This is a genomic window from Pseudomonas sp. GZD-209 (genome assembly GCF_049310485.1).
GTDB classification, from domain to species: Bacteria; Pseudomonadota; Gammaproteobacteria; order Pseudomonadales; family Pseudomonadaceae; genus Aquipseudomonas; species Aquipseudomonas sichuanensis.
Map to the genome: position 1 here is coordinate 1 of NZ_JBMOWQ010000035.1, position 54,623 is coordinate 54,623.

The following is a 54,623-nucleotide window of genomic DNA, read 5'->3' on the forward strand; positions in this document are numbered from 1 at the left end:
GCATCGCGGGGCAAGCCCGCTCCCACAGTTGATTCGTGGGAGCGGGCTTGCCCCGCGATAGGAAGAAACACCTTAGTAGTAGGCGTTTTCTTTCTGACTGTGGTCAGTCACGTCACGCACGCCCTTGAGCTCCGGAATGCGCTCGAGCAGGGTGCGCTCGATACCTTCCTTGAGCGTCACGTCGGCCTGGCCGCAACCTTGGCAACCACCGCCGAACTGCAGCACGGCAATGCCGTCATCGACCACGTCGACCAGGCTCACGGCGCCGCCGTGGCTGGCCAGGCCCGGGTTGATCTCGGTCTGCAGGTAGTAGTTGATCCGCTCGTTGATCGGGCTGTCTTCGTTGACCATCGGCACCTTGGCGTTCGGGGCCTTGATGGTCAGCTGGCCGCCCATGCGGTCGGTGGCATAGTCGACCAGCGCGTCTTCGAGAAACGGCACGCTGACGGCGTCCAGGTAAGCGGTGAAGCTCTTCAGGCCCACCGGCTCGTCGTCGGGTTTTTCTTCGCCTGGCTTACAGTAAGCGATGCAGGTTTCGGCGTACTGGGTGCCCGGCTGGGTGATGAAAATACGGATGCCGATCCCCGGCGTGTTCTGCTTGGAGAGCAGATCGGCCAGGTAATCATGGGCGGCGTCGGTAATAGTTATAGCGCTCATGGAAGTTCCTCACAGACTTGCCGGCAGTGTACGCCAACCCGTGCCCCGAACAAAGTCCTAGTATTTGACTCGGGATAGCGCCAGCGCGGGTTCCGCGGCCGCGGGAGCCGCCAACCAGGCCTTGAGCCGCCCGTACAGGCCACGTTCCAGCCAGTGATAGCTGAACCACGACATTAGTCCGATTGACGGCACGCACAGGGCGAATACCAGGTACGGGTTCAGGCGCAGCCGCTGGCTGGCGAACAAGCCGGCGTAAAGCACCAGCACATGGATCAAGTACACCGAGTAGGAGCAGTCGCCCAACATCTTGAGCAGCCGGTTGCCTTTGAAATACGGCTCCAGCGCAATGAACGCCAGCACCACCAACGCGCTGGGCAGGCCCCAGTGCAACAGGCGCGGCGAGGCGTCCAGGTGATAGAGCGCGAAGCCCGCCAGCGCCAGCAGCCCCAATGGCAGCCATAGGCCCTCGCGGATCAGCCCGCGCCGGTACAGCACCCCCAGACCGATGCCCAGCAGGAATTCGTAGACGATGTCGTTGTTGTAGAAACGGCTGAGCACACCCAGGCGGCCGAGCACTTCGCTGACCAGCAACAGCGCCGCGGTCACCAGCAACAGGTGATGGCGCTGGCGCACCAGGAAGGCCAGACCGAACAGCAGGTAGAAGAACATCTCGAAGTTCAGCGTCCAGCCGACGTTGAGCGTCGGGTACAGGCCATAGCCACCGGGGTTCTCGGCTGGGATGAACAGCAGCGACAACAGCAGGTGCTGCCACTCGAAGACCTGGTGCGGCATCCAGCGGCTGGCGATCAGCATCAATACGGCCATCAACAGGGTGTAGAACCAGTAGGCCGGGACGATGCGCAGGGCGCGGTTGAGCAGGAACTGCCCTGGCGCGATGTCCTTGTCGCGGGTGGACAGGTAGATCACCAGCCCGCTGATCACGAAGAAGATATCCACCCCCACCGCACCGCGCTCGGCGAGCAGTTGGCCGATCGGGCCGCTGGCGTGGAAGTCGAAGAAGATCTGCCGGAAGTGGTGGCAGACCACCACCCAGGCGGCGAATGCGCGCAGCGCTTGAAGCGAATACAGCATGAAATACCTGCGATTGCCGGTGCATTGAGGCCCTGGCATACAGCCATCGCGGGGCAAGCCCGCTCCCACGCCAGTTACCTGTTGCTCAGGTTGCAATACAGGCTGCGTGGGAGCGGGCTTCGGGCTTGCCCCGCGATGGATGCATCCGGAACCACCCTGCATGTCCGACCGCAGGATGCCGGGAATGTCCCGGCTAACCGATCAGAGGTTCTCGTAGCGGTTCATGTCCAGCACGCCCTCTTCCACCGGATCGGTCTCCTGCAGGTAGCGGCTCAGGTCATGGAAGTAGCGCCAGAACTCGGGGTGGCTGCGGCGCACGCCCCAGCGCATGACCACCCGCTCGAACTTCGCCGTGTCGTCACGGGCGGCCTCCAGGTCTTCGACAAACTCCGGTACATCCTTGGCCGGCACATTGAAAATGAAGTTGGGATAGCTGCTGAGCACGCCGGGGTACAGCGTGAGGGTGTCCAGCCCAGGCTGGTAGCGGTACGCCTCGCCAAGCAGGAAGGCCACATTGCTGTGGGCGCGGTTGCGCAGCAGGCTGTAGACCTGGCGCTGGCCGCCCTGCCCTTCAATACGCAGCATCGTCGCCTCGGGCAACTGGCCGATCACCTTCAGGCCGGCGGCCGGGCGCGAGACCAGACGGCTGAGCGACTGCTCGACATCACGGAACTCCTCGCTCATCTGCGGCCGCGAGCAGAAAGCGCCCTGGCAGCGGTTGATCGGGTCGGGCGCGGCATTCAGGCTGCCGGTGCGCTGCAGCAACTTGAGACCGAAATCGCGCTTGGGGTCGTGCTTGTCGAGCTTGAGGGCGCTGGGGGTGTCGGTGTCGATGTCGGTGTAGTCCATCCACATCTTCACCTTGCCGCTGTTCTGGTACCAGTTGTCGAGGATCTCGCCGCGCTTGTTGGCCGGCATCAGGCGCAGGAAATTGACCTCGGCGCCGTTGCGGATCAAGTCGAAGTACAGGCGGGTCTGCAACTGGTGCGAGACGTTGCCGAACACGTCGAAGTTCACCGCCAGCTGGTAATAGGTGCGTTCGAACAGCGGGTAGTCGAACAGCCACAGGGTCAACGGCACATCGCCGATCAGGCCCTTGGTGACCGAGGCGCTGTCGAAGTGGCGGAAGATGCTCAGCAGGGCATTGTCGTTACCCGCCCACAGGGTCGACCAGCTCGGCGCGGGCTGCTCGGCATAGGCCTCGCGGCGCAGCGCCTCGTAGTCGTTGCGCTTGTCGCGGTAGGCATGCCACAGGCTCAGCACGCTGCCCACGTCGTCGATCTGGCCCGGCATGGCCAGCAGCGGCGTGGCCTCGCCACGGTAGCGCGCATCGGTGATGTAGAGGTCGTGGGCCGGCTCCTGGAACAACGCCCAGAAGTTGTCACGGATCACGTCGGTGGCGATCTGCCCGCGGCAAACCGGGCCACGGATGAAGGTGCGCACGAAATATTCGGCGTTATCCAGCATGAACTGGTAACGCGCCACCGCCGGGATCGCCTCGAAGGTTTCGAACGGGTTGGCGCGGTGGCGCGGGCCGTAACCGGGCAGCGCATCGGCGTGCCAGTCGCCGCTGTAGAACAGCTGCTTGACCCGTTTGAGCTTCTGCGGGCCCATCGGGTAGGTGATGTGGGTCTTATGCACGATCACCCCCTGCACCGGGATCAGCCGGTAGTAGAAGTCGGTGCCGGGCGGGTCGTTGGGGCGGCGGGTGGCGATCAGGTCGACCGGCTGGCCGCTGGGCGTGCGCGAGCGTACCCACTGGAAGAAGTGGCCCTGCTCGCCGCCCTTGAAATAGATGTGGGCGAGGAACAGGTGCTCGTACAGCCAGCGGCCGACCAGCGCTTCGGTCGAGCCCGGGCGGTTGAGCAGCTCTTCCCAGTCGGCAATCTGCTGCGCTTCGGCGGCACTTGGCTGGATCGGGGTCTTCTCCACCGGGGCACCGGCCGCCAGCCAGCGCTGCAGGGTCTGGTACTCCTGGTCGGTCAGGCCGGTCACCGCCAACGGCATGCCCTCCTTGGGGTGGGTGCCAGCGTAGGCGTCGAACTCCTGGAGCATGGGGCACATGTTGTTGCGGTTGAGCCCCAGCACGATCTCTTCGGGCAGCTTGGCGTTGGGCGTGAGCGGGGTCTTGTGGCCCAGCTCGAGCATGCGGGCCATCAGCGCGGCCTGGCCGCCCTGCTTGTCCAGCACCGAATAGAAGCCCTGCTTGCGCCAGCTGGCCTCGTCACGGGCGTCATAGAACAGCCGGGTGGTGGGCACCGCCTTGCTGCGCTCGCCCTGATAGACCGGCACCTTGGAGGCGCCGCGCTCGGCGCCTTCGGCACTGCCCAGGTTGAGCTGGCAGGCGGCATCGTTGCAGGCGTGGCAGGCCACGCACTTCTCGGTGAAGATCGGTTGAATGTCCCGGGTGTATGAAACCGCCGGGCTGGATTGCGGGGCCTGCGCGAACGCCGCGCCACTGATCAGCAGTGCGAAGGCGCTGGCAAGAATGCGAAACAGCATGTGCCGAATGTCCTGGTTACTTGAAGCCATCACGATGTGCCTGGCGGGTCCTGAGGTGTGGGTAGCGCCGCACAAACATGAGCGAAATTCATGCAAATGGGCAGAGCGCCTAAAATCCATGCAGCTTTGTTATTATTCGGCACCTTCTGATATTCGCCCGACCAGGTAGTCCTATGTCCGACCGCAGCGCTCGTTACCAAGCACTCCAGAAAGCACTCAAAGAGCGCATCCTGATCCTCGACGGCGGCATGGGTACTATGATCCAGAGTTACCGCCTCGAGGAACACGACTATCGTGGCACGCGCTTCGCCGATTGGCCAAGCGACGTGAAGGGCAACAACGACCTGCTGCTGCTCAGCCGCCCCGATGTGATCGCGGCGATCGAGAAAGCCTATCTGGACGCCGGCGCCGACATCCTCGAAACCAACACCTTCAACGCCACGCAGATTTCCCAGGCCGACTACGGCATGGAAGCGCTGGTGTACGAGCTCAACGTTGAAGGCGCGCGCATCGCCCGCCAGGTGGCCGACGCGAAAACCCTGGAAACCCCGGACAAGCCGCGCTTCGTCGCCGGCGTGCTCGGCCCGACCAGCCGCACCTGCTCGATTTCCCCCGACGTCAACGACCCAGGCTATCGCAACGTCACCTTCGACGAACTGGTGGTGAACTACATCGAGGCCACCCGTGGCCTGATCGAGGGCGGCGCCGACCTGATCCTGATCGAAACCATCTTCGACACCCTCAACGCCAAGGCGGCGATCTTCGCCGTGCAGCAGGTGTTCGAGGAAGATGCTGTCGAACTGCCGATCATGATCTCCGGCACCATCACCGATGCCTCCGGCCGCACCCTGTCCGGGCAGACCACCGAAGCGTTCTGGAACTCGGTGCGCCACGCCAAGCCGATCTCCATCGGCCTGAACTGCGCCCTGGGCGCCAAGGATCTGCGCCCGTATCTGGAAGAGCTGTCGGGCAAGGCCGGCACCTTCGTTTCGGCGCACCCCAACGCCGGCCTGCCGAACGCCTTCGGCGAATACGATGAAACCCCGGCCGAAATGGCGGCAGTGGTCGAGGAGTTCGCCGCCAGCGGCTTCCTCAACATCATCGGCGGCTGCTGCGGCACCACCCCGCCGCACATCCAGGCCATCGCCGAGGCCGTGGCCAAGTACAAACCGCGTGAAATCCCGGACATCCCCAAGGCCTGCCGCCTGTCGGGCCTGGAGCCGTTCACCATCGATCGCCAGTCGCTGTTCGTCAACGTCGGCGAGCGCACCAACATCACCGGCTCCGCCAAGTTCGCCCGGCTGATCCGTGAAGAGAACTACACCGAAGCGCTCGAGGTCGCCCTGCAGCAGGTCGAGGCCGGCGCCCAGGTGATCGACATCAACATGGACGAAGGGATGCTCGACTCCCAGGCCGCCATGGTCCGCTTCCTCAACCTGATCGCCGGCGAGCCGGACATCTCCCGCGTGCCGATCATGATCGACTCCTCCAAGTGGGAGGTGATCGAGGCGGGCCTCAAGTGCATCCAGGGCAAGGGCATCGTCAACTCGATCTCGATGAAGGAAGGCGTCGAGCAGTTCAAGCACCACGCCCGCCTGTGCAAGCGCTATGGCGCCGCCGTGGTGGTGATGGCCTTCGACGAAGTCGGCCAGGCCGACACCGCCGCGCGCAAGAAAGAGATCTGCCAGCGCAGCTACGACATCCTGGTCAATGAAGTGGGCTTCCCGCCGGAAGACATCATCTTCGACCCGAACATCTTCGCCGTCGCCACCGGCATCGAGGAGCACAACAACTACGCCGTCGACTTCATCGAGGCGTGTGCCTATATCCGCGACCACCTGCCCTACGCCCTGACCTCGGGCGGCGTGTCCAACGTGTCGTTCTCGTTCCGTGGCAACAACCCGGTGCGCGAGGCGATCCACTCGGTATTCCTGTATCACGCCATCCAGAACGGCCTGACCATGGGTATCGTCAACGCCGGCCAGCTGGAAATCTACGACGAGATCCCCGCCGCGCTGCGCGAAAAAGTCGAGGATGTGGTGCTCAACCGCACCCCCGAAGGCACCGACGCCCTGCTGGCTATCGCCGACGACTACAGGGGTGGCGGCGCCACCAAGGAAGTCGAGAACGAAGCCTGGCGCTCGCTGCCGGTCGACAAGCGCCTGGAGCACGCCCTGGTCAAGGGCATCACCGCGTACATCGTTGAAGACACCGAGGAATGCCGACAGCAATGCGCGCGCCCGATCGAAGTGATCGAAGGCCCGCTGATGAGCGGCATGAACGTGGTCGGCGACCTGTTCGGTGCCGGCAAGATGTTCCTGCCCCAGGTGGTGAAATCGGCCCGGGTGATGAAGCAGGCCGTGGCCCACCTGATCCCGTTCATCGAAGAAGAAAAAGGCGACAAGCCCGAAGCCAAGGGCAAGATCCTCATGGCCACGGTCAAGGGCGACGTGCATGACATTGGCAAGAACATCGTCGGCGTGGTGCTCGGTTGCAACGGCTACGACATCGTCGACCTGGGCGTGATGGTGCCGGCCGAGAAGATCCTGCAGACCGCCCGCGAGCAGAAGTGCGACATCATCGGCCTGTCCGGCCTGATTACCCCGTCGCTGGACGAGATGGTCCACGTAGCCCGCGAGATGCAGCGCCAGGACTTCCACCTGCCGCTGATGATTGGTGGCGCCACCACCTCCAAGGCGCACACCGCGGTGAAGATCGAGCCCAAGTACTCGAACGATGCCGTGGTCTACGTCACCGACGCCTCGCGCGCGGTGGGCGTGGCCACCCAGCTGCTGTCCAAGGAGCTCAAGGCCGGCTTCGTCGAGAAGACCCGCGCCGAATACGTCGAGGTGCGCGAGCGCACCGCCAACCGCAGCGCCCGCACCGAGCGCCTGAGCTATGCCAAGGCCATCGCCGCCAAGCCACAATACGATTGGGCCGGCTACCAGGCCGCAGTGCCGTCCTTCACCGGCGTGAAGGTACTGGACAACATCGATCTGCGCACCCTGGCCGAGTACATCGACTGGACCCCGTTCTTCATCTCCTGGGACCTGGCCGGCAAGTTCCCGCGCATCCTCACCGACGAAGTCGTCGGCGAGGCGGCCACTTCGCTATACAAGGACGCCCGCGAGATGCTCGACAAGCTCATCGACGAAAAGCTGATCAGTGCCCGCGCGGTGTTCGGCTTCTGGCCGGCCAACCAGGTCAAGCATGACGACATCGAGGTGTATGGCGAAGACGGCAAACCGCTGGCCACCCTGCACCACCTGCGCCAGCAGACCATCAAGCCTGACGGCAAGCCGAACTGGTCGCTGGCCGACTTCGTCGCGCCGAAGGACAGTGGCGTGACCGACTACGTGGGCGGCTTCATCACCACCGCCGGCATCGGTGCCGAGGAAGTCGCCAAGGCCTACCAGGACAAGGGCGACGACTACAGCTCGATCATGGTCAAGGCCCTGGCCGACCGCCTGGCCGAGGCCTGCGCCGAATGGCTGCACGAGCAGGTGCGTAAAGAGCACTGGGGTTATGCCAAGGACGAGCACCTGGACAACGAAGCGTTGATCAAGGAGCAGTACAGCGGTATCCGCCCTGCCCCTGGCTACCCGGCATGCCCGGACCACACCGAGAAGGAAACCCTGTTCCGCCTGCTCGACGGCAGCGCCATCGGCGAAACCGGCCCGAGCGGGGTGTTCCTCACCGAGCACTTCGCCATGTTCCCGGCGGCGGCGGTCAGCGGCTGGTACTTCGCCCATCCGCAGGCGCAGTACTTCGCCGTGGGCAAGGTGGACAAGGACCAGGTCGAGCAATACAGCGAGCGCAAGGGCCAGGACCTGAGCGTGAGCGAGCGCTGGCTGGCGCCGAACCTGGGGTACGACAACTAAGGCTGGTGCGCCCCCATCGCCAGCTTGCCGGCGATGGGGGCGGTACATTCACCTACACTGTCCCTGATTGTCTCTGACCAAGGAGCCACTCATGGACGACCGCACCCCGGGCAAACCGCCCACCTTCTGGCAGATGCTGCACAGCATCCTCGCCGCCGCTTTCGGCGTGCAGAGCGGCAAGAACCGCGCACGCGATTTCACTCACGGAAAAGCTAGCCATTTCATCCTAATGGGCACAGTATTCACCCTGGTTTTCGTCCTCGCGCTGATTGGCCTTGTGCAACTAGCAATGTATCTGACAGAGCGTTAGGAAATTTCAATGGACTTATAAATTTCCTCGTACCTAATTCACCATAGTAATAATGGAGGATTGAGTTATGATGCACGCTGTTGGCAAGTCAGTTCAAGGAGCAGAGGTGACGAGACACCCAATACCCCAACCTTCGTACCTTGATGAGCAGGAGTACATGGGCTTCGTCGAAGGCGCTCGACGCTGGAGATCTGCCTGCAAACGTCGCCTGTATACCTGGGATGAATTCCATGGAGAAATTGAAGTCTTCAACGCTCGGGGCAGGCACTTGGCAGTTCTTGATGCAGTCACCGGCGAAAACATCAAAGACGCCGTCAAAGGGAGAACAATCAATGTCTGAAAAAAAATTCATTGATCTGTGCGCCGAAGGCTTGATTCTACCTGAAGAGATAGATGACTTTATCGACGCATGGCACGAGTCGGATACTTCCGCCGAGATATATACCTACCTCGGCATGACGAAAAAAGAGTATCGCCTGTGGACACAGGATCCGGACATTCTCGACTATATAATCACCGCGAGAATCCAAGATCGGTCGATTGACAGCATACTAAGCGACATGCATGAACTTCCGCTTGCCGCCAGAGCAGACTCTCCAGAAAAAGCTAAAGCCCTGAATAAATGGCTGAAACAAAAGGGAATTTAAATTGCGCAAAGAAACAGCCATAAATTATGCAAAGAGGATGCACAGCCACCACAAGCTAACACTTCCTGTTGACGTAGAACACCTGGCAAAAAAATACGCCAATCTTCGATTCGAGGAATTCCCAATCGATATTGATGGCGTTGCCGCCAACTTGAAGCAACGCGGCAAGACCCCCACTATCCTTGTGAACAAGGACCGCCCCAAAAGCAGACAACGATTCACCTTGGCCCACGAAATTGGTCATGTCGTCATGCCCTGGCACATGGGGACCATCTGCGACATCACAAACGAAAACCTCGTAGATGGGAGCCAAGAATACTTGACGATGGAAGCCGAGGCCAACGCGTTTGCCACTGAGCTTCTTATGCCTACCATATGGATACAACGCCTACTGGACGAGCATGAAAACCTTGCCACCATCAGTCAGATAATAGTGAAAAATGGGGGTGTCTCCCCAATAGCCGCAACATTGCGGCTGCGCGCCATGCTACCGGCAGGATATCTATTCATCGTTATGAATTCAAAGGAAAGCATAACCTATGCCGGACGTAGCGACGGCACCTATGCGACCCCTCCCAACAAAGGGGATGGGCCCGACGCCATAAAACGTCTCAGCTATGCAAGTGACACCTACACATTTACCGCCGGCACCAACACGTATTTTTGGTTCAAGCTTCCTGATGAAATAGAATTGGAAGGTGAAAGCGACGGAGACTGGAGACTTCTACTCGACACTATCGTCAAAGAAATCACACGTAATACCGACGAACAAATAAAATACAAACAAAAAGTTAACGGTGTTCTCGGCTACGCTAACAGCTTGATAGGAAAGGGGGCGCAAACTGAAAAAAGCCTCTACAGCGCATGCGTTCAGCGCTTCGCAAACAATAGCGCTTTAGACCCCATCACAAAGCACAAAAAATTCAAGAATTTTCTCGCAAGCAAAATCAGAGACTTGATGAGCAAGATCTAGCCTCACACCGATTCCTACGGCTTGGAATACTTGGTCACCGTTCAGAAATCGTCTTCACGCATCCTTAATTATGAAATCAGGCCCAACACCCGCGGATATCCCTTCCACGGGCGGTTCAGGTGTTTCACGGTCTGAGGTAGGGATGGCCGCTACTGATGGCTGACCCAATACACTGCAGTGACCACCACCAGCACGATCAGGCACAGGATCGCCCAGGCGTCGACACTGCTGTCAGCTTTGCGGACCTTGGTTGAGTTTCCCATTGCATTGCCTCTTGTAGTGGTTATGGGAATGCACTTCACAAGCAGCAGTTAAGTCCAGCAATGTCCTTCGCTCAAGCAGGGACTTTCAATAGTCGACGGGCGACGTGAGAAACGGGTAGCGGTAGCTGGCCGGCCGCCCTTCGGCGCTGTAGTGATGAAAGTCGACGCCGTGGCCACCCTTCTCCAGCAACTGCAGCCAGCGCCGGGCCTTGGCCGGGTCGATCAGTTGCAAGACCGGCACCTGGTGCTCGCGCAATCCGTCGCGACTCACCGCCAGGCCCATGGCATCGTCGTGCAGCATGACCATGGCCCAGCCGCCCAGGGTGAAATGGCCGCCCATCAACACACCCAGGCGCCCGTCGATCAGTGCGCGCAGGGCTTCCGGCGAGCTGTTCACCGCACTGAACACGGCATCGCGCCCCGGCACCTTGCCCGCCTGCTCGAAGGCCTGCATGGCGCCGAAGGCCATTTCATCGTTGGCCGACCACACCAGACGGGTCTCGGGATAGCGCTCCAGCAGCACCTGCGCCTGTTCGAAGGCGCGCTGGCGGTTCCAGCCGCCATACACCACCTGGCGCAGGCGCACCTGCGGGAAGTCTGCCAGCGCGCGGCGCATGCCCTGCTCGCGCAGTTGCGAGGCCGGGGTGGTCTTGACCCCGGCAAAGGCCAGCAGGTCGACCGGCCCGGACGAGGGCGGCAGTTTCGCCACCATCGCCTTGAGCATCTGGTAGCCGGCCGCCTCGTCGTTGTTGATCAGGGTGCCGAGCACTTCGGGGTACTTGTCGGGCTGGGCCTGGACGCTGCGCGCCTGGCTGTCCGTCAGGCCGTTGTTGACCAAAAACAGCTTGACCCCGGTACCGCGGGACAGGCGGATGATCTCGGGGGCGACGTACTGTTCGTTGACCAGCACCAGGTAGTCCGGGCGTTCTGGCCCCTGCAGCACGGCGCGGGCCTGGGTCAGGGCGAGGTCGGCGCGGCGTTCGCTGTACTGCACGCGCAGTTGCATGCCCAGGTCCGTGGCGGCGGCCTGCATGAAGCGTGAGTAATCGACCCAGAACGTCTCGTTGGACAAGCCTGGGTTGAGAAATACCACCGAAGCGGCCTGTGCGCCCGCCACCATTGGCAGGCTCAGGCACAGGCCCTGGCACAAGGCCTTGAGCATGCGGTTACATCCCTGGGGAGCAAACAGCGCAGTATACGCGCAGCGCGGTATAGAGCGGGCAAATGGCAGTCAGTCTCACTTAGTCCAAATGGTTCTTTTCATATGCAAAAACATCACTTTAGCGCATAAACCCACTCTGCTATCGTTCCCCCGCTCCGCTCCGGAGTGCGCGGCCGTGCGCGCGATTAGCTGCATGCAGCCTGAGACAGGACTTTTATGTACGTATACGACGAGTACGATCAGCGGATCATCGAGGACCGCGTCAAGCAGTTCCGTGATCAGACCCGCCGCTACCTGGCCGGTGAGCTGAGCGAAGAAGAATTCCGCCCGCTGCGCCTGCAGAACGGGCTCTATGTCCAACGCTTCGCCCCGATGCTGCGCGTCGCCGTGCCCTATGGCCAGCTGAACGCGACGCAGGCCCGTATGCTGGCGAAGATCGCCCGCGACTACGACAAGGGCTACGCGCATATCAGCACCCGCCAGAACGTGCAGTACAACTGGCCGGCGCTGGAAGACATCCCGGACATCCTGGCTGAGCTGGCCACCGTGCAGATGCACGCGATTCAGACCAGCGGCAACTGCCTGCGCAACGTCACCACCGACCAGTTCGCCGGTGTCGCCGCCGACGAACTGGTGGACCCGCGCCCATGGTGCGAGATCGTCCGCCAGTGGACCACCTTCCACCCGGAATTCGCCTACCTGCCGCGCAAGTTCAAGATTGCCGTCAACGGTTCGAGCGACGACCGCGCCGCCATCGAAGTGCACGACATCGGCCTTGAGCCGGTGCGCAACGCTGCCGGCGAGCTGGGCTTCCGCGTGCTGGTGGGTGGCGGCCTGGGCCGTACCCCGGTGATCGGCGCGTTCATCAACGAGTTCCTGCCGTGGCAGGAGCTGCTCAGCTACCTGGACGCCATCCTGCGCGTGTACAACCGTTACGGCCGCCGTGACAACAAGTACAAGGCGCGGATCAAGATCCTGGTCAAGGCCCTCACCCCGGAAGTGTTCGCCGAGAAGGTCGAGGCCGAAATGGCCCACCTGCGCGGTGGCGATACCACCCTGACCGAGGCCGAAGTGCAGCGCGTGGCGCGCCACTTCATCGACCCTGAGTACCTGGCGCTCGACAACCAGGACTACAGCACACTGGACGCCGAGCACCCAGGCTTTGCCCGCTGGCGTTCGCGCAACACCCGCGCGCACAAGAAGCCGGGCTACGTCGCCGTCACCCTGTCGCTCAAGCCCACCGGCGTCGCCCCAGGCGACCTGACCGACAAGCAGCTGGACGCCGTCGCCGACTTCGCCGAGCGCTACAGCTTCGGCTACCTGCGCACCTCGCACGAGCAGAACATCATCCTCGCCGACGTCGAGCAGCGCCAGCTGCACGCCCTGTGGCTGGAACTGCGCGAGCAAGGCTTCGCCACGCCGAACATCGGCCTGCTGACCGACATCATCTGCTGCCCGGGCGGTGATTTCTGCTCGCTGGCCAACGCCAAGTCGATCCCGATCGCCGAATCCATCCAGCGCCGCTTCGACGACCTGGACTACCTGTTCGACATCGGCGAGCTCGACCTGAACATCTCCGGCTGCATGAACGCCTGCGGCCACCACCACGTCGGCCACATCGGCATCCTCGGGGTGGACAAGAAAGGCGAGGAGTTCTACCAGGTTTCGCTGGGCGGCAATGCCGCGCGCGACGCCAGCCTGGGCAAGATCCTCGGCCCTTCGTTCGCCCAGGACGCCATGGCCGACGTGATCGAGAAGCTGATCAACGTGTATGTCGAGCAACGCACCGAAGACGAGCGCTTCATCGACACTTACCAGCGGATCGGCATCGACCCCTTCAAGGAACGCGTCTATGCAGCGAATCATTAAGAACAACCAGATCGTCGACGAAACCTGGCACCTGCTGCCCAAGGACGTCTCGATCGACGAGCTGACCAACTGCGACGACTACATCGTGCCGCTGCAACTGTGGCGTGACCATCCGAGCATGCTCAAGGCCCGCGACGGCGGCCTGGGCATCTGGCTGGACAGCGACGAGGAAGCGGAAGAGATCGGCGCGGACGTCCAGCACTTCCAGGTCATCGCCCTGAACTTCCCGGCCTTCACCGACGGGCGCAACTATTCCAATGCGCGCCTGCTGCGTGACCGTTACAAGTTCAAGGGTGAGCTGCGCGCCATCGGCGACGTGCTGCGCGACCAGCTGTTCTACATGGCCCGCTGTGGCTTCGATGCGTTCGCCATCCGTGCCGACAAGGACCCGGAAGACGCGCTGCAGAGCCTGAAGGACTTCTCGGTGACCTACCAGGGCGCCACCGACGAGCCGCTGCCGCTGTTCCGCCGCCGCTGATCGTCACCTGCTGCATCGACCGGCCCGCCTAATGGCGGGCCGGTTCGTTTCTAGCCCAGGATCAACCGCCGGTGCCCTGCCCCACCAGTACCCCATCGACCTTCTGCCCGTAAAGGTTGACCCCGTCATTGGCATGGAACTTCAATCGCGTCTTCTCGATCGAGCCCTCGACCAACCGTGGATCCTGCGGCCGCTCGTGGCGGTTGATCCACGCAGCCACATCCCAGGCCTGCTGGTCGCTCAGGCTGCCCGGCTTGCCCAACGGCATGTTGTACTTGATGAACGACGCCGCGGTGTTGATGCGGTGCATGCCCGCCCCCCAGTTGTACGAGTCCTTGCCCCACAACGGCGGCATCACGTATTCCCCGGCGACCTTCTGCCCTTCACCGTTGTCACCGTGGCAGATCGCGCATTGCTCGCGGTACACCTGGTGGCCACGCTTGAAGTCGTAGCCGCCCGCGGGCTGCGCAACGTCGGGATAGCCACGGCCGGCGATCTCGACGCCGGTCGGCGCCTGGGTCGAAAGCCAGTAGGCGTACACACTCAGCGCAGTCATCTGCGGGCTGTCGGCCGCCGGCGGCTTGCCATTCATGCTGAACTGGAAACAACCCTGGATGCGTTCGGCGAAGGTGTTGACCTTGTCGTTTTTCTTGCGATAGGCCGGGTACATCGGATAGGCGCCCCACAACGGCGCCGAGTGGGCCATGCGCCCCTGGTCCAGGTGGCAATTGCTGCAGTTCAGGCCATTGCCCACGGCGTCGGGCATCAAGCGGCGGGTATCGACGAACAATGCATGGCCTTGGCGGACCATCTTGCCAAAGGCGTTGTCGGGGATGGCGCTTTCGGCGGGCGCCACGAACTGCGGCGCGGCCTGCACGCCCGGCACCTTGAGCTGCGATTGATCTTCCATGGCAATCGGCGCGGCCTGGGCACCGCCCATGGCCAGCAACAGCACAGCGGGGATCATGGTTTTCATGGCTTGACCTCCTGGCTGGGCGACGGGCTTGCTGCGTTGGCGAAATACTCGGCTACCGCCTTGACCTCGGCATCGGTCATGGCCTTGGCCACGTTGACCATCAACTGGTTGGGGTCGTTGCTGCGGCTGCCGTCGCGCCAGGCGTTGAGTTGGGCCACCAGGTAGCCGGCCGGTTGCCCGGCCAGGGGTGGGAAGTGTTCGCCGACCCCGCTGCCACCAGGCCCATGGCACTGCACGCAGCCAGGGATCTGCCGGCCCCAGTCGCCATACAGGGCCAAACGGGATACCGCATCACCGGCAATCTGCTGGCGGCGCAGCTCGGCGGCTCCATCGGCCGGGAGCGCCGCCAGGTAGGTGCTGACGGCATCGATTTCCGCGTCACTCAGCGCCTTGGCCAGCGGCTCCATCACCGCCTGCTTGCGGCTGCCCTGGCGAAAATCCCGCAATTGCTTGGCAAGGTAGCCGGCAGGCAAACCCGCAAGGCGGGGGAAGCCGGCTGCGGCAATACCTTTGCCGTCCGGCCCATGGCAGCCAAGGCAGGCCATGGCGGCGGGGTTCTGCCCGCCCTGGTTGAAGACCTGTTGCCCGTCGGCGGCATACGCCGAGGGCCAGGCCAGGATCAGCCAACCGCCGATCACGACACGACTCAGGGATATCATCACGGAAGACTCCATTTCCTTGTTATAAGCTTAGGCTCAAACGACATAAGCCCAGAAATACTAGGGCTTATCCCCGGTATGCGACAACGTGTCACCGGGAAGGAAAAGGGCAATCTGCCTTTTAATCGATCAATAACTGCGCTGGATCAAGAACCGGAGATGCACTCGGTCGCTGCTGTGCGCACATCCCCCAGGCGCAGGGGGAAATTGCTCAAGCGCTCGTGAACCTTGATCGCACTGCCGCTGCCACGCTTGTCGATGTCCAGCAGCGCCGCCGGCCCTGCGCTGGCCGAGAGTTTTTGCGGCACGATCAGGCGCAGGCCGTCGCCGCGCACTTCTTCACCCAACGGGTCACGACTGTCCGCCAGCTTGCGCTTGACGCAATCGGCGTATTCACGGGGCGTCTTGCCAGACATTACATCCATGGTTTCGTGGGACTGCTCCAGCTCCGTCACGCTTGCGCAGCCCCCCAGCGCCAGCGCCACCGCCGCTACCAGCCATTTCATTTACGCTACTCCAATTGCAAAGGTCACCCTCTGACCGCAGCCAGGCGCAATTGCTCCCCGATCTGGCAGAAATCTCCCGCCCGTTCGAGCCCGGACGCAAGTGTAGCGCCACATCGTGGTATCTTTCGCCTTTGCAGAAACAACCCTTGCGGAGCACCCCATGAAATTCGTACACCAGCGCGAGCACCTGAACGAGGACGACATCGTCGTCGTCGAATGCTCCCAGCGCTGCAACATCCGCCTGATGAACGACGCCAACTTCCGCAGCTTCAAGAATGGCGGGCGACACACTTACCACGGCGGCCACTTCGAGAAGTTCCCGGCAAAAATCACCGTGCCCAGCACCGGTTTCTGGAACATCACCATCGATACCGTGACCACGCGCCCGATCTCGGTAACCCGCAAGCCGACTCTGACGCACAAGATCAAGATCATTCGCCGCTCCTCGTCGAAACTCGGATAACGCCCGCATGACCCAGACCATCAAGTATGTGATCAAGTACAAGCTCGACGGCGAACGCCGCTGGGATTTCGCCCTGATGCCCGATGCCTCCCTGGAGCAGGCGCAGCAGGCCCTGCGCAAGATCCACGGCGACGACGCCGAGAAGATCAGCGACATTCAGGTCAGCAAGGCCCTGTAAAACCGCCCCGAGCCCGCCGCACTCAAGGAGTCGCCCATGAGCACCTGGCCAGACCGCCGCATCTTCGACCTGTTGAACATCGAGGTGCCCATCCTCCAGGCGCCCATGGCCGGCGCCAGCGGCTCGGCGATGGCCATTGCCGTCGGCAACGCCGGCGGCCTGGGCGCCCTGCCCTGCGCCATGCTGACCCACGACCAGCTACGAGGGGAAATCGAGGCATTCCGCGCCGCGTGCAACGGCCCGCTCAACCTCAACTTCTTCTGCCACCAGCCGCCAGCACCGGACCCCGAGCGTGACGCGCGCTGGAAGCAGGCGCTCAAGCCCTACTACGACGAGACCGGCGCCGACTTCGACGCACCCACGCCGGTGTCCAACCGTGCGCCGTTCGACGAGCAGAGCTGCCAACTGGTGGAGGCGATGCGCCCGGAGGTGGTCAGTTTCCATTTCGGCCTGCCCGCCGCCGAACTGCTGCAACGGGTCAAGGCAACCGGGGCCAAGGTGCTGTCCAGCGCCACCACGGTCGAGGAAGCCATCTGGCTCGAGCAGCACGGCTGCGACGCGATCATCGCCATGGGCTTTGAAGCGGGCGGCCACCGCGGCATGTTCCTCAGCGACGATATCACCAGCCAGATCGGCACCTTCGCCCTGGTGCCCCAGGTGGCGGATGCCGTGCGCGTTCCGGTGATCGCCGCCGGTGGCATTGCCGATCACCGCGGCCTGCTCGCCGCCCTCGCCCTGGGCGCCTCGGCAGTGCAGATCGGCACCGCCTACCTGTTCTGCCCACAGGCCAAGGTCTCGCCGGCGCATCGCCATGCACTGGACAGCGCCCCGGCCAGCGATACCGCATTGACCAACCTGTTCACCGGGCGCCCTGCGCGCGGCATCAACAACCGCATCATGCGCGAGCTGGGGCCCATGAGCGCACTGGCCCCGCATTTCCCCCTGGCAGGCGGCGCATTGATGCCGTTACGGGCGATTACCGACCCACAGGGCAACAGTGATTTCAGCAACCTGTGGTCAGGCCAGGCCCTGCGCTTGGGTAAACACCTCGACGCGGGCGAGCTGACGCTTGAAATTGCCAACGATGCGCTTAATATCCTGACCCGTAGATCAATTTTTTAGCCGCGCCGCTCTTCCCGACGGATGGCTTATCGCTATATAGTCAGCACCATAACGATAACCATCCGTCCCTAGGAGCCTTCTCGATGCGTATTCGCCTGTCCCACCTGGCCGCCGCCACCCTGGCCAGCCTGTTCTCCTTCAACAGCGCTTGGGCCGATGAAGTCCAGGTTGCCGTGGCAGCCAACTTCACCGCGCCCATCCAGGCCATCGCCAAGGATTTCGAGAAGGATACCGGCCATAAGCTGGTCGCCGCATACGGCGCCACCGGCCAGTTCTACGCACAGATCAAGAACGGCGCGCCGTTCGAAGTGTTCCTCGCCGCCGACGACAGCACCCCGGCCAAGCTCGAGCAGGAAAAAGAGACCGTTGCCGGCTCGCGCTTCACCTACGCCATCGGCACCCTGGCACTGTGGTCGGCCAAACCCGGCTACGTCGACAGCAAGGGCGAAGTGCTGAAGAAAAACGACTTCAAGCACCTGTCCATCGCCAACCCCAAGACCGCCCCTTATGGCCTGGCCGCCACCCAGGTGCTGGACAAGCTCAAGCTGACCGAGGCCACCAAGGCCAAGCTCGTCGAAGGCCAGAACATCACCCAGGCGTTCCAGTTCGTTTCCACCGGCAATGCCGAGCTGGGCTTCGTCGCCCTGTCGCAGATCTACAAGGACGGCAAGGTCGAGAGCGGCTCGGCCTGGATCGTCCCGGCCTCGATGCACGAACCGATCCGCCAGGATGCGGTGATCCTGAACAAAGGCAAGGACAACCCGGCGGCCAAGGCGCTGGTCGACTACCTCAAGGGCCCGAAGGCAGCCGCCGTAATCAAGTCCTACGGCTATGAAATCTGATGCCGCTCGACGCCAGTGACCTGGGTGCGATCTGGCTGACCATCAAGCTGGCCAGCCTGACCACTGCCATCCTGCTGGTGGTGGGCACGCCCATCGCCTGGTGGCTGGCACGCACCCGCTCCTGGCTGCGCGGGCCGATTGGCGCGGTGGTGGCGCTGCCCCTGGTGCTGCCACCGACGGTGATCGGCTTCTATCTGTTGCTGATGCTTGGCCCCCATGGCTGGATCGGCCAAGCCACACAGACGCTGGGCCTGGGCAGCGTGGTGTTCAGCTTCGCCGGGCTGGTGATCGGCTCGGTGGTGTACTCCATGCCGTTCGTGGTCCAGCCACTGCAAAACGCCTTCAGTGCCATTGGCCAGCGCCCGCTGGAGGTGGCCGCGACCCTGCGCGCCAGCCCCTGGGATACCTTTGTCCATGTGGTGCTGCCGCTGGCACGCCCCGGTTTCATCACCGCCAGTATTCTCGGCTTCGCCCATACCGTGGGCGAGTTCGGCGTGGTGCTGATGATCGGCGGCAATATCCCCGACAAGACTCGCGTGGTCTCGGTGCAGATCTTCGATCACGTCGAGGCCATGGCCTATGACCAGGCCCACTGGCTGGCCGGGGCCATGCTGCTGTTCTCCTTCCTGGTGCTGCTGATGCTTTACGCCGGCCGGCGTGGCAAGGCTGGCTGGAGCTGAAATGAGTGCTTCGATACAGGCGCGCCTCACCCTTGCGCGCGACGATTTCACCCTGGATGTCGACCTGCGCCTGCCCGGGCGTGGCATCAGCGCGCTATTTGGCCATTCCGGCTCGGGCAAGACCTCGTGCCTGCGTTGCCTGGCGGGCCTGGAACGTGCCGCCAGTGCCTACATCGAGGTCAACGGCGAGGTCTGGGAAGACAGCGCGCGCGGGCATTTCATTGCCCCGCACAAACGCCCTGTGGGTTATGTGTTCCAGGAAGCCAGCTTGTTCCCTCACCTGTCGGTGCGCGGCAACCTGGAGTTCGGCTGGCGCCGCATCGCCCCCAGTGAGCGCAAGATCAAGCTGGAGCAGGCCTGTCAGCTACTGGGCATCGGCCATCTGCTCGAGCGCAAGCCTCCGACCTTGTCGGGCGGCGAGGCACAACGTGTCGGCATCGCCCGGGCACTGCTCAGCAGCCCACGGCTGTTGCTGATGGACGAGCCGCTGGCGGCCCTGGACAGTGCGCGCAAGCGTGAAATCCTGCCCTATCTGGAGCGCCTGCATGACGAGCTGGATATCCCGCTCATCTACGTCAGCCATGCCCAGGATGAAGTCGCGCGCCTGGCCGACCACCTGGTGCTGCTGGAGCACGGCAAGGCCCTGGCCAGCGGCCCGATCGGCCAGACCCTGGCACGCCTGGACCTGTCGCTGGCCCAGGGCGAGGATGCCGGCGTGGTGCTCGAAGGCGTGGTGGTTGGCCACGACCCGCACTTTGAGCTGTTCGACCTGCGCTTGCCCGGCGGCGAAGGTCCGCTGTTGCGCATCGCCCATCCTGACTTGCATGTGGGCAGCACCCTGCGGCTCAAGGTGCAGGCCCGCGATGTAAGCCTGGCGCTGAGCGCCGACGGCGCCTCGAGCATTCTCAACCGCCTGCCGGTGCAGGTGCGCGAATGCCACGCGGCAGACAACCCGGCCCATGTGATGGTAAGCCTGGACGCCAGCGGCAGCCCCCTGCTGGCGCGCATCACCCGCTACTCGGCAGAGCAACTCGGCGTGCAGCCTGGCCAGCATCTGTGGGCGCAGATCAAGTCGGTGGCGTTACTCGGTTGAGCAACGTCGCAGTGGCGGTTGTCCATTGCTGCATGACCGCTCGATGGACTGCACCGATGCCCGACTGCCCGCTAGCCGCCGCCCTGCACTATGTCGACGATAACCAGCCCGGATTGAGCCGGCGCTGGCGAGGCGAGCGATTCCTCTACTTCGATGCCTCGGGGCGGCAGGTGCGCGATGCCGCGACCCTGGCGCGCATCGCGGCGCTGGTGATCCCGCCAGCCTATACCGAGGTGTGGATCTGCGCCGACCCGCTGGGCCATTTACAGGCCACCGGCCGCGATGCCCGGGGGCGTAAACAGTACCGCTACCATCAGCAATGGCGCGAGCAGCGTGACCAGTACAAGTACGGCCGCCTGCTGGCCTTCGCGCAAGCCCTGCCCGCCTTGCGCAAGCGGCTGGACGAACACCTGACACGCCGTGGGATGGACCGGGAAAAAGTGATGGCGCTGGTGATCAGCCTGCTCGACGCGACGCTCATTCGCATCGGCAACCGGCAGTACCTGCGCGACAATCGCTCCTACGGGCTGACCACGCTGAACTGCCGTCACGTAAAGGTCCGGGGCAGCACCATCCGCTTTCAGTTCCGCGGCAAGCGCGGTGTCGAACACGACGTCACGCTGCAAGACCGACGCCTGGCGGCACTGCTCAAGCGCTGCATGGAACTGCCTGGCCAGGCGCTGTTCCAGTACCTGGACGATGACGGGCAACGCCACAGCATCGGTTCGACTGAAGTGAACCAGTTCCTCCAGCAGTTGACCGGCGCCGACTTCACCGCCAAGGACTACCGCACCTGGGCCGGCAGCAGCCTGGCCTTGAGCCTGCTAAGGCCACTGGCCTGGGAGCCCGACAGCGAAGCCCGGCGCCAGGTGGCGGCAACCGTGCGCCAGGTGGCCAAGCGCCTGGGCAATACGCCGGCCGTTTGCCGCCGCTGCTATATCCACCCTGCGTTGTTCGAGCACTTCCAGCTCGGGCGCCTGGCACAGCTGCCGCGGGCGCGCCGGCGCAAGGGCTTGGAGCCCGAGGAAGCGGCGCTGCTGGTTTTTCTGCAGGCACTGGGGGCAAACGATCATTGAGCTCGGCTATTTCACTTATCAAACAAGGAAATTTCCCATATGACGTCAACCACCCTATCCTTGCCACCGAGCACCTCCGCTGATGGCCGGCATCATATGTCCACCAGCACCTGCAACTAGAGACAGGCATAAATTGTCTGACGGAGGAATTACTATCCGCCGAAAGCGTCTTTAATGGAAAGGAAGAGGGACAAAGCTCCCACCGTTGTGGTAAATGGCCCGGCGGTTTTTACATCACCAAGGAGAACTACATGCTGATACTCACCCGTAAGGTCGGCGAAAGCATCGTCATCAACGACGACATCAAAGTCACCATTCTGGGAGTCAAGGGGATGCAAGTGAGGATTGGCATCGATGCGCCGAAGGATGTTCAGGTGCACCGTGAAGAGATTTACAAGCGCATCCAGGCAGGCAGCCCTGCCCCGGAGAAAGGCGACGAGAAACACTGATCACCCACGCATCAAGCCGCACGGACGCGTCTGATCGACTGCCCGCCCACGCGGGGCGCCCACCCTGAACCTCAGGTGCCCAGCAGTTCGCGCACCTTGGCGATCATTCTCTCCATGTCGAATGGCTTGTCGAACACCGCGGCGAACAGCTCGGGGCGGATCAGCTTTTTGTCGGCCTGCGCGCCGCTCATGAGAATGACCGGCAGGTGCGGCAGGTCCAGCTCGGTGCGAATAGCCCTCACGAGTTCCACACCACTCATGACCGGCATCATGTAATCGGTGATCACCAATTCCACATGCCTGCCTTTGTGCCTGCCTTTCAAGGCCTCCAGGGCTTTGCGCCCGTTGCTGGCCTTTTCCACCTGATAGCCTTCGTCCTCCAGGGCAAAACCGAGGATATCGGCGATCAGGTACTCGTCATCGACGATCAGGATGGTGTTCATGGCGTCACCCCATCAGCGATCTCCCTGCGGGACCGCTGTGCCGCTGAGCACGCCGCTTGCGCCATCGAAAGCCCGCCCCAGGGTGATCCCCTGCGGCCCCAGGTGCAGCGCCTGCAGCGTTGGGTCGTGGTCGCTGTCGCGCACCTTGACGATCGACAGCACGCGGTGCAGCTTGGCATCGAGTTCGGCGAAGCGCATCAGCACCAGATTGTCGACGATGCTCGACAGGTCCGGTGCCGGGGCGGTGATCTCGGCACCGAAAATATCACGCATCTCCCACGTGAGCAGGACGGTCACCTCACGCGCGCGCAGTTCACCGGTCAGGGCACGGAAGAACGCGTTCAAGCGCCCTGGCTCCAGCGCCAGGCGCCCGAACGCGCCGAGGCTGTCGATCACCACGCGCTTGGCGCCCAGCGCTTGCACCTGCTCAAGCAAACGTGCGCCTACCCCATCCAGCAGCCCCTCAGTGGTGGGTTGCCAACTGAGTTGCACGACCCCGTCGCGCTCCTGCCCGGCGATGTCGAAGCCCAGTGCTTGAGCTTTGAGACGCAGGCGAGCGGGCGTCTCGTAGAACCCGAAGTGCAGCCCGGGTGCGTGCTCATCGGACGCTGCCAGAAACGCGATGCCCAACGCGCTTTTGCCGACCCCGGACGGCCCCATCAGCAGGCTCACGGAACCTTCAGCCAAACCGCCGCCAAGCATGCGATCCAGGTCGCTCACCCCGGTAGTGGCGCGGCTCAACGCCTGCGCGCCAGGCTGACTGGGCTGGCTGTACAGTGATTCCAGCCGCGGGAAGACCTGCAACCCTGCCTCGCTGATCAGGCATTCGTGGCGCCCCGACAACGCCGCGCTGCCACGGGTCTTGCGCAGTTGGACATGCCGCACCGCCGTGCTGCCAACCATGTGCTCGCCCAGCTCGATGACGCCATCGACCATGGTGTGCTCGGGGCTGCCTTCCTCCAGGCGTGCGCTGGTCAGCAGCAGAACCGTGCATCCGGCAAAAGCGGCATGCCCCTGCAATTCGGAAACAAATTTTTTGGTGTCGAGGCTGGTTTCCGCCCGTGAGCGGGCGTTGAGCAGGCCATCGACGATGAGCAGGCTGGCCTGCTGCCGGGCAATCTCCTGGCGCAGCAACCGCACCACGGCGTCGAGGCCATCCTGCTCAAGGGTGTCGAAGGCGCTGACGAACTGAATGCTGTCGCCCACCAGCGTCTGATCGAAAAACGTCAGGGTCGACAGGTACTGGAACAACCGCTCATGGGATTCACTGAGCAACGTGGCCACCAGCACCCGCCCGCCTTCGCGGACATGGTTGCAAGCAAGCTGGTTGGCCAGGATGGTCTTGCCCGAGCCCGGATGCCCCTGGACGATATAGGACGCCCCCACCACCAGCCCGCCCTTGAGCAGGGCATCGAGGCCTTCAATGCCGGTGGCCAGTCGCTTGAGCTGTTCAACCATGATGTTTTACTCGCCTGTCTGCGGTTGGTCATCGGGGCATGCCGGCAGGTACAGGCTCATGCAGGTACCCTTGCCGGGCTGGCTGGCAACGCGGATGCCGCCATTGCTCTGCCTGGCGAACCCATAGGCCTGGCTGAGCCCCAGACCGGTGCCTTTGCCGAACGGTTTGGTGGTAAAAAACGGCTCGAAGATACGTGGCAACACCTGCGGATCGATACCCGCGCCATCGTCCCGCACGTCGAAACGCACGTAGCGCCCTTGCAAGCCCTCCACTTCACCGGCCAGTTCCACACTGTCGACCACCAGGTCGATCCGTCCCACTGTGCCGATCGCATCCCGGGCATTGAACATCATGTTCAGCAGCACCATCTGCAACTGCCCGGCATCCACTTCAATCGCAGGCAGCTCTGCCTGGATCTGCTCGACCAGTTCGATGTCGTGAGGCAACGCGTGTTCCGCCAGGGCGCGAATGGACCCGGCCACCTCGGCAGGCGGAATCCGTGTGACGCTCAGTTGCCGATAGCGGGCAAAGCTGAGCAGTTGCTGGGTCAACTGAGTGCCCCGCTGCCCGGCATCGAGAATGTGCTCGAGCATACGCCGGGTGCGGCCGGAGTCCTGACTGTTGATGGCCAGGCGGGCGGAACTGAGGATGATGGTCAGCAGGTTGTTGAAGTCGTGGGCCAGGCCGCCGGTCAGTTGGCCGAGGGCCTCGAGTTTCTGTGCCTGGAACAGCTGGGCGCGCATGGCGTCCAGTTGCAGCGCGGAATCCCGGCGATCGGTGATGTCGCGCGTGACCTTGGCCAGGCCGATGATCTGGCCCTGCTCGTCGCGAATGACGTCCAGCGCGGCCAGGGCCCAGAATTGCGTGCCATCCTTGCGTACACGCCAGCCCTCATCCTGCGCCACTCCCTGCTCCAGGGCCTGGCGCAACAGGCGTTCGGGGCGGCCTTCGGCACAATCTTCGGCGGTAAAGAACAGGGAGAAATGCTTGCCGATCACCTCGTCGGCGCGATAGCCCTTGATCCGTTGGGCACCGGCGTTCCACGACACCACATGGCCATCCGGGTCGAGCATGTAGATGGCATAGTCCACCACCGCCTGAACCAGCTGTTCATAGCGCGCTTCGGGCATCACTGACTGGGCGGGCCGGTCCGTTGCTGGCATGCGAACTCCCCAAGCACCGCGATAAGGACATACTGAGCGTAGTCAAAAGTCCTGCAAGCACCCTACCCCATGCGACGACCGTCAACTTCAGGCTCACGCATCGTCGGCACCAGCCTGCGTGGCATTGCCACTTTGAGCAGCCACAGGCCGACCAGCAGGATCACCGCACCGCCGCCCAAGGCCATGAGCCGCTGAGACGCTGAATGCAATTCATCCAGGCCAAGCACCACAAGATAGCTACCCAGCCCCATCAGGCCGACGAAGAGGAAGGCTGCCAGCAGGCAAACCAGCAACAACAACACACGCCAAAACAGCTTCGGGCGCACAACACGCCCTGCTGCGCTGGCCTGGCCTGGGGAAAACGGGGGCATCACGGCTTACTCACTTGGATCCAATGGCGCAAAGGTGGCGCAATGACAGCCTGCTGTCAATTGGCCTATAGTGGCGCTTCGCCTACCTGCAAGGACGCAACACATGCCTTCCAATCAACGCCTGCAACGCCTTCAGGACGACCTGCTGCACACTGCTGCCGAACTCGACACACTGTGCCAGGCACTGGATGGCCACGCCCTGTATCTGCGTCATTCAATCCATAAGACAGATGCTCGGAGCATGGACAACCATGTCCACGACTTGCGCGATTCTGCCTGTGAGCTGCGCGGTATCGCCCACACCATCACGCCCTGAACCTGCAGGCTGGTTGACGTTTCTATAACAATGGGTTATAAAGCGCGCTTGATTGCCAAGGCCATCTATCAATGAGGCGCGGCGATCAACAGTGCGAGTGTGGTGGAATTGGTATACACAGCAGACTTAAAATCTGTCGGCGTGAGCCTTGCGGGTTCGAGTCCCGCCACTCGCACCATCTGTTTTCGATGAAGGCGCCCTTGCGGCGCCTTTTTCATGCCCAGCGGAATTCCGCCTGGCAGCTGCTAGAGTGGAAACTGTCACCGTCCATCGGAGCGCCGCCATGCGCTATGCACTGCTCGAAGGCCAACACGACTTCATTCTGCTGCTTGCCCGGATCTTCCTGATGATCCTGTTCGTACTCGCGGGCTGGGGCAAGCTGACCGGCTTCGAGGGCACGGTCGGCTACATGACCTCCCTCGGCGCACCGGCCCCGATGCTGGCTGCCGGGGTGGCGGTGATCATGGAGTTCCTGGTCGCCATCCTGCTGATCCTCGGCTTCTATACGCGGCCACTGGCGCTGCTGTTCGCCCTGTTCGTGCTGGGCACCGCGCTGCTCGGCCACCCGTTCTGGAACATGGTCGACCCTGAACGCAGCGCCAACATGACTCAGTTCCTGAAAAACCTGAGCATCGTTGGCGGCCTGCTGGCACTGGCCGTCAGCGGCCCAGGGCGCTTTTCGCTCGACCGCCGCTGACCGCCGGATCAATACGCGATTGCTGCGACGTCAATCGTCGCAGTCATCGTGCCAGGCCGGGTGATCCTCCTCGTCATCGAAATCATCCTGAAATTCCTCGTCTTCCTCGACTTCATCCAGCGCCCCCTGCGCATCCGCCTCAGGGTCGAAGCTGTCGTGAAATTCGTGGTCAAGCAGATGGTCGTGCTCGGGCTCTGGCAAATCGTCTTCTTCGTACATCACACACTCCACACACTACAGGCCGCCTGTATAGGCCCTCCGGCGCCAGCGGTCAATGCGGCGGGCAGTTAACCCTGACTTAACCGACCAGGCGCAACCTCAAGGCTCTCCCTTCAAGCACGTTCCAGCCCGCCAGCCCTGGCGGGCTTTTTTTGCCTGAGCCGGAGCCGTGACGCAGTAAAAAGACGCACGAGTGATGAAAAATTCAGTAACGGTTATTGAAACCTGACCTGCCGGGTCTTCACAAAATTCTGACATCTGTGACGGCAGACTGGCCTTGCTTCGATACGTTCTGTTTAACCCGCCTAGATGGCGGGTTTTCTTTTATTCGCTGTTTCGGCCTGATCGCTTCAATCCACAGAAGTCCAGACCGCGAGCTCGTAACCATCCGGATCGATGAAGTGGAACCTCTTGCCGCCCGGAAATGCGAACACAGCCCTGCTGATCTTTGCCCCTGCAGCCTCAAGCCGATGTTGCGTCTCGACCAGATCATCCGCATACAGGATCACCAGCGGGCCACCAGGCCTGACGGGCTCACCAGTAGTGAAACCGCCCGTCAATCGCCCATCCGTAAATTCGGTATAGGTCGGGCCATAGTCCACGAACTGCCAGTTGAAAACCGCACCGTAGAACGCCTTGCTGCGGTCAATATCGCTGACATTGAATTCGATATTGTCGATCTGATGATCTTTGCCTCTGGTTGCCATGTATCACCTCCTTGTTAATGGCGGGAATCTATCACAACCGGGGGTGCACTTCGGGCCAGGGCACCACACAGGTCTAGCCTGTCGCAGATTACCCGGCAGCACCTCAGCGCCTGCTGGCAGGTCTGTACATGAAGCCACTGAGAAAAATGATACAAGCCGGCCCCACCAGGAAACTCAAGCTGGTTCCCGGGCTGATCACCGGCACCACAATCACTAGTGCATACATGCCTATTCCCGCCCAGAGCCGCCGACGGGGCGTGAACCAGGCTCTAAACTTTTCCAATTTTTTGCCCATTACCACATTCCCTATTTGGTAGGCCAAGGTATTCAGTTCCAAAACAAAACTGAAACGGCGCGACTGAAATTACCGCAAGGAACGATTCCTGGGCCATTTCCAATTTCCAGGCATCCTTCTTGTTGATGAAGGCAATCTACCATTGCAGCGCCACAGCACAAGAATCTCGCAACTCAAGGATAAACGTCAGCCAGCCGCTGCCGATACAGCAAGACCCACCTCAACACGTGCATGCTCGAAATGCCCCACTCATGACGAACGCCCAAGCCAGGTCGTGCGCCACTCATTTTTACCAGTGTACTTCGCGACTGTAGCGCGCCGTTGCTACGGACTGATCTACGAGCGCAATTTCAAGTTACCCCAAGCCGGTTAACTCCTGGGCCCTACTCATTCGCTATTTACCACAACACGGAGCACCTGATGGAAGTCTCAAGGACGTCCCTTCTGATGAAACGCATAGGGGCGTACATCATCGACTACGGAGCAATTGTTCTGCTCGGCTTTTGGCTCACCCAGCAAGAACGTCTGTTGTTCGCAGGGCTTGAACTGGTCTTTGTCTATCTATTCCTATATCCGCTATGGGAATGGCTTCTTAAAGGTAGGACACCGGGGAAGCTTGTATTTGGGTTGACCGTCATCAACGGAGCAGGCGACCCACCTACGCTTGTACAAGCCCTGATTCGAGGATTCACCAGACCCATCGAGGCTCCGCTAGGGATCATAACGATCTTCATCTATGCGCAGTCCGCACGATGCCAACGAGTCGGCGACATGCTCTCTAGAACCTATGTCATACCGACCAAGGATCTAGCTCTGCTCCGCGCAACGATGCAGGCATCAAACCTTTGACATAGCATGCAACCCAAGCCCGGCCCAGCGCGGGCTTTTCGTTCGCCGCTTGCCGACAACCGCCCCAAGCATCACTCCCATTTGGTCTACCCTTACCCCTTCCAATCACTCACGCGAAGGGTGCCGAGATGCCCGAGAATGAGAAGCGGAGGTTTGCCGAGGCGCTGGAGCACTGGGCGGAGGCTATTGATGCGATCCGCGCCCGAGAACGTGCCGAGGCCATTGCCTGGGCTGAGGAGCTGAAGAAGGCGCATCTCACGCGGGCATTTCATGCCAGTGACCTGGGCAGGCACCACGCTTGGAAGCATCGCGGCGAGGGGGGAGCGCCAGATGCAAAAAACGGGGCTGGGCGACTGACTCAGGGCACTCGAAATAAGGGAATCAGCGAGCGGGTTTACCGCCGTGTCGACGCCGTCAGCCCCACCAAGTAATGCGCTGATGCGGAAACGATGCCTAAATATGCGGAAATGATCGGCTTTTTCGACCCACAAAGAAAAACCCCGCAGACGTTAATCTGCGGGGCTTTCGAATATGGAGGCCGAGGTCGGAATCGAACCGGCGTAGACGGATTTGCAATCCGGAGCATAACCACTTTGCTACTCGGCCTCAAAGTCGGAGTCAGCTTTCGCTATCTCCTTGAAACTGCTGGGCTTTTTCAAGTTCAGCTGCGTTTCGATGGAGGCCATTATGTCGGCAATCGATTGACCTTGCAACCCCCTTCAAGAAAAAAATCTTCAAGGGGTTCAAGGTGTTAGCGAAGGCGCCCAAGTTTGCTCCACAGCCCTACCAGCGTGTTCTCCACCGCGCCACTGGCAGCCACGCCAATACGCTCCTGCAGGCTCTTGCGCTCGGCAAAACGCAAGTGGAATACATTGGCCTCGCGGGCGCTGCGGCTCAGGTACTCGTCACTGGTGCCAAGCTCATCGACCAGTTGGCGGTTGAGAGCGGCAATGCCCAGCCAGACTTCGCCGGTCGCCACCTCATCGATGTGCAATTGCGGACGGTAGCGGGCAACGAAATCCTTGAACAGCTGATGAGTGATGTCGAGGTCTTCCTGGAACTTCTCCCGGCCCTTTTCGGTGTTCTCGCCGAACACCGTCAGGGTGCGTTTGTATTCACCTGCCGTGAGCACCTCGAAATCGATGTCGTGCTTCTTCAGCAAGCGGTTGATATTGGGCAATTGCGCCACCACGCCGATCGAACCGAGCACGGCGAAGGGTGCGCTGACAATCTTCTCGCCGATGCAGGCCATCATGTAGCCGCCGCTGGCGGCGACTTTGTCGATGCAGATGGTCAAAGGAATGCCGGCCTCACGAATGCGCGCCAGCTGCGAGGCTGCCAGGCCGTAGCTGTGCACCAGGCCGCCGCCGCTTTCCAGGCGCAGCACCACTTCGTCACGTGGTGTGGCCAAGGTCAGCAGCGCAGTAATCTCGTTGCGCAGGCTTTCGGTGGCCGAGGCCTTGATGTCGCCATCAAAGTCGAGGACGAACACCCGGCGTTTCTGCTCGGGCTTTTTCTTCTTCTGTTGCTTCTCGTCCTTCGCCTGCTGCTTGCGCAGCGCCTTGAGCTCACCTTTGTCGAGCAGGCCCGATTCCAGGCGCTCACGCAGCTCTTTAAAGAATTCGTTGAGGCGGGTGACCTGCAATTGCCCACCCGGCTTGCGCCGCCCCTTGCCGCGCAGACCGGCGATAGCCGACAACACCATCAGGATGGCGATCACCAGCGTTGCGGTTTTGGCGAGAAAGCTTGCGTATTCGGCAAGAAACTCCACGTTGACTCCTTGATAGACCAGCGCCAGACAGGCACGAAATGCTTGCAGCATACCGGGCTGCCTGGGCTGCTGCCAGCCGTCGACAACGCCGGCAACACAGTTCAAACGACCTTTTCAAACGCTTGTATGTTTTTTCGTTGACAGCCTTTGCAGGGCATCCTAACCTCGCTGCAACCTCCAACCGGGCCGGACAACTTCGTGGGCAACCTCTACCTGATCCGACATGGCCAAGCCTCATTCGGTGCCGCCGACTACGACGTCCTCTCGGTCGTAGGGCAGCGTCAGAGCCTGGCGCTGGGCGAGCACCTCGCCCAGCTCGGGCTGCACCTGGATCGTTGCATCGCTGGCAGCCTGCGCCGCCAACAGGATACCGCCCGCCTGGCACTGCAAGCCTTGCACGCCAGCGGCAGCCAGGCCCCTGCCATCGAGACCGACCCGGCCTTCAACGAATTCGATGCCGACGGGGTGATCCGCGCCCTGCTCCCCGGCCTGCTGGCCGATGAGCCCGAAGCGCTGCACGTACTGCGCAACGCTGCGCAGAACCGCAGTGAGTTCCAGCGCCTGTTCGCCTTGATGGTACAGCGCTGGCACGCGGGCGAGCATGCCCACGACGACAACCTGGAAACCTGGCAGGCCTTCACTGGCCGGGTGGGTGGCGGTCTGCAGCGGCTGCTCGACAGCGCTGCCAGCGGTGAAAACATCGCCCTGTTCACCTCGGGTGGCACCATTGCCGCCCTGCTCCACCTGACTTGCGCAATCACGCCCGCTCAGGCGTTCGCCCTGAACTGGCAAATCATCAACACGTCGCTCAGCCACCTGAAGTTCCGTGGCCGTGACGTGGTACTGGCCTCCTTCAACAGCCAAGCCCACGTGCAGCTGCTGAGGGCGCCGGAGCTCATCACCTACCGATGAACCCGGCCTGTTTTGTCCCTGCGGACTTGAATATCACTTAATAAGGAAAACACCATGAGCGATGTAGCAAAAGCCGTCGAGGCAATGAAAGCGAAATTCAACCCCGCCGCTGCCGCCGGCCTGGACCTGGTGTTCGGCTTCAACATCACCGACGAAGACAAGCACTACGCGCTGCTCGTCAAGGATGGCACCTGCGAAATCCAGGAAGGCGAGAACGCCGACGCCAACTGCACCCTGGTGCTGGACAGCGAGACCCTCAAGGGCATCGTCAGCGGTGACACCGACGGCATGCAGGCCTTCATGGGCGGCAAGCTGCGCGTCGAAGGCGACATGATGCTGTCGATGAAGCTCAGCGAGCTGTTCCCGGCCTGATCGGCGGCGCGAACTGCGAATGAAAAAACCGAAGCGTCTTGCGCTTCGGTTTTTTTTTGCCTGCCCAGCATCAAGGCCGTTGATCGCCCGGCAACACCCCGACCAATAAGCGTCTGGCACGCTTGTACCAACAGTCATGGGAAATTAGATTAGCCAATAGTCCTTGCTATTGATCATAAGGAAATCGCATGACGATCACCGATCAGTCCACCCAGGTCCGCCCCGGCGAAGAACTCGATGCCGCCGTCATCGATCCCTTTCTGAAGGATCACATTCCCGGCCTTGAAGGCCTGCCGACCATCAGCCAGTTCCCCGGTGGCGCCTCCAACCTCACCTACCTGCTGGCCTACCCGCAGCGGGAATTCGTGCTACGCCGCCCGCCATTCGGGCACAAGGCCAAATCGGCCCATGACATGGGCCGCGAGTTCCGCATCCTCAACCGGCTCAACGAAGGCTTCCCTTACTGCCCCAAAGCCTACGTGCACTGCACCGACGAATCGCTGATCGGCGGTGAGTTCTATGTGATGGAGCGGGTCAACGGCATCATCCTGCGCTCGGATATCCCGGCCGAACTGAATCTTGACCCTGCCCGCACCGAAGCCCTGTGCAAGAGCTTCATCGACCGTTTGGTCGAACTGCACCAAGTGGACTACAACGCCTGCGGGCTGGCCGACCTGGGCAAGCCGGAAGGCTATGTACAACGCCAGATCGAAGGCTGGGCCAGCCGCTATGAAAAAGCCCTGACGCCCGACGCGCCGCGCTGGGAGCAGGTGATTGCCTGGCTGCGCGAAAAAATGCCGGCCGACCACCCGCGCCCAGGCATCGTGCACAACGATTACCGCTTCGACAATGTCATCCTCGACAGCAACAACCCCATGCGCATCATCGGCGTGCTGGACTGGGAGATGGCCACCATTGGCGACCCACTGATGGACCTGGGCAACAGCCTGGCCTACTGGATCGAGGCCAGCGACCCGGCACCGGTGCAACTGATGCGCCGCCAGCCCAGCAACGCACCAGGCATGCTGACCCGCCAACAGTTCGTCGACTACTACGCCGAGCGCGCAGGTATCACGCTCGACAACTTCGACTTCTATTACTGCTATGGCCTGTTCCGCCTGGCCGGCATCGTGCAGCAGATCTACTACCGCTTCTTCCACGGCCAGACCCAGGACAAACGCTTCGCCCAGTTCATCCACATGAACCGCCTGCTGGAGCACATGAGCCTGCAACTGATCGACAAATCCCGCCTGTAAACCCGGCAGCGACAGACAACAAGGAATACAAGCATGTCCAAGACCCAGCTGTTCGACCTCGACGGCAAGATCGCCTTCGTCTCCGGCGCCAGCCGCGGCATCGGTGAAGCCATCGCCCACCTGCTGGCCCAGCAGGGCGCCCATGTGATCGTCTCCAGCCGCAAGCTCGACGGCTGCCAGCAGGTGGCCGAGGCGATCATCGCCGCCGGCGGCAAGGCCACCGCGGTGGCCTGCCACATTGGCGAGATGGAGCAGATCCAGCAGGTGTTCGCCGGGATCCGCGAGCAGTTCGGCCGCCTCGATATCCTGGTCAACAACGCCGCCACCAACCCACAGTTCTGCAATGTGCTGGACACCGATCTGGGCGCCTTCCAGAAGACCGTCGACGTGAACATCCGCGGTTACTTCTTCATGTCGGTAGAGGCCGGCAAGCTGATGCGCGAGCACGGCGGCGGCAGCATCATCAACGTGGCCTCGATCAACGGCGTGTCGCCCGGCCTGTTCCAGGGTATCTACTCGGTGACCAAGGCGGCGGTGATCAACATGACCAAGGTGTTCGCCAAGGAGTGCGCACCTTTCGGTATCCGCTGCAACGCCCTGCTGCCGGGCCTCACCGACACCAAGTTCGCCTCGGCACTGGTAAAGAACGACAGCATCCTCAACGCCGCCCTGCAACATATCCCGCTCAAGCGCGTGGCCGATCCGAGCGAAATGGCCGGCGCCGTGCTGTACCTGGCAAGCAGCGCGTCCAGCTACACCACCGGCACCGCACTCAATGTCGATGGCGGTTACCTGTCCTGAGGTTCAGCCCTTGAGCGCCTGCAGCGTGTAGCTCAGCGGCAGGCGCCAGGGGGCTTCGATCAGGCGCCACTCACCGTCGGCGCCCCTTTCCATCTGCCCCGGCAACGCCTCCCAGGGGATGCTCTGGTGCTCCTCAAGGGCGGTCAGCCGCAGACCATTGCCCAGCAGTGCGCTGATCACCTCGCCCAGCCCGTGGTTCCACTCATGGGTCTCGGTCTGGGCCAGCGCCTGGTCGGTGTCCACGTAGGTCTGTTCGCTGTGCCACACCGTGGGCGCTTCACGCTCGAAATACGGGTAGTCCAGTTGCAGCCGGTCCTGATGGTCCTCGTTGACTGCCATCAGCATCGGATGGCCATCGCGCAGGAACAGGCGTCCGCCCGGCTTGAGCAAGGCCGCCACCGTGCGCGCCCAGCGCTCGATATCAGGCAACCAGCACAAGGCGCCGATGCCGGTGTAGACCAGATCGAAGCTGCCTGCCGGCAGCACCTGCTCGGCACGATAAACGTCCGCCTGCACATACTCGATGCTCGCGCCGCAGCGCCCGGCCAAACTGCGCGCCTGCGCCAGCGACGCCGCCGAGAAATCCAGGCCCCAGGCCTGGGCACCAAGCCGAGCCAGCGACAGGGTATCGGTACCGATATGGCATTGCAGGTGCACCGCGCGCAAACCGCGAAGGTCGCCCAGCCGTGGCAGGTCGAAACGCACGACCTCGGACAAGTGCCCGGGGTCGCGGACGAATGTCTCGACTTCATAATCCTTCGAGGCCGCGTGCAGCGGCGCGCGCTCATCCCAACTGGCGCGATTGAGTTCCAGTGATCGGCTCATGCGGTAGTACATCCCTGTCCTGATGGAGTCAGCTGCCACGTTAACCGCCCCTGCGCCGGCGCGGCAATACCCGTCAACCTGAGGTTGACAGCTCAGGTATACTGCGGCCTTCGGCCCCCGCCCAAGGATCCAGCACCCATGACGGAAAACAGCTTCGCCTTTCGCCTCAAGGAACTGCTCGAACACCACAAGCTGACCCTGCAAGCGGTTGGCACGGCCCTGGGGATATCGCGCACGGCGGTGCACAAATGGACACGCGGCGGCGAGATCGACTACGACAACCTGCGCAAGCTGGCGGACTTCCTCAAGGTCAACTGGATCTGGCTGCGTTACGGCGAGGAAGCCCTGCAAAGCGTGCAGCAGGCCGAGGTGGTCGAGCTGCCGATGACCGATGTGCGCCGGCGCTACACCGCCGAGATCATGGAGAGCGAAATGCGCATGAAGCTGGCCCAGGAAGGCGCGCGCATCGTCACCTGGGAGTGGAACCTGGTCAGCGACGAGGTCACCTACTCGCCCAACGTCGAGGCGGTGTATGGCTGGCCGGTACGGCGCAACGAGGATTTCTGGGCCCATATCCACGCCGAAGACGCCCGCCACATGCAGGGCATGTACGCCCAGGCGGTCGCGCAAGGCACTGGCTGCGAGTGTGATTTTCGCATCACCCGGCCCGATGGCAGCCAGCGCTGGATCGCCTCGCGCGCGACGGTGCTGCAGGACAGCGTCGGGCGCCCGGTGAAGATGGTCGGCATCAGCATGGACAACACCGAACGCAAGGTCGCCGAGGAACACCTGCGCCAGAGCGAGGAACGCTTTCGCGCGATCTTCGAACTGGCCTGGGGGGCATTGGCCTATATCGACCCGGACGGCACCTGGCGACGGGTCAATGGCGGCCTCTGCGAATTGCTGGGCTACAGCGAGGCCGAGTTGTATGCCATGACCTTCCAGCAGTTGACCCACCCCGACGACCTGCCGGACAACCTCGTGCTGCTAGGGCGCATGCTGGCCGGCGAAATCGAGCGCTATGAAGTGGAAAAACGCGTGCGGCACAAGGATGGCCGCTTTATCTGGGTGCGCGCGCGCACTTCGCTGCAGCGGCATGCCGATGGCCAGCCGGAGCACCTGATCAGCGTGTTCGAGGACATCGGTGCCGAGCGCGAAGAGCATGAACGCTTGCAGGCGCATATTGCCGGGCTGGAGGCGCGGCTGCGCTGAGCGCAGCCTTACAGGCAGGTCGCCGCTGCCGCCCGGCGCTGCAGGGCCATGCCGTCGTTGTGCTGGGCGTAGTAATCCACCCGCGTGCCGCCGGCCTGGGCATAGACATCAACGAACGACTCCGCCTCGCGGGTATACACGGTGAAACCGCCCGCCTTGCGCGCTTCAAGGTAGCCGCTGGCATCCACGCCGAAGGTATTCTCTTCCTGCCAGCTGAACTGGATGCACTGGGCGACCACATCCGGGGTCTTGTGCGAGTCCAGGCGCGCGGTCGGCGCGCCGGTACGCGCTGCCTCCATGGTCGACGACGCACAGCCCACCAGCAGCAGCGCCACAGTCATCGGCAGAATCGCTCGCATGTTCCATCCTCGGGACAAAAAAGAACGCGACTCTAGCACGGCAAACCAGGGTTCGGCGTCTGTCCCGACCTGATTCAGTGCCAGCCCTGTGCACGACGTTTCGTCCACCCGCCCTGGCCTGGATGCCGCTTATCGCCAGGGCACCAATATTTTGCGGGGTAAAGAAACCAAATCGATCGGCCAAGGTCTCAGCGAGTACCCGGTAAACCTTTACCGATCAAGGACCTATATCTTGAAGACTCGCCTCGCAAGCCTTTCGCTGATCACCGCCGTGCTGTTGCTTGGCGGCTGCTACAGCCACCACTACCACGACGATGATGATGGCTGGCGCGACGGTGATCGCGGCCACCGCCATCACCACCGCCATGATCGCGATGACGACGACGATCGCCAGTACCGTGACCGCTACCAGCGCTGAAGCGTCTTCCCAACCTTGATTCGCCGCCCGCAAGGCGGCACCCCACCCTGATGATTCCTCTGAGGTTCACAACATGCGTCTGACTCTGCCTTCCCTCGCCCTCGGCCTGCTGCTCTGCCAGGGTGCTTTCGCCGGTGACGGTACCGCGGCCATCGGCGGCGGCCTGGGCGGCGCCTTGGGTAACGTGGTCGGCAAACAGATCGGCGGCAGCACCGGCGCCGCCATCGGCGCAGGCCTGGGCGGCGCGGCCGGCAGCGCCGTCGGCGCACGCAAAGGCAACCGCACCGAGGCAGCCATTGGTGGCGGCCTGGGTTCGGCAGGCGGCTCGCTGATCGGCGGCAAGCTCGGCGGCTCCAACGGTTCGACCATCGGCGCAGGCCTTGGCGGCGCAGCCGGTGGCGCCATCGGCAACCACATGGGTGACAGCAACCGCAAGCACAAGCACCGTCACTGATCGACGCTGACACCCTCGCGGGCGGTGCAGGCTTGATGTAAGGCCGCACCGCCCGCGATCGTTTCGCCCGGCAAAACATTGCAGCACGTCAACGACGCATTCGCGTCAAGCTGCCACACTAGGACCATCGCTTTTCGCGCCCTCGTGTGAAGGAACACCCCCTCCCCATGAACCAAGAGTTGCTCTGGGTCCTCGGCCTGCTGGCCATCGTCGTCGTGCTGTTCATCATCAACCGCCCACGCATGGACGTGGTTGCGTTGCTGGTGATCCTGATCCTGCCGCTCACCGGCATCCTTACCGTGGACCAGGCCCTGGCCGGTTTCAGTGACCCCAACGTGGTACTGATCGCTGCACTGTTCGTGATCGGCGAAGGCTTGGTACGCACCGGCATCGCCTACCGCATCGGCGAATGGATGAGCGAGCGCGCCGGCAACAGCGAGGCACGCCTGCTGGTCCTGCTGATGGTCGCGGTGGCCGGCCTGGGCTCGGTGATGAGTTCCACCGGGGTGGTGGCGATTTTCATCCCGGTGGTGCTGAGCATTGCCGCGCGCCTGAAGCTCCCCCCCAGCCGGCTGATGATGCCGCTGAGCTTCGCCGGGCTGATCAGCGGCATGCTCAGCCTGGTGGCCACGCCACCCAACGTGGTCGTGCACAGCGAACTGATGCGCCACGGCCAAAGCGGCTTCAGCTTTTTCAGCTTCACTCCGTTCGGCCTGGTGGTGCTGGTGCTGGGCATCGGCTACATGCTGCTGACCCGCCACTGGCTCAATGGCGAAGTGCGCAAGGATGGCCGGGTGGAAACCCGCCGCACCCTGCTCGACCTGGTGCTGGACTACAAACTCAACGGCCGCGAACGCCGCCTGCGCATTCGCCCGCACTCGCCACTGATCGGCCATACCCTGGGCGAACTGGAACTGCGCACCCGGCATGGCGCCAACGTGGTCGGCATCGAGCGCCAGCACAAGTTCACCACCCGGGTGATCGCCGCCGACTCGGGCACCGTGCTGCAGCAGGGCGATATCCTGCTGCTCGACCTGTTCGCCAACCGCGACGACCTGCGCAGCCTGTGCCAGACCATGCAACTGGAGCCGCTGCACTTCAAGGCGGCCTACTTCATCGACCAGTCCCAGGAACTGGGGATGGCGGAAGTGTCGCTTCCGCCAGGCTCGCAACTGATAGGCAAGAGCATCCTCGAACTTGCGTTCCGTACCCGCTACGACCTCAACGTGGTGGGGCTGCGGCGCGACCAGTTGGCCATCGAGGAGCAGTTGGTTGAAGAAAAGCTGCGCCTGGGCGACACCTTGCTGGTAGTCGGGCCGTGGAAAGCGGTGCGCCAGCTGCAGGCCAAGCCCCGCGACTTCCTGGTGCTGAGCCTGCCGGCCGAGATCGACCAGGTGGCACCCGCAAGCGCCCGGGCGCCTTATGCCTTGCTGAGTTTGGCAGTGATGGTCGGGTTGATGGTCAGTGGCCTGGTGCCCAACGTGCTCGCCGCACTGATCGGCTGCCTGCTGATGGGCGCGGGGCGCTGCATCGACATGAACAGCGCCTATCGCGCCATCCACTGGCAGAGCCTGGTGCTGATCGTCGGCATGCTGCCGTTCGCCCTGGCACTGCAAAAGACCGGCGGCATCGACCTGGCGGTGGGCGCCCTGGTGAGCCTGCTCGGCGGTGCCGGGCCAAGCGCGATCCTCGCCTGCCTGTTCGCTGTCACCGCCGTCATCGGCCTGTTCATCTCCAACACCGCCACGGCAGTATTGATGGCGCCAGTGGCCATCAGCACCGCGCAACAGCTGGGCATGTCGCCCTACCCGTTCGCCATGACGGTCGCGCTCGCCGCATCGGCCGCGTTCATGACCCCGGTGTCGTCGCCCGTCAACACCCTGGTGCTGGGCCCCGGGCAGTATCGCTTCGCCGATTTCGTCAAGGTCGGGGTGCCATTCACCTTGCTGGTGATGCTGGTGACCGTGCTGATGGTGCCGTGGTTTTTTGGCTTGTAATCTGACGCAGTATTCAGGAAATTCCCGGCGAATTGACATCAATTGGCGACTTGAAACAAACTGACGCGACTTTGCCCCAGGTGCCTACGGTCGTTTTCCTGGATTCCGTCCTCGCTTGCCGGTCGAGCTTATGGTGTCTCCAGTTCCGTCGCGCCTGCTGCCTTTAGCCATCCTGTTCGGCTTGACGCTCGCCCTGACACTTACGGGCATCCTGGCCAGGCCGATCGAATCCCTGTCGCTGTTCTGGCCGGTCAACGCCGTGCTGGCCGGGGTCTTGCTGCGCAACCCACGCCAGGCCACGGTGCTCGGCTTCGGCCTGATCTACCTGGGGATGGTCGCTGCCGACCTGGTCACCGGCTCCGCCTGGCAACCGGCCCTGTGGTTCAACCTGTGCAACCTTGGCGCCATCCTCAGCATCTGGTACCTGATGGCCCGTTTGCCACGGGTGCACAGGCGCCTGCGCACACCCCACGGCACCCTGTGCCTGTTCGGCGCCTGCGCTGTCGGTGGCATGGTGGCCGCCAGCCTGGCCTGCGTCATGGCCGCGCCGTGGTTCGAGCAGTCATTGCGCGCCACCTGGCTGGCCTGGTTCAGCGAGCAGTTCTCCACCAGCGTGCTGGTCCTGCCGGTACTGCTCACCGCCCCCTCGCCCCGCGCTTTCACCCGCAGCGGCAGCCAGCCGATCTCCCTTGCCCCGCTGCTGGTGTTGCTGGCCTCGCTGGCATTGAGCATCTTTTTCGGCGGACCGGGGGCGATTGCCTTCCCGATCGCCGCCCTGCTGTGGTGCGCCTTGAGCTACTCGCCTTTTCTCGTTTCGTTGCTGACCCTCACTGCCGGCAGCACCTTGATCGTTGCCGTGGCGCAGAACCTCATGCACTTCAGCGTGCCGCAGAGCGAGCCGGGCGTGACCACCTTGATGTCGGCACGCCTGGGCATCGCCATGCTGGTGCTCGGCCCGCTGGTGGTGGCCTGCGTGAGCAATGCCAACCGTAGCCTGATGGCGCGCATGGCGCACCAGGCCACCATCGACCACCTCACCGGCTCCCTCACCCGCAGCGCCTTCACCCGCCGTGCCAACGGCCTGCTCGACAGTCGTCAGCAGCAGGCTCCAGCCCTGCCGTTGACCTTGATGATGCTCGACATCGATCATTTCAAGACTATCAATGACCGCCACGGCCACGCAGTGGGAGACCTGGTACTGCGCCAGTTTGCCGACACCCTGCACGACCAGCTGCATGACGGCGAACTGTTCGCCCGCCTGGGTGGCGAGGAGTTCGCCATTGTCGTCCCGGGGCTGGCGCCGGAGTTGGCCAGGTTCACTGCCGAACGCCTGCGCCGGGCCGTCCAGGACCTGCAGTTCGCCGAGGCCGGGCAGCGCCTGCAGATCACGGTCAGTATCGGCATCGCCGGTTGCAGCGGTGATGTTGTCGCGCCCAGCCTCGACGTGCTGCTGGCCAGGGCCGATCAGGCGCTCTACCGCGCCAAGGCCCACGGCCGCAACCGTATCGAGCTGGACGAGGTCCAGCGCCAGATAGTGGTCTGACTCAGCCGCTGAACAGGTCCCAGCTCAGCTTGGCGATCAGCACACAGAGCAGGATCAGGAACAACCCGCGTACGAACCCCGCCCCCTTGCGCACCGCCAGCCAGGTGCCCGTCAGCGCGCCAAGGATGTTGAACAGCGCCATCGGCAGGGCAATCGCCCACAGCACATTGCCCGAAGGGATGAAGAACACCAGTGCCGCCAGGTTGGTGGCAATGTTCACCAGCTTCGCCGAGGCCGAGGCATGCAGGAAGTCGAGGGCGAAGAAGCGAATGAACAGGAAGATCAGGAAACTGCCGGTACCCGGCCCGAACAGGCCGTCGTAGAAACCGATGGCGCCACCGATCAACACCGCCAGGCATTGCTCCTTGCGGCCGATGACGGTGGGCTTGTGCAAGGTACCGAAGTCCTTCTTGCAGAAGGTGTAGACGGCCATCAGCACGATCATCGCCAGCACCATCGGCCGCATCACGCTGGCCGGCACCAGCGACACCGTGGCCGCGCCGCAGAACGACATGACGAAGGCGCTCAGCGCCGCCGGCACGATCAGCCCCCAGTCAAGCTGCACCTTGCGGATGAACGAGCGCGCGGCAAAGCTGGTGCCACAGACCGACGCCAGTTTGTTGGTACCCAGCAGCGCGGCCGGCTGCGCAGTGGGCAACACGTTGAACAGGGCCGGGATCTGGATCAGCCCACCGCCACCCACGGCGGCGTCGATCAGGCCAGCGGCGAAGGCAAACAGCGAAAGCAGGGCGATATCCATCATGTCGGCAGTCCAGGCGGCAATAAGCAGGCCGCCAGACTAATCAAAGCGCCGCACTTGTGTTGAAATGCCACGTTGCGAAAACTGCAACGAGGAAAGCCCATGGCCCTGGACATGCTGCGTGAGATCCAAGCATTCGTCAGCGTTGCGCACAAGCGCAGCTTCGTCAGCGCAGCCCGCGCCCTGGGCCGCTCTCCCAGCGCCGTTACCCGCGCGGTGCAGGCGCTGGAAGATAACAGCGGTGCCAAGTTGTTTAACCGCAGCGCCAGCACCGTGACCCTCACCGAAGCCGGCGAACGCCTGCTGCCCCACGCCGAGCGCTTGCTGGATGTGCAACGCGATGCCGCCGATGAACTGGCCGCGCTGGCGGGCAGCGCGCAGGGCTGGATCCGCCTGGCCGCACCCGAGGTTCTGGCCCAGCAGGTACTGCCGCAGGTACTGGCCGAGTTCTCCAGGCGGCATCCACAGGTGACCCTCGATGTGCAGTTCAGCGACCAGGCGCTCGACCCGCTGCTGGGCAAGCTCGACTTCGTCATCCGCGGCGCATTCCCTCAGTCAAGCGAGCTGATCGGCTACCCGCTGTGGAGCTACCGTCGACACCTGTATGCCAGCCCGCAGTACCTGGCTCGCGAAGGCACACCCCAGGGGCTGGAGGATCTGGAGCGGCACGCACTGATCCTGCACACCGCGCCACGCATCCTCAAGGCCTGGCACTTCTGCCGCGAGGGGCACATCACCAGCCTGCGGCCACAGCCACGTTTGCGCCTGGGTTCAGGTGTCGCGGTGCTGCAAAGCACCCTGGCCGGCGCCGGCATCGCCCGGCTGGCCGACTGGCTGGCCGAACCCGAGGTGCGCGCCGGGCGCCTGGTGCGGGTCTGCGCCGATTACCACCTGACCTCCAGCACCGGCCAGGACCCGCAGATGCATGCGCTGTACCCGACTGGCGACGTGCCGGCGCGGGTACGCGAGCTGCTGCAGGCCCTGCGCGCCGCGCGTCCGTGAGCTCAAAAACAGAGGGTGAAAACGCTGTTCACTTTCTGCTCAATTTGACAGAAGCCACGGACCACAAGGCCCAGGGAACTTTATCCACAGACCTACCCACGTTTTTTGTGGACAGTTTCGGCAACGCTTGCAGGATTTATCTGAGCTTCAGCAACGCCGTATTGGCCAACCTGACCATTTCGATCCATTCACTTGCACTGATCACTCCAGAATGCTCCAACGCTTCGGCACTGCGCAGTGCCTGATCGTAGTCCTCCTCATGCAGGATGCCCTCTGCGAGATAGCGACTGCGCCACTCCAGCATCGCTGCAGTGTCTTTCTTGCATTCCATAGTGCGTATTGTCTCCAAGGCAGGTGATCGGCCCGTGTTCCCGGGCCCTTTTTACGGGGGCGGGAGAGTACACGAGCACCTTGCACTTGAGAATGACTTGCAGCTACCGCCTGTCTAGACGACAGCGGCAAATGGCCAAGGGCCGGAGGGAGAAAATCGAGCCCGCCTTGATGCCAGACGGGCTGAGGGATGAAGCGTGGGTTTTCAACCTGGCGGAATGGTACCCAGCAAACCGATCATGATAGTCAGCAGCAGAAAACCACCCAGGAACAGAGCAAGCTTGCCCATCGGAACCTCTACAGTGTGATAACGGAACAGCGGGGCCGGCCGATGCGGGTGCAGAGCAGCGCAACCGGCCCGGCGTTTGCCGGTTCGCAAGCGCCGGGCCTGGCAGGTATTGTCGGCTCGGCGCTGATACGGTTACAGATTCAGGTTCGTGGAAAAAAAGCAGATCAGATGAGCTTTCAGGAGCCCAGCATGCGCAGTTTCTCCTGCGGTAGCCAGCCCAGTTCGCCGTTACGCAAGTTGCGGCACCACAGCCAACCGTTCAGTGGCCGCAGGCCTTCCACCTGCTGGCCCGGGTCGATGTCCAGTTCATGGGCGCAATAAGCCTCCACCGCCCTGCCCCGATCGACGCCGATCCGCTCGATCACCTGTGCCGGCACCCAGCCCGGCGCCTGCCCGCTGCAACTGCACAGGTACCAGTCCTGCCAAGGCTCCTCGCCCTCGTAGCGCTGACCGATGTCCAGCAACGTGCCGCCGGCGAAGGTGATGGGGGTGGGGTATTCGCTGCGGTGGTGCTCTATCACGACGTACTTCACATGCCTCTCCCTGGCGGTGAAAAGGGTCGATGCTAGCAGAAACCGCCAAAGCGGGAGCGCCGGGGCCAGCAACTTCCCGTGCAAGGCAATTGCAACATATCGTTTCGGCTCATTAGAAGACGTCCTACGGCGTCAAGTTCGTTATCGACGCTGCGTGTAAGGCTTAAGCCCAACCATGCCAAGGTTTCTGGCGCGACCGTTGGAGAACACCCAAAAATCAAGCCCTGATCTATTCGTAGGACCAATCTGAGTGTTCTGTAGCCGAGTTATCGCCAATTCAGGAAGCGTGTATGAATGATCAGTATTGGCACGCGGAATGAGCTGATACCTTCGTTGGCACTAACAACGGCAAGGAGGCCCTTCATATGAGATCGACATGGATCAGTACCACACCTCCGCCCTTTCCCTGCAAAAACATCTGCTGAACCTGTGCCAGGAGCTGGCGCGGCTGAAGGCACACGGCCAACTGGAAAAGGCCGATCACCTCGCCGGGTTGATCGCGCATATCGAACTGACGCTGGCTGACATGGCCTCGCCCTTCAGGTCACCGACGTTGCAGTGAACACAGGGGCTGGGCGAGCGTTTGGCCTTGAGGGTGGAAACTAGGTCTTGTACGAAAAGTACGGTCATCCACCGTTGTGGGAGCGGCGGTGCGCCGATGCGACTTGTCCCGCGATCTGCCGCAACGCGGCAGCAAAGCCCGAATTTGCGGCGTATTTGATATCGGGCACAGAAGCGTTTCGCACTCCATCGCGGGGCAAGCCCGCTCCCACAAAACTTTTCGTACAGAGCCTAAGGCTCGAGCAGCATGCCACCCACCCTCAGGCATCAGGAAGATCCGACACGTGCACGACGCACCATCTCATTCCGGGACCGTACACCTAATGAAGTTCTATTTAGATCCAGGTGTCCCGGATAATGAATTGGTTTCAACCTTCGACAAGCAGTACATCAGTAATGTGGGTAGCGTGGAATCAGGAAAAGGGTGAGGCTGCATCAGTCGCGCCAAAAGCTCTTCAACCCCTCAGAAACTGCCTGGTGCAACCCTCGCATGGATGAAGACTGCTACATCAACAGCAAGAGGGTGCCGATAGCCGATTTGGGTAAATGGCTACAGGAAAATCAGCGAATCGAATGCCAACCATATAGGCAGACACTGCGAGGCCATTCTCCGCTTTGATGACAGGGAGCAGCCACTGGGCTATCTATTGAAGAAAAATCCTGAGCGTTGTTGAGTCCGTGAATGGCATCCGCGTAGCAATGCTGGCAATAAGGAGCGAATGCCTCTTATTAACCTCACTTCAAATGTTTTTTGACCTACAGAGAAACGTACAAACCAGCTATCGACCTTGCACACAAGGGTGGCACTATGACATCTCACTGGAAAAGCAGCATTCGGCACAAGACGTAACCGAATTTCATGTGCAAGGGAACAAAGGAATATGGCTTCGATTCAGGTGGATGGTGAGGACAAGACCGCAAAGATCAGCGACTGGACGATTCGCTGGAGCGACAAGCACGAAACATTGGAACTGACCTGTCATTTCCCCTCCAGTAAAAAATACACCCGCCCGCTCAATAGCTGCCGAGTGTCACCCTACCGCGAGTTGAGCAATGTACTGCTCACTAAAGCCGGCAGCACGATAGTAACGCCCATCGACAAAGCTGTGATCTACGGTGAGCGATATGCCGTGGTGTACTATCCGGGAGCCAACCGGCCCTATGTCCACAAAATGGACGGCATCGTATTTACCGCCCCTACCTCGATCAAGGAAACGCCGGTCTTCAACTATTTCACGACCGTTGCGAAAGCCCGACAGGCTCAAGCACAGTCGAAGGCTGATGGTGACATAGCCAGCAATGTCGTGACTCAGCTTGGAAAACTGCCTGCCGTCGCTAGCACTGCCTTGCAAGCCTATTGCACAGGGCGCAACGGCACGCTGGCGCCAGGTCAGGGACTCATTTATCCGTTCGGACTGAACGAAAGCCAGTACCAGGCAGTCGAGCGGGCGTTCAGCGCGCAAATCAGCGTGATCGAAGGCCCGCCAGGAACCGGCAAGACCCAGACCATTCTCAACATCATCGCCAATATCCTGCTGCGCGGACAGACGGTGGCGGTGCTGTCCAACAACAATGCGGCCGTGGAAAACGTCTACGAAAAGCTGGAGAAATGCGACCTGGGCTACCTGGTAGCCAAGCTTGGCAACACGGATAACCGCGAGGCCTTCTTCGCCAACCTGCCTGCGTGGCCCTCCAGCACGCCCGGGCCGGCACCGTCCCTTCAAGAGATCCAGGCTTTGCTGAGCCGCTTGAAGCAGTACCTGCAAGACCACAACAGAGTGGCACAACTGCAGATCGAACTGGACGAGTTGGTCATCGAGCGGCGCTACCTGCAGCAGTGGCAGGCAGAAAACGGTGTGCAGGCCACAGGTTCGCTGGACAAGTACGGGCATACCCCGCGCAAGACTGCCGACCTCATGGCCTACTTGGCGCACCTTGGCGAGCAGCGCGTTCAGCTCAAGGACCGCATCGAACTGCTGTTCAAATTCAGAATCTTTCGCACCAGACTGTTCGCCGAGGGCGAGGCGCGCATGGCCGCGTTCAATGCTCTGCAGATGCATTACTACGACAAGTCAGCACAGGAAAAGGAAGCCGAGCTGCGGACGTGCCGTGAATCCTTGGCGCAAGCAAACTTCACGGCCTTGCTGAAAGAGCTGACAACAGCGTCCATGCACCATCTGAAACAGCATCTGCAAGGCCAGGCACCGCCGCATGGCAGCTTCGATGCCAAAACCTACCGCAGGGACTTCAATGCCTTCTTGCAGCGTTTCCCTATCCTGGGCAGCGGCACGCACTCCATCGTCAACTCGATTGCGCCGGGGGCGATCCTCGACTACGTGATCATCGACGAAGCTTCCTTGCAGGACATCGTGCCGGGCATCCTGCCGCTGGGCTGCGCCAAGAACCTGATCGTCGTCGGCGACAACCGCCAGTTGCCGCATATCCCTGTGAAGCTGGGGCTTCAGGCGCCGACCGAGGCCTACGATTGCGAGCAATTCAGCCTGCTGGATTCGTGCATTGCCGTGTTCCAGGACGCATTGCCAAGGACCCTGCTGAAGGAGCATTACCGATGCCACCCCAGGATCATCCAGTTCTGCAACCAGCAGTTCTACGACAACGCCCTGGTGCCAATGACCGTGGATAACGGCGAAGAGCCCCTGCGCCTGATAGTGACCGCCAAGGGCAACCATGCACGCAAGAACACCAATCTTCGGGAGTTGGATTCCTTGCTAAAGGTGCTCGAAGATGAGGGGCAGCCCGTCGCAGTGGATGGTGAAGGCCGCGGTTACATCGCCCCGTTCCGAGCACAGGTCGGTCTCTCCGACAAGTACCTGCCGGCCGACTTCGTCAATGACACCGTGCACAAGTTTCAGGGACGCGAGTGCGACGAGATCGTCTTTTCTACCGTGCTGGACAAGAAGCGCTACAACCAGGCGCAAGGACGCCTGGATTTCGTCGACGACCCGCGCATGATCAACGTGGCAGTGTCGCGGGCCAAACATCGCTTCACCTTGGTGACCGGTGACGAGGTGTTCACCGACAACAATGGCCACATCGCCGCGTTGATCCGCTACATCAGCTATTACGCGCAGGATGAGCAGATCGTGCGTGCGCCTGTGGTGTCGGCATTCGACTTGCTGTACCGCGAGTACGACCAGTCTCTGGAGCGCCTGCACGCCCGTCTGCGGCCCGAGGATTCACGCTACAAGTCCGAGCAAATCGTGGCGCAATTGCTGCGCGAAGCGCTGTCGGACCCGGCGTGCCAGGCGTTGATGTACCACACGCAGATCCAGCTGGATAAGCTCGCTTCGTCGAGTAACCCCGAGTGGACGGAAACCCAGCGGGCGTTCATGAGGCGCGCCAGTTGCGATTTCGTGATCTATTTCAAAGTGGGCAAGACCCCGATAGGGGTAATCGAGGTCGATGGCGGGTATCACGACCACCCCGTGCAGGCAGTTCGGGACGCCATGAAGAACGAGATCCTGGCCGGAAGTGGTATACCCATTCTGCGCCTGCGAACGGTTGAGAGTGGTATTGAGAGCAGAATTGCCGCGTTTCTTGGGCAGTGGTCCAAGCCTACTATCGCCCCCTAGACGCCACTGGAGCGATCGCACGACGAATTTGCCGGGCCATCGAACAGGGAGGCTTGGTTTGGCGACAAGAGCTGGCTCTCATGCGGGTCGTGGGTTCCGATATCAGGATGCTGTTGCGGCAAGCCTTGCCGTGGAAAGTTTTGTCGGCCTGCCTGGGTACCCAACACAACAGTTGAAGAAGCCAGGCAGGGTATGACCAGCTTCCACATGCGATACAACCGAATCAGGCTACACAGTTACAACAACCTGTCGCCAATAGCTATGGAGCTGCAGGCAGCTTGATCACCGTAACTGGTGTCCGGAAAAACCGGACCACAACACTTCCGAAATAAACCATTCCCCAGGGTGTTCCCATGAGTGGTTTTCTACACCCCAAAAACGCAAAAAGCCCTGAATAATCAGGGCTTTGAATATGGCGGAAGCGTAGAGATTCGAACTCTAGGATAGTTGCCCATCGACGGTTTTCAAGACCGTTGCCTTAAACCACTCGGCCACGCTTCCAGCTGGTTTTGCGGCGGCAATAATACCTTAATGTAACAAGCTGTCAAACTCTCTGTGTCGCGGGTTGCGGCAGCTCTGGTATGCTCCAGCAACCATACGTTTCATTCGCCAGGCTTCAACGCCTGGGTACACACCAAAGGAGTGTCGCCATGCGCGAACAGGATTACGCCGTCCACCACGGCCAGCAGGTCGAGCAGCAGGAGATCAGCAAGGTCCTGCGCAACACGTACAGCCTGCTGGCGCTTACCCTCGCCTTCAGCGGCATCATGGCCTTCGTCTCGCAGCAGATGGGCTTTCGCTATCCCAACGTGTTCGTCGTGCTGATCGGCTTCTACGGCCTGTTCTTCCTCACCGCCAAACTGCGTGATTCGGTCTGGGGCCTGGTATCGACCTTCGCCCTCACCGGCTTCATGGGCTTCATCCTCGGCCCGATCCTCAACCGTTACCTGGGCATGAGCGGTGGCGCCGAAGTCGTCAGCTCGGCATTCGCCATGACCGCACTGGTCTTCGGCGGCCTGTCGGCCTACGTACTGATCACCCGCAAGGACATGAGCTTCCTCGGTGGTTTCATCACCGCTGGCTTCTTCGTCCTGCTGGGCGCCGTGCTGGCCAGCTTCTTCTTCCAGATCAGCGGCCTGCAACTGGCGATCAGCGCCGGCTTCGTACTGTTCTCGTCGGTCTGCATCCTGTTCCAGACCAGCGCCATCATCCATGGCGGCGAGCGCAACTACATCATGGCGACCATCAGCCTGTACGTGTCGATCTACAACCTGTTCATCAGCCTGCTGCAGCTGTTCGGCATCATGGGCCGCGACGACTGATTCAAACCCGTCAAGCAGCCAGGAAAAGCCCGCTTCGGCGGGCTTTTTCGTGGCCGATGAAAAGGCCGCACAAACTGACCTTTAAGTCAGCTTCATCCGCGATTGTGACGCTATCTTCCTAACCTCTACCCCTATCGGGATTCAGCCCGTAGAATGCGCTCCTTTTTTCTTCCGGGGCAGCATTTCCCATGAGTTCACACGAACACGGGCCGGGCGCGGCGGCGCCTGCCAACGAACTGGTCCTGGGCCTTGAGGACAAGCCTCGCCTGTTGATCGGCCTGCTGGCGGCACTGCAGCACCTGCTGGCGATCATCGTGCCGATCGTTACCCCAGGGTTGCTGATCTGCCAGGCGCTGGGGGTCTCGCCTCGCGATACCAACCTGATCGTGTCCATGTCGCTGGTGATCTCCGGCATCGCCACCTTTGTGCAGTGCAAGCGCTTTGGGCCTTTCGGCGCCGGCTTGCTGATCGTGCAGGGCACCAGCTTCAACTTCGTTGGCCCGCTGATCGCGGGTGGCGCATTGATGGTCAAGCAGGGCACGCCGGTAGAAGGCGTGATGGCGGCCATCTTTGGCGTGGTCATTGCCGGTTCGTTCGTAGAGATGGGCGTTTCGCGCATCCTGCCCTTCGTCAAACGCCTGATCACCCCGCTGGTCACCGGTATCGTCGTGCTGATGATCGGCCTGACCCTGATCAAGGTCGGCCTGATCAGCATGGGCGGCGGCTTCGGCGCCATGGCCAACGGCACCTTCGCCAACGGCGAAAACCTGCTGCTGTCGGGCGTGGTGCTGGCAATCATCGTCATCCTCAACCGTATCCCGGTGGTGTGGATGCGCAGCTGCGCCATCGTCATCGCCCTGGCCGTGGGCTATGCCCTGGCCGGCTACCTGGGCCGCCTGGACTTCACCGGCATGCACCAGGCCGCGTTGTTCCAGGTACCGACGCCGCTGCACTTTGGCGTGAGCTTCTCCTGGGCGCTGTTCATTCCGATGCTGGTGATCTACCTGGTCACCTCGCTGGAAGCCATCGGCGATGTCACCGCCACCAGCAAGGTCTCGCGCCAACCGGTCGAAGGCCCGGTGTGGATGCAGCGGATCAAGGGCGGGGTGCTGGTCAACGGCGCCAACTCGCTGCTGGCCGGCGTGTTCAACACTTTCCCGAGCTCGATCTTCGCCCAGAACAATGGCGTCATTCAGCTGACCGGCATCGCCAGCCGCCATATCGGCATCTGGATAGCCGCCATGTTGGTGCTGCTGGGCCTGTTCCCCAGCGTTGCCGGGGTTATCCAGGCGGTGCCGGAGCCGGTCCTGGGTGGCGCGGCCATGGTGATGTTCGGTGCAGTCGCCGCATCGGGTATCAACATCCTCGCCAGCACCCGCCTCGACCGTCGGGCGCTGCTGATCATTTCCGTGTCGCTGGCCCTGGGCCTTGGCGTGGCTCAGGTGCCGGAGTTCCTCGCACACATGCCGGCGGCGCTGCGCAACGTGCTGGAGTCGGGCGTCGCCACCGGGGGCATCTGCGCCCTGGTGCTCAACTGGTTCCTGCCGGAGAGCAAGGAACAGGCTTGACCGATCACGGCCTTGCAGACCGAGCCCGCGCCCACCAGCGCGGGCTTTTTGCTTTATCATGGCCGCATTCCTTTACACGGGTTTTCCATGAAATTCGCCATTGCGGTCTTTTCCCCGGCGCATGCGCCCTCCTCGCGTCGCGCCCTGCGCTTCGCCGAGGCGGTGCTGGCCGGCGGGCATGAAATTGCTCGGCTGTTCTTCTACCAGGACGGGGTGCACAGCGCCTCGGCCAATATCGTCGCGCCGCAGGATGAACTCGACGTGGCCAAGCAATGGCGCGCGTTCATCAGCGAGCACCAGCTCGACGCCGTGATCTGCATTGCCGCAGCCCTGCGCAGGGGCGTGCTCAACGAAGAAGAGGCCAACCGTTACCAGCGCCCGGCCGTGAACCTGCCGGCACCTTGGGAACTGTCGGGCCTCGGCCAGTTGCACGAGGCCGCGCAGGATGCCGACCGCTTGATCTGCTTTGGGGGTGATTGAAATGGCCAAATCGCTTCTGATCATCAGCCGCCAGGCGCCGTGGAGCGGCCCGTCCGCCCGTGAAGCCCTGGATATCGCCCTGGCCGGCGGCGCCTTCGACCTGCCGCTGGGCATGCTGTTCCTAGACGACGGGGTGTTCCAGCTGGCTCAAGATCAGCACCCGGACGCCCTGCAGCAAAAAAACCTGGCCGCCAACCTCCAGGCCTTGCCGATGTTCGGCGTCGAGGAACTGTTCGCCTGCGCGCATAGCCTGGCCCGCCGCGGCCTGGACAGCACCACGCTGGCCTTGCCCCTCGAGGTACTCGACGATGCCGCACTGGCCGCGCTGATCGCCCGTTTCGACCAGGTGGTAACCCTCTGATGACGACCCTGCACGTAATTGCCCACTCGCCTTTCGCGGACGAGCGCCTGGCCAGCTGCCTGCGCCTGCTCGGCCCACAAGACGCAATATTGCTGTGTGGCGACGCCACCTATGCGCTCAAAGCCGGTAGCGAGCCCCTGCGCGCCCTGCAAGCCGCCAACCTCGAACAGCGCCTGTACGCCCTCGGTGAAGACCTGCAAGCCCGCGCCCTCACCAGCCCACTGGCCAAGGCCGTGGACTACCCGGCCTTCGTCGAACTCACCCTGCACTACGACAAGGTCAACAGCTGGCTATGAGCACCCTGACTGTCGGCGATCGCGCCATCGCCCTGGACAAAGACGGTTTTCTGGTCGACCTGCAGGACTGGTCCCACGAGGTCGCCGAATCACTGGCTGCCCGCGAAGACATCGCCCTGACCACAGACCACTGGGAAATCCTCGAACTGTTGCGCCAGTTCTACGCCGAGTACCAGCTGTCGCCAGCCACCCGCCCGCTGATCAAGTACACCGCGCTCAAACTGGGCACGGAGAAGGGCAACAGCCCGCACCTCAACCGCCTGTTCAATGGCACTCCCGCCAAACTCGCCGCCAAGCTGGCGGGCCTGCCCAAGCCGACCAACTGCATATGAACGCACCTCGCCCGCTCACCCTGGAAACACCGACCGAACACCCCTTCGCCGAATTCGTGCGCATCCTGGGCAAAGGCAAGCGCGGCGCCCGCGGCCTGACCCGCGAAGAGGCCCGCGCAGCCATGACCCTGCTGCTCGAGGGCAAGGTCGAAGACACCCAGCTCGGCGCCTTCCTGATGCTGCTGCGGCACAAGGAGGAAAGCGCCGAGGAACTTGCGGGCTTCACCGAGGCGTTGCGCGCCCACCTGCAGGCGCCACGCATCAACGTCGACCTGGACTGGCCGAGCTACGCCGGCAAGAAGCGCCACCTGCCCTGGTACCTGCTGGCGGCCAAGTGCCTGGCCGGTAATGGCGTACGCATCCTGATGCATGGCGGCGGCGCCCACACCGCCGGGCGACTGTACACCGAACAACTGCTCGGCCTGCTGGACATCCCGCTGTGCCGTGACTGGGCAAGCGTTGCGCAAACCCTGGACACTCACCAGTTGGCCTTCTTCCCGCTGCAGGACTGGGCGCCGCAGTTGCAGCGCATGATCGACCTGCGCAACACCCTCGGCCTGCGCTCACCGATCCACTCGCTGGCCCGGGTGCTCAACCCCCTCGCCGCGCGCTGCGGCCTGCAGAGCATCTTCCACCCCGGTTACCAGGCCGTGCACCGCGAGGCCAGCCGGCTGCTGGGCGACCATGCACTGGTGATCAAGGGTGACGGTGGCGAGATCGAGATCAACCCGGATGTCACCAGCCATCTCTACGGCACTTCGGCCGGCGATGCCTGGGACGAGGAGTGGCCTGCCCTGAGCGCCCAGCGCCACGTGAAGCCCGCCAGCCTGCAGCCGGAGCACCTGCTTGCCGTCTGGCGCGGCGAAGCCGAAGACAGCTACGGCGAAATGGCCGTGGTCGCGACCATGGCCCTGGCCCTGCGTGGCCTGGGCCAAGACCGCGAGCTGGCGTTCAGTACCGCCCGCGCCTACTGGGCCGCCCGTGGAAACATCAAATAAACAGATCTGTTAACCCCACTCTTTGCGCTATTCGTTCGAACGCTTTGCTCTAGACTGAGCTCCAACGACAAACACTTTGTTCCGAGGAGCTCCAGCATGGGCCTTTTGATCGATGGCCGCTGGCATGACCAGTGGTACCAGACCAGCAAGGACGGCGCCTTCCAGCGCGAGAATTCGCAACGACGCAACCCGCTGCCCGCCCCCGAAGCCGGCCGCTACCACCTGTATGTGTCGCTCGCCTGCCCCTGGGCCCACCGCACCCTGATCGTGCGCGCCATCAAAGGCCTGGAGCCGCTGATTGACGTGTCGGTGGTCAGTTGGCTGATGGGCGAGCATGGCTGGACCTTCGACCAGCAGGAAGGCTCCAGCGGCGACCACCTCGATGCCCTGCAGTACCTGCACCAACGTTACACCCAGGACGACCCGCACTACACCGGTCGCGTGACGGTGCCTGTGCTGTGGGACAAGCAGGAAAAGCGCATCGTCAACAATGAGTCGGCCGAGATCATCCGCCTCTTCAACTCGGCATTCGACGAGCTGACCGGCAATACTCTGGACCTCTATCCAGCGCCGCTGCGCAGCACTATCGATGCACTCAACGAGCGCATTTACCCGGCCGTGAACAACGGCGTGTACCGCGCAGGTTTCGCCACCACGCAGGAGGCCTACGAAACGGCGTTCGACGAGGTGTTCAATGAGCTGGACTATCTGGAAGGGCTACTGGCTCGCCAGCGCTACCTGGCCGGTGAATACCTGACCGAAGCCGACGTACGCCTGTTCACCACGCTGGTGCGCTTCGATGCGGTGTACCACGGCCATTTCAAGTGCAACCTGCGCCGCCTCAGCGACTACCCGAACCTGTCCAACTGGCTGCGCGAGCTGTACCAGTGGCCGGGGGTGGCGGGTACGGTGAACATGGAGCATATCCAGAAGCACTATTACATGAGCCACAAGACCATCAACCCGAACGGCATCGTGCCCAAGGGGCCACTGCAGGATTTCGGCCTGCCCCATGATCGGGAGCGGTTGCCGGGCAAAGGCATCTGGCAGAGCAAATGAAGACCCCACGTGGGAGCGGGCTTGCCCCGCGATAGCGTCACAGCGCAGGGCAATGTTGCCGCTGCTGTCGCCATCGCGGGGCAAGCCCGCTCCCACGAGGTGCTACAGAGTGCTCAGGCGTCTTGCGAACCTTCAAACCACGCCAGCTTCTCGCGCAACTGCACCACTTCCCCGACAATCACCAGGGTCGGCGCGTGCACTTCATGCCGGGCCACCAGTTCAGGCAAGTCGGCCAAGGTACCGGTGAACACCCGCTGGTTGCGTGTGGTCCCCTGCTGCACCAGCGCTGCCGGGGTACTGGCCGCACGGCCATGGCGAATCAACTCGGCACAGATGGTCGGCAACCCCACCAGCCCCATGTAGAACACCAGGGTTTGCGCAGGCGCCACCAGATCGTGCCAGGGCAGGTTGCTGGTGCCATCCTTCAGGTGGCCGGTCACGAAGCGCACCGACTGGGCATAGTCGCGGTGGGTCAGCGGTATACCGCCGTAGGCGGAACAACCGCTGGCGGCGGTGATGCCAGGCACCACCTGGAACGGGATGCCCTGCTCGGCCAGCTCCTCGATCTCTTCGCCACCCCGGCCGAAGATGAACGGATCACCGCCCTTGAGCCGCAACACGCGCTTGCCCTGCCGGGCCAGGTCGACCAACAGGCGGTTGATCTGGTCCTGCGGCACACTGTGGTCGGCGCGGCGCTTGCCGACATAGATACGCTCAGCATCGCGCCGGCACATCTCGATGATGGCCGGAGCCACCAGCCGGTCGTACAGCACCACGTCGGCCTGCTGCATCAGGCGCAAGGCACGGAAGGTCAGCAGGTCC

Annotated in this window: 59 protein-coding genes and 3 tRNA genes (1 of these 62 running past the window's edge); 40 read left to right on the forward strand and 22 right to left on the reverse strand. The window is 62.3% G+C overall.

The genetic code is table 11. The annotated features are described in order from the left end of the window. Nucleotides 1-72: 72 nt before the first annotated feature. From nfuA to ACO6VM_RS06040, 3 genes are all read right to left on the reverse strand, one after another. Complete coding sequence (gene nfuA / locus ACO6VM_RS06030; RefSeq protein ID WP_110996563.1) at nt 73-657, reverse strand: Fe-S biogenesis protein NfuA; 585 nt, start codon at nt 655-657, stop codon at nt 73-75. 57 nt (nt 658-714) lie between these two features. Continuing rightward, nucleotides 715-1,749, reverse strand: a complete 1,035-nt coding sequence (locus ACO6VM_RS06035; protein WP_422402916.1) for an acyltransferase family protein — start codon at nt 1,747-1,749, stop codon at nt 715-717. A 201-nt stretch (nt 1,750-1,950) separates the two neighbouring features. Then, complete coding sequence (locus ACO6VM_RS06040) at nt 1,951-4,251, reverse strand: fatty acid cis/trans isomerase (RefSeq protein ID WP_422402917.1); 2,301 nt, start codon at nt 4,249-4,251, stop codon at nt 1,951-1,953. Nucleotides 4,252-4,424: 173 nt separating this feature from the next. Between ACO6VM_RS06040 and metH the strand changes: the two genes are divergently transcribed. From metH to ACO6VM_RS06065, 5 genes are all read left to right on the forward strand, one after another. Next, complete coding sequence (metH, locus tag ACO6VM_RS06045; RefSeq protein WP_422402918.1) at nt 4,425-8,132, forward strand: methionine synthase; 3,708 nt, start codon at nt 4,425-4,427, stop codon at nt 8,130-8,132. A gap of 91 nt (nt 8,133-8,223) precedes the next feature. Continuing rightward, nucleotides 8,224-8,442: a DUF2970 domain-containing protein gene (locus ACO6VM_RS06050; RefSeq protein WP_401058413.1), complete on the forward strand. Its 219-nt coding sequence runs from the start codon at nt 8,224-8,226 to the stop codon at nt 8,440-8,442. 70 nt (nt 8,443-8,512) lie between these two features. Then, nucleotides 8,513-8,782, forward strand: a complete 270-nt coding sequence (locus tag ACO6VM_RS06055) for a colicin E3/pyocin S6 family cytotoxin (protein ID WP_422402927.1) — start codon at nt 8,513-8,515, stop codon at nt 8,780-8,782. Further along, nucleotides 8,673-9,089 (forward strand): hypothetical protein, encoded by a 417-nt coding sequence (locus ACO6VM_RS06060; RefSeq protein WP_401058476.1) that lies wholly within the window; start codon nt 8,673-8,675, stop codon nt 9,087-9,089. The genes ACO6VM_RS06055 and ACO6VM_RS06060 overlap by 110 nt, the downstream gene beginning before the upstream one ends. A 1-nt stretch (nt 9,090) precedes the next feature. Continuing rightward, nucleotides 9,091-10,062, forward strand: coding sequence for an ImmA/IrrE family metallo-endopeptidase (locus ACO6VM_RS06065; RefSeq protein ID WP_422402919.1), 972 nt, complete (start codon nt 9,091-9,093; stop codon nt 10,060-10,062). Nucleotides 10,063-10,410: 348 nt separating this feature from the next. Here the strand turns inward: ACO6VM_RS06065 and ACO6VM_RS06070 are convergent, their stop codons facing one another. After that, complete coding sequence (locus tag ACO6VM_RS06070) at nt 10,411-11,487, reverse strand: ABC transporter substrate-binding protein (protein WP_422402920.1); 1,077 nt, start codon at nt 11,485-11,487, stop codon at nt 10,411-10,413. Nucleotides 11,488-11,703: 216 nt separating this feature from the next. Here ACO6VM_RS06070 and ACO6VM_RS06075 point away from each other — a divergent pair, with 216 nt between their 5' ends. Together ACO6VM_RS06075 and ACO6VM_RS06080 are read left to right on the forward strand one after the other, a co-directional pair. Then, complete coding sequence (locus tag ACO6VM_RS06075) at nt 11,704-13,356, forward strand: nitrite/sulfite reductase (protein WP_401058406.1); 1,653 nt, start codon at nt 11,704-11,706, stop codon at nt 13,354-13,356. Then, the gene (locus tag ACO6VM_RS06080) at nt 13,340-13,834 is read left to right on the forward strand and encodes a DUF934 domain-containing protein (protein ID WP_110995358.1); all 495 of its coding nucleotides are present in this window, start codon (nt 13,340-13,342) and stop codon (nt 13,832-13,834) included. Before ACO6VM_RS06075 ends, ACO6VM_RS06080 begins: the two co-directional genes overlap by 17 nt. A 61-nt stretch (nt 13,835-13,895) precedes the next feature. On the opposite strand, the gene ACO6VM_RS06085 is transcribed toward ACO6VM_RS06080, so the two are convergent. The 3 genes from ACO6VM_RS06085 to ACO6VM_RS06095 form a co-directional block, all read right to left on the reverse strand. After that, nucleotides 13,896-14,744 carry a c-type cytochrome gene (locus ACO6VM_RS06085; RefSeq protein WP_401058472.1) on the reverse strand — a complete coding sequence of 283 codons (849 nt, stop codon included), beginning with the start codon at nt 14,742-14,744 and terminating at the stop codon, nt 13,896-13,898. Nucleotides 14,745-14,806: 62 nt separating this feature from the next. After that, complete coding sequence (locus ACO6VM_RS06090; protein ID WP_401058470.1) at nt 14,807-15,469, reverse strand: c-type cytochrome; 663 nt, start codon at nt 15,467-15,469, stop codon at nt 14,807-14,809. 146 nt (nt 15,470-15,615) lie between these two features. After that, a complete protein-coding gene (locus ACO6VM_RS06095) occupies nt 15,616-15,975 on the reverse strand; it encodes a hypothetical protein (RefSeq protein ID WP_125464556.1) in 360 nt (119 codons plus the stop codon). Nucleotides 15,976-16,135: 160 nt separating this feature from the next. Between ACO6VM_RS06095 and ACO6VM_RS06100 the strand changes: the two genes are divergently transcribed. The 8 genes from ACO6VM_RS06100 (at nt 16,136) to csrA (ending at nt 21,878) form a co-directional block, all read left to right on the forward strand. Then, nucleotides 16,136-16,438, forward strand: coding sequence for a DUF1883 domain-containing protein (locus ACO6VM_RS06100; RefSeq protein ID WP_401058404.1), 303 nt, complete (start codon nt 16,136-16,138; stop codon nt 16,436-16,438). A 7-nt stretch (nt 16,439-16,445) separates the two neighbouring features. Continuing rightward, nucleotides 16,446-16,616 (forward strand): hypothetical protein, encoded by a 171-nt coding sequence (locus ACO6VM_RS06105; RefSeq protein WP_167409850.1) that lies wholly within the window; start codon nt 16,446-16,448, stop codon nt 16,614-16,616. A 36-nt stretch (nt 16,617-16,652) separates the two neighbouring features. Next, nucleotides 16,653-17,738, forward strand: coding sequence for an NAD(P)H-dependent flavin oxidoreductase (locus tag ACO6VM_RS06110; RefSeq protein WP_422402921.1), 1,086 nt, complete (start codon nt 16,653-16,655; stop codon nt 17,736-17,738). A gap of 83 nt (nt 17,739-17,821) precedes the next feature. Beyond that, the gene (gene modA, locus ACO6VM_RS06115; protein WP_401058400.1) at nt 17,822-18,580 is read left to right on the forward strand and encodes a molybdate ABC transporter substrate-binding protein; all 759 of its coding nucleotides are present in this window, start codon (nt 17,822-17,824) and stop codon (nt 18,578-18,580) included. Continuing rightward, entirely contained in the window at nt 18,580-19,260 is a 681-nt protein-coding gene (gene modB / locus ACO6VM_RS06120) for a molybdate ABC transporter permease subunit (RefSeq protein WP_401058398.1), read from the forward strand. The genes modA and modB overlap by 1 nt, the downstream gene beginning before the upstream one ends. A 1-nt stretch (nt 19,261) precedes the next feature. Next, on the forward strand, nt 19,262-20,353 hold the full coding sequence (gene modC, locus ACO6VM_RS06125; RefSeq protein WP_401058396.1) for a molybdenum ABC transporter ATP-binding protein: 1,092 nt from the start codon (nt 19,262-19,264) through the stop codon (nt 20,351-20,353). Between the two features lie 56 nt (nt 20,354-20,409). Further along, the gene (locus tag ACO6VM_RS06130) at nt 20,410-21,429 is read left to right on the forward strand and encodes a DNA topoisomerase IB (RefSeq protein ID WP_401058394.1); all 1,020 of its coding nucleotides are present in this window, start codon (nt 20,410-20,412) and stop codon (nt 21,427-21,429) included. A gap of 251 nt (nt 21,430-21,680) precedes the next feature. Next, on the forward strand, nt 21,681-21,878 hold the full coding sequence (csrA, locus tag ACO6VM_RS06135) for a carbon storage regulator CsrA (RefSeq protein ID WP_110995367.1): 198 nt from the start codon (nt 21,681-21,683) through the stop codon (nt 21,876-21,878). Nucleotides 21,879-21,949: 71 nt separating this feature from the next. Here csrA and ACO6VM_RS06140 read toward each other — a convergent pair whose 3' ends face one another. From ACO6VM_RS06140 to ACO6VM_RS06155, 4 genes are all read right to left on the reverse strand, one after another. Further along, nucleotides 21,950-22,321, reverse strand: a complete 372-nt coding sequence (locus tag ACO6VM_RS06140; RefSeq protein WP_401058392.1) for a response regulator — start codon at nt 22,319-22,321, stop codon at nt 21,950-21,952. A 12-nt stretch (nt 22,322-22,333) separates the two neighbouring features. After that, the gene (locus ACO6VM_RS06145) at nt 22,334-23,779 is read right to left on the reverse strand and encodes an ATPase domain-containing protein (protein ID WP_401058390.1); all 1,446 of its coding nucleotides are present in this window, start codon (nt 23,777-23,779) and stop codon (nt 22,334-22,336) included. A 6-nt stretch (nt 23,780-23,785) separates the two neighbouring features. Then, on the reverse strand, nt 23,786-24,943 hold the full coding sequence (locus ACO6VM_RS06150) for a two-component system sensor histidine kinase NtrB (RefSeq protein ID WP_401058388.1): 1,158 nt from the start codon (nt 24,941-24,943) through the stop codon (nt 23,786-23,788). Between the two features lie 62 nt (nt 24,944-25,005). Then, on the reverse strand, nt 25,006-25,314 hold the full coding sequence (locus ACO6VM_RS06155; protein WP_401058469.1) for a hypothetical protein: 309 nt from the start codon (nt 25,312-25,314) through the stop codon (nt 25,006-25,008). Between the two features lie 103 nt (nt 25,315-25,417). On the opposite strand from ACO6VM_RS06155, the gene ACO6VM_RS06160 reads away from it, so the two are divergent. From ACO6VM_RS06160 to ACO6VM_RS06170, 3 genes are all read left to right on the forward strand, one after another. Further along, nucleotides 25,418-25,630 (forward strand): hypothetical protein, encoded by a 213-nt coding sequence (locus ACO6VM_RS06160; protein ID WP_401058386.1) that lies wholly within the window; start codon nt 25,418-25,420, stop codon nt 25,628-25,630. Between the two features lie 93 nt (nt 25,631-25,723). Beyond that, a tRNA-Leu gene (locus tag ACO6VM_RS06165) sits at nt 25,724-25,808 on the forward strand. Between the two features lie 105 nt (nt 25,809-25,913). Further along, nucleotides 25,914-26,327, forward strand: coding sequence for a DoxX family protein (locus tag ACO6VM_RS06170; RefSeq protein WP_422402922.1), 414 nt, complete (start codon nt 25,914-25,916; stop codon nt 26,325-26,327). 30 nt (nt 26,328-26,357) lie between these two features. Here the strand turns inward: ACO6VM_RS06170 and ACO6VM_RS06175 are convergent, their stop codons facing one another. Then, nucleotides 26,358-26,546, reverse strand: coding sequence for a hypothetical protein (locus ACO6VM_RS06175; RefSeq protein WP_401058384.1), 189 nt, complete (start codon nt 26,544-26,546; stop codon nt 26,358-26,360). A 350-nt stretch (nt 26,547-26,896) separates the two neighbouring features. Beyond that, on the reverse strand, nt 26,897-27,253 hold the full coding sequence (locus ACO6VM_RS06180) for a VOC family protein (protein ID WP_401058382.1): 357 nt from the start codon (nt 27,251-27,253) through the stop codon (nt 26,897-26,899). A 742-nt stretch (nt 27,254-27,995) separates the two neighbouring features. Between ACO6VM_RS06180 and ACO6VM_RS06185 the strand changes: the two genes are divergently transcribed. Both ACO6VM_RS06185 and ACO6VM_RS06190 read left to right on the forward strand, forming a co-directional pair. Next, the gene (locus ACO6VM_RS06185) at nt 27,996-28,397 is read left to right on the forward strand and encodes an RDD family protein (protein WP_401058381.1); all 402 of its coding nucleotides are present in this window, start codon (nt 27,996-27,998) and stop codon (nt 28,395-28,397) included. 128 nt (nt 28,398-28,525) lie between these two features. Next, entirely contained in the window at nt 28,526-28,828 is a 303-nt protein-coding gene (locus ACO6VM_RS06190; RefSeq protein WP_422402923.1) for a hypothetical protein, read from the forward strand. Nucleotides 28,829-28,929: 101 nt separating this feature from the next. On the opposite strand, the gene ACO6VM_RS06195 is transcribed toward ACO6VM_RS06190, so the two are convergent. Both ACO6VM_RS06195 and sohB read right to left on the reverse strand, forming a co-directional pair. Beyond that, nucleotides 28,930-29,003 (reverse strand) — tRNA-Cys (locus tag ACO6VM_RS06195). A gap of 145 nt (nt 29,004-29,148) precedes the next feature. After that, nucleotides 29,149-30,168, reverse strand: coding sequence for a protease SohB (sohB, locus tag ACO6VM_RS06200; protein WP_401058467.1), 1,020 nt, complete (start codon nt 30,166-30,168; stop codon nt 29,149-29,151). A 198-nt stretch (nt 30,169-30,366) separates the two neighbouring features. On the opposite strand from sohB, the gene ACO6VM_RS06205 reads away from it, so the two are divergent. The 4 genes from ACO6VM_RS06205 (at nt 30,367) to ACO6VM_RS06220 (ending at nt 33,509) form a co-directional block, all read left to right on the forward strand. Further along, nucleotides 30,367-31,080 carry a histidine phosphatase family protein gene (locus ACO6VM_RS06205; RefSeq protein ID WP_401058377.1) on the forward strand — a complete coding sequence of 238 codons (714 nt, stop codon included), beginning with the start codon at nt 30,367-30,369 and terminating at the stop codon, nt 31,078-31,080. A 54-nt stretch (nt 31,081-31,134) separates the two neighbouring features. Continuing rightward, entirely contained in the window at nt 31,135-31,452 is a 318-nt protein-coding gene (locus ACO6VM_RS06210; RefSeq protein WP_125464629.1) for an SCP2 sterol-binding domain-containing protein, read from the forward strand. 188 nt (nt 31,453-31,640) lie between these two features. Beyond that, nucleotides 31,641-32,708: a phosphotransferase family protein gene (locus ACO6VM_RS06215; RefSeq protein WP_401058375.1), complete on the forward strand. Its 1,068-nt coding sequence runs from the start codon at nt 31,641-31,643 to the stop codon at nt 32,706-32,708. A gap of 33 nt (nt 32,709-32,741) precedes the next feature. Beyond that, on the forward strand, nt 32,742-33,509 hold the full coding sequence (locus tag ACO6VM_RS06220; protein ID WP_125859149.1) for an SDR family oxidoreductase: 768 nt from the start codon (nt 32,742-32,744) through the stop codon (nt 33,507-33,509). 3 nt (nt 33,510-33,512) lie between these two features. On the opposite strand, the gene ACO6VM_RS06225 is transcribed toward ACO6VM_RS06220, so the two are convergent. Further along, entirely contained in the window at nt 33,513-34,334 is an 822-nt protein-coding gene (locus tag ACO6VM_RS06225) for a class I SAM-dependent methyltransferase (RefSeq protein ID WP_401058373.1), read from the reverse strand. A 138-nt stretch (nt 34,335-34,472) separates the two neighbouring features. On the opposite strand from ACO6VM_RS06225, the gene ACO6VM_RS06230 reads away from it, so the two are divergent. Next, nucleotides 34,473-35,546 carry a PAS domain-containing protein gene (locus ACO6VM_RS06230; RefSeq protein ID WP_401058372.1) on the forward strand — a complete coding sequence of 358 codons (1,074 nt, stop codon included), beginning with the start codon at nt 34,473-34,475 and terminating at the stop codon, nt 35,544-35,546. Nucleotides 35,547-35,554: 8 nt separating this feature from the next. Here the strand turns inward: ACO6VM_RS06230 and ACO6VM_RS06235 are convergent, their stop codons facing one another. After that, entirely contained in the window at nt 35,555-35,905 is a 351-nt protein-coding gene (locus ACO6VM_RS06235; protein ID WP_401058370.1) for a hypothetical protein, read from the reverse strand. A gap of 232 nt (nt 35,906-36,137) precedes the next feature. Between ACO6VM_RS06235 and ACO6VM_RS06240 the strand changes: the two genes are divergently transcribed. The 4 genes from ACO6VM_RS06240 (at nt 36,138) to ACO6VM_RS06255 (ending at nt 40,317) form a co-directional block, all read left to right on the forward strand. Next, complete coding sequence (locus tag ACO6VM_RS06240; RefSeq protein WP_110995554.1) at nt 36,138-36,323, forward strand: hypothetical protein; 186 nt, start codon at nt 36,138-36,140, stop codon at nt 36,321-36,323. A gap of 73 nt (nt 36,324-36,396) precedes the next feature. Continuing rightward, on the forward strand, nt 36,397-36,777 hold the full coding sequence (locus tag ACO6VM_RS06245) for a glycine zipper domain-containing protein (RefSeq protein WP_110995555.1): 381 nt from the start codon (nt 36,397-36,399) through the stop codon (nt 36,775-36,777). A 167-nt stretch (nt 36,778-36,944) separates the two neighbouring features. Then, a complete protein-coding gene (locus ACO6VM_RS06250) occupies nt 36,945-38,774 on the forward strand; it encodes an SLC13 family permease (protein WP_401058368.1) in 1,830 nt (609 codons plus the stop codon). A 115-nt stretch (nt 38,775-38,889) separates the two neighbouring features. Continuing rightward, nucleotides 38,890-40,317, forward strand: coding sequence for a diguanylate cyclase (locus ACO6VM_RS06255; RefSeq protein ID WP_422402924.1), 1,428 nt, complete (start codon nt 38,890-38,892; stop codon nt 40,315-40,317). A 1-nt stretch (nt 40,318) separates the two neighbouring features. Here the strand turns inward: ACO6VM_RS06255 and ACO6VM_RS06260 are convergent, their stop codons facing one another. Continuing rightward, complete coding sequence (locus ACO6VM_RS06260; RefSeq protein ID WP_125464638.1) at nt 40,319-41,080, reverse strand: sulfite exporter TauE/SafE family protein; 762 nt, start codon at nt 41,078-41,080, stop codon at nt 40,319-40,321. Nucleotides 41,081-41,179: 99 nt separating this feature from the next. On the opposite strand from ACO6VM_RS06260, the gene ACO6VM_RS06265 reads away from it, so the two are divergent. Then, entirely contained in the window at nt 41,180-42,079 is a 900-nt protein-coding gene (locus ACO6VM_RS06265) for a LysR family transcriptional regulator (protein ID WP_401058363.1), read from the forward strand. Nucleotides 42,080-42,215: 136 nt separating this feature from the next. On the opposite strand, the gene ACO6VM_RS06270 is transcribed toward ACO6VM_RS06265, so the two are convergent. Next, nucleotides 42,216-42,410 carry a hypothetical protein gene (locus tag ACO6VM_RS06270; protein ID WP_125464640.1) on the reverse strand — a complete coding sequence of 65 codons (195 nt, stop codon included), beginning with the start codon at nt 42,408-42,410 and terminating at the stop codon, nt 42,216-42,218. Between the two features lie 464 nt (nt 42,411-42,874). After that, nucleotides 42,875-43,231: an SH3 domain-containing protein gene (locus ACO6VM_RS06275; RefSeq protein ID WP_401058361.1), complete on the reverse strand. Its 357-nt coding sequence runs from the start codon at nt 43,229-43,231 to the stop codon at nt 42,875-42,877. A gap of 376 nt (nt 43,232-43,607) precedes the next feature. Between ACO6VM_RS06275 and ACO6VM_RS06280 the strand changes: the two genes are divergently transcribed. Continuing rightward, entirely contained in the window at nt 43,608-43,793 is a 186-nt protein-coding gene (locus ACO6VM_RS06280) for a hypothetical protein (protein WP_422402925.1), read from the forward strand. Between the two features lie 880 nt (nt 43,794-44,673). Continuing rightward, nucleotides 44,674-47,385, forward strand: coding sequence for an AAA domain-containing protein (locus tag ACO6VM_RS06285; protein WP_422402926.1), 2,712 nt, complete (start codon nt 44,674-44,676; stop codon nt 47,383-47,385). Nucleotides 47,386-47,798: 413 nt separating this feature from the next. On the opposite strand, the gene ACO6VM_RS06290 is transcribed toward ACO6VM_RS06285, so the two are convergent. After that, nucleotides 47,799-47,886: transfer RNA gene (locus ACO6VM_RS06290), tRNA-Ser, on the reverse strand. Nucleotides 47,887-48,035: 149 nt separating this feature from the next. On the opposite strand from ACO6VM_RS06290, the gene ACO6VM_RS06295 reads away from it, so the two are divergent. The 8 genes from ACO6VM_RS06295 to ACO6VM_RS06330 all read left to right on the forward strand — a co-directional run bounded on the left by ACO6VM_RS06295 (nt 48,036) and on the right by ACO6VM_RS06330 (nt 53,801). Further along, nucleotides 48,036-48,707, forward strand: coding sequence for a Bax inhibitor-1/YccA family protein (locus ACO6VM_RS06295; protein WP_125464643.1), 672 nt, complete (start codon nt 48,036-48,038; stop codon nt 48,705-48,707). Between the two features lie 188 nt (nt 48,708-48,895). After that, nucleotides 48,896-50,275 carry a nucleobase:cation symporter-2 family protein gene (locus tag ACO6VM_RS06300; RefSeq protein ID WP_125859264.1) on the forward strand — a complete coding sequence of 460 codons (1,380 nt, stop codon included), beginning with the start codon at nt 48,896-48,898 and terminating at the stop codon, nt 50,273-50,275. Between the two features lie 87 nt (nt 50,276-50,362). Further along, the gene (gene tusD, locus ACO6VM_RS06305) at nt 50,363-50,755 is read left to right on the forward strand and encodes a sulfurtransferase complex subunit TusD (protein ID WP_401058357.1); all 393 of its coding nucleotides are present in this window, start codon (nt 50,363-50,365) and stop codon (nt 50,753-50,755) included. 1 nt (nt 50,756) lies between these two features. After that, the gene (gene tusC / locus ACO6VM_RS06310) at nt 50,757-51,116 is read left to right on the forward strand and encodes a sulfurtransferase complex subunit TusC (protein WP_401058356.1); all 360 of its coding nucleotides are present in this window, start codon (nt 50,757-50,759) and stop codon (nt 51,114-51,116) included. Continuing rightward, nucleotides 51,116-51,412 carry a sulfurtransferase complex subunit TusB gene (tusB, locus tag ACO6VM_RS06315; protein ID WP_125859267.1) on the forward strand — a complete coding sequence of 99 codons (297 nt, stop codon included), beginning with the start codon at nt 51,116-51,118 and terminating at the stop codon, nt 51,410-51,412. The genes tusC and tusB overlap by 1 nt, the downstream gene beginning before the upstream one ends. Further along, nucleotides 51,409-51,744 (forward strand): TusE/DsrC/DsvC family sulfur relay protein, encoded by a 336-nt coding sequence (locus tag ACO6VM_RS06320; protein ID WP_125464648.1) that lies wholly within the window; start codon nt 51,409-51,411, stop codon nt 51,742-51,744. The genes tusB and ACO6VM_RS06320 overlap by 4 nt, the downstream gene beginning before the upstream one ends. Continuing rightward, nucleotides 51,741-52,742, forward strand: a complete 1,002-nt coding sequence (locus ACO6VM_RS06325) for a glycosyl transferase family protein (protein ID WP_401058354.1) — start codon at nt 51,741-51,743, stop codon at nt 52,740-52,742. Before ACO6VM_RS06320 ends, ACO6VM_RS06325 begins: the two co-directional genes overlap by 4 nt. Before the next feature lie 96 nt (nt 52,743-52,838). Then, a complete protein-coding gene (locus ACO6VM_RS06330) occupies nt 52,839-53,801 on the forward strand; it encodes a glutathione S-transferase family protein (protein WP_401058352.1) in 963 nt (320 codons plus the stop codon). A 113-nt stretch (nt 53,802-53,914) separates the two neighbouring features. Here ACO6VM_RS06330 and cysG read toward each other — a convergent pair whose 3' ends face one another. Continuing rightward, nucleotides 53,915-54,623, reverse strand: the 3' portion of a protein-coding gene (cysG, locus tag ACO6VM_RS06335) for a siroheme synthase CysG (RefSeq protein WP_401058350.1). Its footprint extends 683 nt past the window's final position; the window shows 709 of its 1,392 coding nt (coding positions 684-1,392); its start codon lies off the right edge, out of view; its stop codon occupies nt 53,915-53,917.

Bases quoted from the DNA above. Each gene is read 5' to 3' on its own strand.
- nfuA (WP_110996563.1), bottom strand. From the start codon at position 657: ATGAGCGCTATAACTATTACCGACGCCGCCCATGATTACCTGGCCGAT.
- ACO6VM_RS06035 (WP_422402916.1), bottom strand. From the start codon at position 1,749: ATGCTGTATTCGCTTCAAGCGCTGCGCGCATTCGCCGCCTGGGTGGTG.
- ACO6VM_RS06040 (WP_422402917.1), bottom strand. From the start codon at position 4,251: ATGCTGTTTCGCATTCTTGCCAGCGCCTTCGCACTGCTGATCAGTGGC.
- metH (WP_422402918.1), top strand. From the start codon at position 4,425: ATGTCCGACCGCAGCGCTCGTTACCAAGCACTCCAGAAAGCACTCAAA.
- ACO6VM_RS06050 (WP_401058413.1), top strand. From the start codon at position 8,224: ATGGACGACCGCACCCCGGGCAAACCGCCCACCTTCTGGCAGATGCTG.
- ACO6VM_RS06055 (WP_422402927.1), top strand. From the start codon at position 8,513: ATGCACGCTGTTGGCAAGTCAGTTCAAGGAGCAGAGGTGACGAGACAC.
- ACO6VM_RS06060 (WP_401058476.1), top strand. From the start codon at position 8,673: ATGGAGAAATTGAAGTCTTCAACGCTCGGGGCAGGCACTTGGCAGTTC.
- ACO6VM_RS06070 (WP_422402920.1), bottom strand. From the start codon at position 11,487: ATGCTCAAGGCCTTGTGCCAGGGCCTGTGCCTGAGCCTGCCAATGGTG.
- ACO6VM_RS06075 (WP_401058406.1), top strand. From the start codon at position 11,704: ATGTACGTATACGACGAGTACGATCAGCGGATCATCGAGGACCGCGTC.
- ACO6VM_RS06080 (WP_110995358.1), top strand. From the start codon at position 13,340: ATGCAGCGAATCATTAAGAACAACCAGATCGTCGACGAAACCTGGCAC.
- ACO6VM_RS06085 (WP_401058472.1), bottom strand. From the start codon at position 14,744: ATGGAAGATCAATCGCAGCTCAAGGTGCCGGGCGTGCAGGCCGCGCCG.
- ACO6VM_RS06090 (WP_401058470.1), bottom strand. From the start codon at position 15,469: ATGATATCCCTGAGTCGTGTCGTGATCGGCGGTTGGCTGATCCTGGCC.
- ACO6VM_RS06095 (WP_125464556.1), bottom strand. From the start codon at position 15,975: ATGAAATGGCTGGTAGCGGCGGTGGCGCTGGCGCTGGGGGGCTGCGCA.
- ACO6VM_RS06100 (WP_401058404.1), top strand. From the start codon at position 16,136: ATGAAATTCGTACACCAGCGCGAGCACCTGAACGAGGACGACATCGTC.
- ACO6VM_RS06105 (WP_167409850.1), top strand. From the start codon at position 16,446: ATGACCCAGACCATCAAGTATGTGATCAAGTACAAGCTCGACGGCGAA.
- ACO6VM_RS06110 (WP_422402921.1), top strand. From the start codon at position 16,653: ATGAGCACCTGGCCAGACCGCCGCATCTTCGACCTGTTGAACATCGAG.
- modA (WP_401058400.1), top strand. From the start codon at position 17,822: ATGCGTATTCGCCTGTCCCACCTGGCCGCCGCCACCCTGGCCAGCCTG.
- modB (WP_401058398.1), top strand. From the start codon at position 18,580: ATGCCGCTCGACGCCAGTGACCTGGGTGCGATCTGGCTGACCATCAAG.
- modC (WP_401058396.1), top strand. From the start codon at position 19,262: ATGAGTGCTTCGATACAGGCGCGCCTCACCCTTGCGCGCGACGATTTC.
- ACO6VM_RS06130 (WP_401058394.1), top strand. From the start codon at position 20,410: ATGCCCGACTGCCCGCTAGCCGCCGCCCTGCACTATGTCGACGATAAC.
- csrA (WP_110995367.1), top strand. From the start codon at position 21,681: ATGCTGATACTCACCCGTAAGGTCGGCGAAAGCATCGTCATCAACGAC.
- ACO6VM_RS06140 (WP_401058392.1), bottom strand. From the start codon at position 22,321: ATGAACACCATCCTGATCGTCGATGACGAGTACCTGATCGCCGATATC.
- ACO6VM_RS06145 (WP_401058390.1), bottom strand. From the start codon at position 23,779: ATGGTTGAACAGCTCAAGCGACTGGCCACCGGCATTGAAGGCCTCGAT.
- ACO6VM_RS06150 (WP_401058388.1), bottom strand. From the start codon at position 24,943: ATGCCAGCAACGGACCGGCCCGCCCAGTCAGTGATGCCCGAAGCGCGC.
- ACO6VM_RS06155 (WP_401058469.1), bottom strand. From the start codon at position 25,314: ATGCCCCCGTTTTCCCCAGGCCAGGCCAGCGCAGCAGGGCGTGTTGTG.
- ACO6VM_RS06160 (WP_401058386.1), top strand. From the start codon at position 25,418: ATGCCTTCCAATCAACGCCTGCAACGCCTTCAGGACGACCTGCTGCAC.
- ACO6VM_RS06170 (WP_422402922.1), top strand. From the start codon at position 25,914: ATGCGCTATGCACTGCTCGAAGGCCAACACGACTTCATTCTGCTGCTT.
- ACO6VM_RS06175 (WP_401058384.1), bottom strand. From the start codon at position 26,546: ATGTACGAAGAAGACGATTTGCCAGAGCCCGAGCACGACCATCTGCTT.
- ACO6VM_RS06180 (WP_401058382.1), bottom strand. From the start codon at position 27,253: ATGGCAACCAGAGGCAAAGATCATCAGATCGACAATATCGAATTCAAT.
- ACO6VM_RS06185 (WP_401058381.1), top strand. From the start codon at position 27,996: ATGAAACGCATAGGGGCGTACATCATCGACTACGGAGCAATTGTTCTG.
- ACO6VM_RS06190 (WP_422402923.1), top strand. From the start codon at position 28,526: ATGCCCGAGAATGAGAAGCGGAGGTTTGCCGAGGCGCTGGAGCACTGG.
- ACO6VM_RS06210 (WP_125464629.1), top strand. From the start codon at position 31,135: ATGAGCGATGTAGCAAAAGCCGTCGAGGCAATGAAAGCGAAATTCAAC.
- ACO6VM_RS06215 (WP_401058375.1), top strand. From the start codon at position 31,641: ATGACGATCACCGATCAGTCCACCCAGGTCCGCCCCGGCGAAGAACTC.
- ACO6VM_RS06220 (WP_125859149.1), top strand. From the start codon at position 32,742: ATGTCCAAGACCCAGCTGTTCGACCTCGACGGCAAGATCGCCTTCGTC.
- ACO6VM_RS06225 (WP_401058373.1), bottom strand. From the start codon at position 34,334: ATGAGCCGATCACTGGAACTCAATCGCGCCAGTTGGGATGAGCGCGCG.
- ACO6VM_RS06230 (WP_401058372.1), top strand. From the start codon at position 34,473: ATGACGGAAAACAGCTTCGCCTTTCGCCTCAAGGAACTGCTCGAACAC.
- ACO6VM_RS06235 (WP_401058370.1), bottom strand. From the start codon at position 35,905: ATGCGAGCGATTCTGCCGATGACTGTGGCGCTGCTGCTGGTGGGCTGT.
- ACO6VM_RS06245 (WP_110995555.1), top strand. From the start codon at position 36,397: ATGCGTCTGACTCTGCCTTCCCTCGCCCTCGGCCTGCTGCTCTGCCAG.
- ACO6VM_RS06250 (WP_401058368.1), top strand. From the start codon at position 36,945: ATGAACCAAGAGTTGCTCTGGGTCCTCGGCCTGCTGGCCATCGTCGTC.
- ACO6VM_RS06260 (WP_125464638.1), bottom strand. From the start codon at position 41,080: ATGATGGATATCGCCCTGCTTTCGCTGTTTGCCTTCGCCGCTGGCCTG.
- ACO6VM_RS06265 (WP_401058363.1), top strand. From the start codon at position 41,180: ATGGCCCTGGACATGCTGCGTGAGATCCAAGCATTCGTCAGCGTTGCG.
- ACO6VM_RS06270 (WP_125464640.1), bottom strand. From the start codon at position 42,410: ATGGAATGCAAGAAAGACACTGCAGCGATGCTGGAGTGGCGCAGTCGC.
- ACO6VM_RS06280 (WP_422402925.1), top strand. From the start codon at position 43,608: ATGGATCAGTACCACACCTCCGCCCTTTCCCTGCAAAAACATCTGCTG.
- ACO6VM_RS06285 (WP_422402926.1), top strand. From the start codon at position 44,674: ATGGCTTCGATTCAGGTGGATGGTGAGGACAAGACCGCAAAGATCAGC.
- ACO6VM_RS06295 (WP_125464643.1), top strand. From the start codon at position 48,036: ATGCGCGAACAGGATTACGCCGTCCACCACGGCCAGCAGGTCGAGCAG.
- ACO6VM_RS06300 (WP_125859264.1), top strand. From the start codon at position 48,896: ATGAGTTCACACGAACACGGGCCGGGCGCGGCGGCGCCTGCCAACGAA.
- tusD (WP_401058357.1), top strand. From the start codon at position 50,363: ATGAAATTCGCCATTGCGGTCTTTTCCCCGGCGCATGCGCCCTCCTCG.
- tusC (WP_401058356.1), top strand. From the start codon at position 50,757: ATGGCCAAATCGCTTCTGATCATCAGCCGCCAGGCGCCGTGGAGCGGC.
- tusB (WP_125859267.1), top strand. From the start codon at position 51,116: ATGACGACCCTGCACGTAATTGCCCACTCGCCTTTCGCGGACGAGCGC.
- ACO6VM_RS06320 (WP_125464648.1), top strand. From the start codon at position 51,409: ATGAGCACCCTGACTGTCGGCGATCGCGCCATCGCCCTGGACAAAGAC.
- ACO6VM_RS06325 (WP_401058354.1), top strand. From the start codon at position 51,741: ATGAACGCACCTCGCCCGCTCACCCTGGAAACACCGACCGAACACCCC.
- ACO6VM_RS06330 (WP_401058352.1), top strand. From the start codon at position 52,839: ATGGGCCTTTTGATCGATGGCCGCTGGCATGACCAGTGGTACCAGACC.